Here is a 57,671-nt window from a genome sequence, read left to right on the forward strand (position 1 = left end):
GTGGCTTGTGCAAGTGACCGAGGGCAACGTAGCTGATACTCGGCCCGAACAGGCTGGCGGGCAGGGCCTCGGCGTTGCCGATGATCAGGCTGCGCTCGGAGTCTTCCGACACCGAGCCGCCGGCCATGTGCGCATGGCTGATGGCGATCAGCGCCTGACCCTTTTGGCGTTTGGTGTTGGCGGCTTCGATCAGCCACTCATGCACCTGGCCGATGCCGCGCAAATAATTGTCGCCCAGATTCGCGCCAGTGACTTCGGCGGGCCGCAGAAACGGCAACGCCAGGCACCAGCCGGTAATTTCCCCGCTGGCATCTGGCAAGGGCAACAACAGGCGTTCGGCATCCAGTTGACCATCGTCGAGCCACAACACTCGGCCCAACGCGTGAGTCCGCAAGCGGCGCATCAACGGCGCGGGCAGTTCGATGCGCGAACCGGAGTCGTGGTTGCCGGCAATCATCACGATGGTCAGCAACGGCTGTTGCTCGTGGGCGCTGACAATGAAGTCGTAGAGGCGTTCCTGGGCTTTGACCGGCGGATTGACCGTGTCGAAGATATCGCCGGCGATCAGCAGCACATCGGGCTGATCGAGCTTCAGTTGACGCAGCAGCCAGTCAAGAAAACAGCCGTGTTCGAAATCGCGATCCTGGCCGTGCAGGTTCTGCCCGAGGTGCCAGTCGGAGGTGTGAAACAAGCGCAAGGCGAACTCCGCTACAAAATAGGTGATGGCCGCGTGGAAAATGAAGGCGGCGAAAGGGGGGAGAGTTTACTGGCAAATACCTGACAGGTGGCTTTTGTGGCGAGGGGGATTGCCCCCGTTGGGTCGCGAAGCGACCCCCTGAGTTCCTTCAGACATAGAGAGTTGCCTGTATTTACGGCCGCTTCGCAGCCGAACGGGGGCAAGCCCCCTCGCCACAAAAGTGTTCTAGCCACTGAGCGTATTTATTTCGGATAGAGCGGTGGCAACCCACTGTCACCCACCGGATCCTGAACCCGTTCGGCCATCGGAATCGCCTTGATCGCTCGCCACAACTCGTCACCTTGCCAATGTTGGCCGGTTTCGCTGTACAGCGCGCCATTCAGGCCGTCGAGGGCGTCGGACAGGGGGACGAAGCGGGCGGCCATGTCAGCCAGTGTTTCTGGTTGTTGTCGGGCCCAGGCATCGAGGGCCTGGCGGGTGGCGTGGGAGTCGTTGGCCAGGCAGGCACGCTTGAGTTCGTCGAGCACTGTGCGCGGGCTCGGGCCGGTTTGTGCCGTGCGCAGGACCGCCGGTTTCCAGCGGCCGCGCCACCAGAGACCGAAGCCGAGCAGGGTGGTACAGGCAAGGATCAGGGTGCTCAGTTGCCAACGCCAGAGAGTGTCGCTATCGGCATGGGCTTCGACCTGAGGGGTGCTGGCCGGGGTATCGACTACCAGGCTTGGATTGGCCGCCACCTGCAGCGTGCGGGCTGGCAGGCTGCTGTGCTCCAGGTGGTCTTCAAAGGTGTTCCACCAGACTACATCGACGCTGGGCAGTTCGATGGCGCCACTACGGGTAGGTACCAAAGCTTCACGCTCTTCACGGCTGCCCACCAGCCCACGCTCGGTGTTCTGGTTGCCGAGCACCGGCTGATCGGGATATCGGCGCAAGCCTGCGACTTCGGTGCCGGGCAAAGGCGGCAACTGCGTGCTGGCCAAACCTTCGGCCTTTACGATCAGGCTGCGAGTCAGGGAGTCGCCGACCTGGGCGTTATCCGGTTCCGGGTTCCAGCTTTCGTTCAGGCTCAAGCTGCGAGCGGGCAGCCATGGGGCGTCGGCCGGATAGGTGGCGGGTTTGGCCTTGACCGTGAGCAAAAGCTCGGCGGAGCTGATGCGCAACAGCTTGCCGGATTTCGGTCCTTGGGCGGCTGTATCCGCAGCGGGTTGCGCCTCCACCAACGCGGCGTTGAAGATTTGCGCCGGAATGATCAGTTCGCCGCTGTGCTGCGGGTAGATCGCGTAGCGCATTTCGATCACGCCGTGGCGCAAGCCATCGATGTCTTTTTCATAGGTGCGCGATTCGCCCAGCTGCTCAATGCGCGCGTCGGGAACCTGCAACGGCGGAAGGCTGCTGTCGTCGTAGAGCGACACCGAATGGTATATGCGCAGTGTCAGAATGGCCTGAGCCTGCACGTACACGCTGGATTGATCGAGGCTGGCGTCGATGAACACCGGCGCGCGCTTGTTCGGGTTGTTCGGGGATTCGCTCTCGATCACTTGCAGGGTGATCGGCTGGCTCTGGATGTCGCCTAATTGCAGAGAGGGGATGACCACACTGCCGTTCTGACGGGGCAGGAGGGTGATGATCCAGCGCGTGGTAGCCCGGTTGTCACCGTTGAGGGTATTCAACTGGTTGACCTGGCGAGTGCCGCGCACCTCGAACAGTGGTTCCAGCGGCGCCAGGTCAGGTTTGCCGAACTGCGTAACGTCACTGGATTCCAGGGTCAATTCGACCGTTTCGCCAGAACTCAGGCGGCTGCGATCCACACTGGAAACCAGCTCCGCAGCCTGGGCCTGGACCGCCCAGATCAGCAGGGCGAGCAATAAAGCGGTGAAGCGGGTCATCGAGTATTTTCCTGATCCTGATGTTGTTGCTGTTCGTACCAGAATTTGCGCCTGAGCAATTCACCGGGGTCATCCGGGATCTGCCGTAGCCATTGTTCCAGAGCCTGGCGCTGTTCACCTTCGAGGCTGTCGGTGGCCGGACGCAAGGGTGGCCTGGTGTGTTGCTCATCGCCCAATTCGCTGCCCGGAACCTCGTTGGCGCCGGGGTTTGGCGGTGCGGTGGGTGGTGGTTCATCGCCCTGCTCGGCCGGTTGACCCTCGGCTTTCGGTTCGCCGCTGTTCGATGGCTCGATGGCGGCGCCGGGCGGTGCGGGTGGCGGCTCGATATCGGGTTGGGTGCTCGGGGTTTTCTCCGGTTCACGCGCCGGTGGGTTGGTTTTCTGCTTGAGCAGGTTTTCGACCAGCGTCTGGTTGGTCAAGGCCGGGCGCAGATCCGGTTGCCGTTCCAGAGCTTGCTCGTACGCGTCCAGCGCGGCCTCCAGCTCACCGCTTTTTGCCAGAGCGTTACCCCGATTGTAGTGGGCATGGGCGTCGTCGCTTTCGGCGAACCGCTCGGCGGCGCCGGCGTAGTCACCGGCTTCATAGAGTGCCACGCCTTGCCATTGATGGTCTTCGAAATGCTGTGCTGCCTCGGCTGGGCGTTTACTCTTGAGCAAATGCAGTCCTTGCTGGTCGGGGCGCAGCCACAGGTCTTGAAACTCGAATGCATAGCTCGGTTGCGGCAACGCAAACAGCAGCGGCAGGCAGAGCAGCCAACCGCGGCGCCCGGCGCAGGCCGCCAGCAGCAACAGCGGCAGCAGCAGCCAGTAACCCTGATCCGCCCAGGTGTCGAGGCGCAAGGTCTGGCCATCGTTTCGCAGGCTGCGCGGACCGTCGAGCAGGCCAAGGCCACGCAAATCGATATCGCCCAGGCGCGCATGACGATAGCGTCCGTCGAGGTCATTGATGAAGGACTTCAGGCTCGGCTCGTCCAGGCGTGACACCAGGATCGCACCCTGTTCGTCCTTGAGGAAACTGCCGTCCTCCTGAGTGATTGGCGACCCTTCAGCAGTACCGATACCGAGCATCAAAAACTGCGTCGATTTTCCGCGCATTGCCCGGCGAATGCCCTGGCGTTCCTGTTCTGTCAGCGACGAGCCGATCAGCAGGATCCGACCGTCACCGAGCGCGGCCTGTTGCAGCAGGCTCAGGGCTTTTTCTACGGCAAGGTCCGCGCGATGGCCGGCCTCGGGCATCAGCGATGGCCTGAGCGCATCGAGCAGGTTGCGGCTGGTGGACAGATCATCCGACAGCGGCACCAACGTGTGTGCACTGCCGGCGTAGACGACGATCGCGGTCTGGGCGTCGCTGCGGGCCTGTAACAGGTCGAACACCTTGCGGCGCGCTTGTTCCAGCCGATTGGGCGTCATGTCGGTGGCGAGCATTTGCGGGGTTAGCTCAAGAATCACCACCAGCGGATCGGCGGGCTTCTGGCTGGTCTGCTCGACTCGCGTCCAGCCCGGGCCCAACAGGGCGAGCACGGTCAGCGTCCACGCCAGGCCCAGGGCGATCCATGGCAACTTGCTGTCACGTCCACTGCCGCCACTGAGCAATGCGGCATGAAAGGCCGGCGGTAAAATCATTTGCCAGCGCCCGGCGCGCTTCTTGCGGTGCCACAATTGCCAGAGTAACCAGCCAAGCAACGGCACCAACAGCAGCCACCAAGGCCGGAACCAGAACGGCCATAGCACGCTCATCGACGCCTCCGAAGACGCAGGCGTCTGAGGCGTTCGCGCCAGTCAGGCAGCAATTGCGTTTGCAGGAACAGATCCTTGGTAAACAGGCGTTGCAGCGGATTGTCCGGCCAGAGCGCGCGGCCTACCAGCAACAGGCTCAACCAAAGTGCCAGTGCCAGTGGCCAGTGATAAAGCGCCTGAGCCGGGCGGGCCTGGGTCGGTTGCTGGGTCACCGGTTCCAGCTGATCGAGGGTGTCCTTGATCGCTTGCAGTTCTTTGGCGTCGTGGGCGCGGAAATACCGGCCGCCGGTGGCCTCGGCGATGGCCCGAAGGGAGGGTTCGTCGAGGTCCAGGCTCGGATTGACACCGAGAAAACCCACCGTACCGCTTTGCTCCGGATCGGCGCCGATGCCGATCGGGTAGATTTTCACACCCTCTTTGGCTGCCAGCCGCGCAGCGGTGAGCGGGTCGATTTCTCCGCCATTGTTGGCGCCGTCGGTGACGAGAATCAGCACACGGCTTTGCGCCGGGCGCTGGCGCAGTCGCTTAAGGGCCAGACCGATGGCATCGCCGATGGCGGTGTTTTTGCCGGCGATGCCGATGCGCGCTTCGTCCAGCCACACGCGCACAGTATGCCGATCAAACGTCAGAGGTGCCTGCAGGTAGGCCTGACTGCCGAACAGGATCAGTCCGACGCGGTCGCCCTCACGATTTTCAAGGAAATCGCCGAGCAAGTGCTGAACCAGCGAAAGCCGGCTGACGTCTTCGTCCTGCCATTTCATGTCGGGGAAATCCATGGAGCCGGAAACGTCCACCGCCACCAGCAAATCACGGCCACTGGCGGCAATCGGCAAGGGTTCGCCAAGCCATTGCGGACGCGCCGCGGCCACCAGTAGAAACAGCCACAGCAGCATGAACGGCGCTTGTTGTCGCCACGAAGGCAGATTGGCCCGCGCGCGGCGCCCGGCCAGCCCTTCGAGATCGCTCATAAAGCTGACTTTGAGTGCGGGTTCGCCGCTGTCGGCGACTGGCAATATCAGGCGCATCACCCATGGCAACGGCAACAGGGCGAATATCCACGGCCAGGCGAATTCAAACATGCTTGCGAATCCATGTGTCGACGGCCTGGGTGAGGCCGGCGATGGCCTTGTCGTCGAGTTTGCATTCGGGTTTGTAGGCGCCTTCCACAAGAATCATCCAGCGCGTCAGCCCGGCCGCCGGGCAGCGGTTATCGAGGAAGGCCAGCCATTTACGCCCGTTGAGCGTATGGCTCTGGCTATAGGGATAGTGGTTGCGGCACAAACGCTTGAGCAAGCCATTGAGTTGCTGCAACCACGCGCCGGCGGGCGCACCGTCGTAGGGTTTGGGCATTAGCGCCAGCTCCGCCAGCGCAGCGAGGCGCACCGGGTCCAACGGCTGTTCAGCGCGCACCACGGGACGCTTGACTGCAAGCAAATGCCGCAGCTTCCAGGCACCTAATCCCATCAAGGGCAGCAACAGCAGCAGTAACCACCAGCCCGGTGCCGGCGGCCAGAAATCGATCGGTGGCGGAGAAATCAGCGGTTGCAGTTGATCGAGTCCGTTCATCGTCCTTTTCCCGAATTCTGTGGGTTCAGGTACTCGCGCAGTTGCTCGACCATCTCGCTTTGCGTGCTCAATGGCATCATCAACACGCGCAGTTTTTGCGCCAGCAATTCCCAGCGCGCGATGCGTTTCTCGGCTTGGGCGCGATACGTCTGGCGCAGCTCAAAGTTAAGGGTGTCGAGTTCCAGTTGCGCGCCGCGCTCGGCAAAGCGCAAAAGCCCGGCAGCCGGCAGGGCATGATCCAGCGGATCGGACAACGGCAGCAGCAGCAGGTCGCAATGACGCGACAACAAGCTCAGTTGTTGTTCGGCACTGTCCGAAAGGGCGCGTTCGTCGCAGATCACGATCACCAGACTTCCCGGACGCGACACTTCCCGGGCGCGGCGCAGCGCAATGCCAAAGGCATCCCGGTCCGGCTCGCTTTCGGTGTGCAGCGACTGATTGACCCGCACCAGCCGGTTGAGCAGTTGCAGCAGGCTTTGCTTGCTGCGACGGGGTTTGATCTCGTAATGCTCGTTGTCGCCGAATACGAGGCCGCCGACCCGGTCGTTATGGCCCAGTGCGGCCCAGCCGATCAGGCTCGCGGCTTGAGCGGCGAGTACCGATTTGAACATCAGCCCTGAGCCGAAAAACAGCCGACGGCTTTGTTCGACCATGATGAAAATCGGCCGCTCGCGTTCCTCATGGAACAGCTTGGTATGCGGCTCTTGCGTGCGAGCGGTCACGCGCCAGTCGATGGTGCGTACATCGTCGCCGGCCTGATAGACCCGCACCTGATCAAAGTCCACACCACGTCCGCGAAGCTTGGAGTGGTGCAGGCCAATCAACGGGCTGCGTTGGCTCGGGGTAGAAAACAACTGCACTTCACGCACGCGATGGCGCATCTCGATCAGCTCGGCAAGGCTGACACGGATGCCCGGCTCGGGCGGCAGGTTGGCATTCATCGGAGTCAAGCGACGGCTACGACGTCGAGAATCCGCTGGACCACCCGGTCCTGATCGATGCCGGCGGCTTCGGCTTCAAAGGAAAGAATGATGCGGTGACGCAAAACGTCGAAGAGTACGGCCTGAATGTCTTCAGGGCTAACGAAGTCGCGACCGGCGAGCCACGCATGGGCGCGGGCGCATCGGTCCAGTGCGATGGAACCACGAGGGCTGGCGCCATAGGCAATCCACTCGGCCATTTCGGGGTCGAACTTGGCCGGGGTGCGGGTGGCCATGACCAGTTGCACCAGGTATTCCTCCACGGCGTCGGCCATGTACAAGCCGAGGATTTCCTTGCGTGCGGCGAAGATCGCCTGCTGGCTGACCCGGCGCTCGGGTTTGGTTTCGCCGTTCAAGGCTTCGCCGCGGGCCTGTTGCAGGATTCGCCGCTCGACGGTGGCATCCGGAAAACCGATTTTCACATGCATCAGAAAGCGGTCGAGTTGAGCTTCGGGCAGCGGGTAGGTGCCTTCCTGCTCGATCGGGTTCTGCGTGGCCATCACCAGAAACAGTGGCGACAGTTCATAAGTGCTGCGCCCGACACTGACCTGGCGCTCGGCCATGGCTTCGAGCAGCGCCGACTGAACCTTGGCCGGCGCACGGTTGATTTCGTCCGCCAGTACCAGATTGTGAAAGATCGGGCCTTGCTGGAATACAAAGCTGCCGGTTTCCGGACGATAGATCTCCGTGCCGGTGATGTCGGCCGGCAACAGGTCCGGGGTGAACTGGATGCGGTGGAACTGAGCCTCGATGCCTTCAGCGAGTTCTTTGATGGCCTTGGTCTTGGCCAGGCCAGGGGCGCCCTCGACCAGCATATGGCCGTCGGCGAGCAGGGCGATGAGCAAGCGCTCGATGAGCTTTTCCTGGCCGAGAATCTGCGTTGAAAGAAAGGTTCGCAGCGCTAGCAGCGCCTCACGATGTTCCATCGATGACTGTTCCTGGAAAAAGGTCGCCGAGAGCGTTCGAAATACGCCAGGGCTGGGGGCGTTACTTTAATCCATCGCGGGGGGCGGCGACTAACGGCATTTTGTGCAATTTGCAGGGATTTGAACCTGTTCGCGCCCTTCGCAGGGAAAAGGGATCAGCCATGCAGGCAATGCTCCTCTGTTTGAAGGTCGCTCAGCAGCAGTTTTACGGCTTTGCGTTTGACCAATTCACACCACGGACCGTCGTCAACAATGGCGCCCTCCTGCATGACGATGACTCGATCAAAGCGATGCAGATGCCGGATATCATGGGTTACACAAATCAGTCCATGCGCGGCAAATGTTTCAAACAACAAATCCCACACCGGCGTAGCGAGCTTCGGCTCGATCGATGCACTGGGTTCGTCGAACAAATTGAACCGCCCCGGCCTGTTGATCAGGCGCAGTAATGACAAACGTTTGGCCTCACCGCCCGATATGTTGGATGCGTTTTCGCTGATGTTGCGATGGGAAACGATATCTTCAAGGTCAAGCCGTTGTATTGCATCGCTCAGATGGGGGGAGGGAGGCATTCCGAACAATACGGAGATATCGAAATGACCTTCCAGGAACTGCGGTAATTGAGGGCAATACCTCAGCGAGTTCAAGTGGGCCTCGGCGCTTAAGCGGGAGATCGGTATGTCATCAATGCTCAAGTGATTCCTCACCGAAGCATTTAACCCGGCCAGCGTCTCAAGCAATGTGGATTTACCCGCACCGCTGGGCCCGGTAATAGCTACTGACTGGCCTTGAGAGAAAGTAACGCTGCTCTCAATGGAGAGTCGGGTTGTGTCGGCGTCGCCCACCACACAAGGCTCAAGGAACAGCTTCGAGACGCGTCGGGGTTGGATGTCGGTCTGGCGATTACTATCGTCAAAGTTTGGCAGTGCCAAAAGCTGCTGCATGCGTCGTTGATCCGCCAGAAACTGATCAAGTACCCGATAACCCTCCGTCAACGCAGTGATGTTCAGCAAAAAGCTTCCAGCAATGGAAAAAATGGCAACCAGTTGCCCAACGCTGATACCAGGTTCGCTTGAAAGCTGACCGAGAACCCCCCAACTGAGGAGCCCTCCCGTAGAGAGACTTACAAACAGGACTTTTGCTCCGTTCAGGAAACCGCCAGAGCTTGCCGCGATAACCGCGGCTTCGGCGTATTGGACGAAGGCCCGGTTCAGGGGCTTTGTTGCGGTGTGCTCTGCGCGTTCCAATTTTATCGACTTGCCAATATTGATGGTGTTGAACAAGACGCCGCTCAGCTCATCCTCTTGTTCATTGACTGCATCGATGTGCTTTCGGCGCCACCTGATGATCTGGTGAGCCACGAAGAGATAGACAATGCCAAGAGAGGTCATTACCAGAAAAATTCCGGTGCCACCCATGTAGACAAAAGCACTGGCGACAATCAGAAACTCCACGCACAGAGGAAGGCCAACGGTCACAAAAAATGTCAGCAGTTGCTCATTTGCCGTTATCCCACGCTCAACTGACTTTATAAAGTAACCAATACGCCAAGAACTGAATTGAAGGAATTCTTTGCGCATAAGTTGGGCAATCCACTCGATGGATGCATTCATCACGGCCTGCTGTACCAACTTGGACAGGAAGAAAATTTGCAGCGGATGAATGATTGCCTGAATACACCCGGCCAGTGTGAAGCCTGCTGTTAACAATAAGAGTGTGTTGAGTGCGGACGGATTGCTGCTGTTCAGGGTGTCGACAATTTTGCCCAGTAGTAATGGTGGGGCTAGCGACATTATTTTTAGTACGAATATAGTGGTGCATGTTGAGATCAGCAGTACAGTGTATTTTTTGCAGGTTGCTCTAATAATGGTCTGCATGGGTTGCCTGAAAAGCAAGTGGGTTTCGAGGTTGGCGTAGGATTCGTTGCGGGGCGACCAGGCTTCCATTTCTTATGATGTTGAAGCGTTCAAGGCCAGGAATATAAGCCTGGCAGACAATGCCGTCATCAGCGTATTGAGTGACGACTCTGTGGTAAATGGTCCTGTTGGTCGCCAATAGATTTTGTCTCAGCGCGTCTAGTTGCGAAGGAACACTTGCTACGTAAGCTCTGAGAGGGAGGTCCAGCATTGGAAGTCTCAGGTTTTTTACGGGGTTCAGGTCGATAAGGCATCGTAATATTTTTGAATTCGCTAGAAGGTTTAGTGCTTTTCTGTCTTTGGCTTCTTGTGTGTCGTCATAAAGTGCATCGACTTGAAATTGTTCTGTTACGGCTCTCTGAATGGCAGTGCAAATATTCAGTGAACAGCCTGAGCCAAGCGGTGAAAGATGAAACTCCCCCGGGCCAGATTTTGGAAATGCCACAGAAAAATAAACGCCCATTACATCTTTTATAATGATGACCTGTAGTTTTTCTGCCCGATTCAGGGCGCAAGAGTCATTCTGTAATGCTTTTGTTAGCAGCGCGCTGGACGGCGCGTACAGTTTCATGACGGGACCAATCTCACAGACAGACATAAAAAAACAGGAAAGCACATGTCTTTCAATGACTTCATTGATTCCATGCAGCAGCGCTTCAGCTTTGGTGCAGCCAAATGCGGTCCCCGAGTTGGATGAGTAGCGAGACAGAAAATGCGTGTCTGCGCTTGCGGTTTGCCATAAGTGAGTATCCATCACGGGGCAAAGAAGGATGCTGGGAACAAAAAGATCATCCGTTTTATCAAACGTCGTGAGCCTGAAGCATTCAATTGATTCGGCTTCACAGGGAAGACTAGTAAAAAAGCCGTCTAATTCGGCAGCTTTCTGGTTGGCGATAAAGTTACAGCGCTGCAGACTGATGTTGTTTGGGCTACGTTGGAATATGCTGAGGTGTTCGATACTTTCAGCCAGTGCTCCTATAATCGAATCAGGACCTTTTCCTGCGCCAGACTCAACTAAGTTGTGATGTTCGTCAAAAAGTTTTGCGGTGGCTACAAATTTGTCTTTGTCGAGAGTCTGTATGACGGGAGTTAGGTTGAGCGAGCGTATTATTTTCTCGATTTTTAACAATGCTGCAGACGAGCTGAGTTCGCGTTCAGACATAAAAAGCCTCGTGAATTTTCAGAATGCCGAAAGGAGGTCCTTTCGGCATCGTTTCAGGTGCTTAGTTTGTTAATTGGTTAGAGAAGCGAAGAAACTTGCTTCCGTTGCCAGAAAACGGCCGTAAGTGTTCAACGCTTGTGGCAGTTCATCCCACGGCGTAATTTCAGTGCGTTTTTTACCCATGATATTAACTCCTTGTTATAAAGGAAGCGGTATCTGTCATCAGAAACCGCGCTTGCGATGTTTTTTTCGCAAGTGATTAATTAATAGCAGTGAGTTTGTGGTGCGGACAGTTCATCACTTCCTAAGCCGATGTAGGCCCACTCTTGGCGGGATGTAGGATGAAAGTCGTCAATTTTCTGATTGTGTTGTTGTATCGTTTTTTTTGTTTTTGATTCAATGGGATGGAGTGTTTAGTTTTGTACTGGGAAGGAAGCGGAATGTAGTCCGTACTTACGGGCATCCGTATATTTAGGGGAAGTGATGAAGGGATCTCGCGGGCACCTTTGTTGGCAAGCCTGCTCCTACGGGTCTAATGCGATGCAAATCGACGGTAGGAGCTGGCTTGCCAGCGAAAGCGGTCTGTCAGGCCAGCTGGCTGATATACGTCCCAGTCCCTTTCAGAATGTTCTGCAAGGTTTCTTCCACTTCAGCCAGATCCACCATGTCAGCATCAAAGGTGATCTCCAGCACGTCATCTCCATTCAACGCATCGGCATCCGCCGCCGCAATTTCAATCTTCAGCAAGGAAGGGCTGAGGGTGATTTTCACGCCATCAAGGGTCGAAGGTTCGCCGTCGAGGGTGATTTCCAGCTCGTCCTCGTCCGGGTAACGGCTCATCAGGAACATCTCGCCCTGGTCGCTGTGGCAGCAGACCATGGCCATGTTGTCTTCTTCGTCATCGCACGGGTTGACGATCAAGAGGGCGGTTTTCATTTTCATGGGGAATTCCTGGCTTGCTGAATTGGGTAATGGCAATAGCTGCGATTCTGCCAGTGCGCGCAATTTTCTGCTCGTCTGCCTGTCAGAGTCCCTGTCGCGAACACTGGATGTGTTACTGCTCATTTCTGGTACGTACGTCCCGTAAATCCGGACGGAAAACCGTCGTTTTTCTGTGCGAATGCTAGTGTTGTTCGAGGCGTACGCCTTGAGCTGCGTACCGATGACCGAATATGTCGCAGCACCGCAAGCACAGGCCTTGCCGCTCTGGTTAAGCTGCGCAACGGATGAGCACCCGTAAAGGCATTGCGCTGTTCGCAGCCCAGTCGTTTTTGCAGATGCTCATTCACGGAAGGTGAATGTGACCCGAGTGTCCCGTCCAGCTTCACCCCCCAGTCACCCTGTTTCCTCTGCCCGAGAATCAGGAACAGGGTGACGGGTAGCCCCGAACAGGGGTTTTGCACGCGACGCTTCCATCAATAACAAGCCCAAGCGGAGTACCACAGATGGCGTTCTTCACCGCAGCCAGCAAAGCCGACTTCCAGCACCAACTGCAAGCGGCACTGGCGCAGCACATCAGTGAACAGGCACTGCCACAAGTGGCGCTGTTCGCTGAACAATTCTTCGGCATCATTTCCCTGGATGAGTTGACCCAACGTCGGTTATCCGACCTCGCTGGCTGTACCCTTTCTGCGTGGCGCTTGCTTGAGCGCTTCGATCACGCGCAACCGCAAGTGCGCGTCTACAACCCCGATTACGAGCGTCATGGCTGGCAGTCGACCCACACCGCGGTCGAAGTGCTGCACCACGACCTGCCATTTCTGGTGGACTCGGTACGTACCGAGCTGAACCGCCGCGGCTACAGCATCCATACCCTGCAGACCACCGTGCTGAGCGTGCGTCGCGGCAGCAAGGGCGAGTTGCTGGAAATCCTGCCCAAAGGCACCCAGGGCGACGACATCCTGCAAGAGTCGTTGATGTACCTGGAAATCGATCGTTGCGCCAATACCGCCGAATTGAACGTGCTGACCAAAGAGCTGGAGCAAGTGCTCGGCGAAGTCCGCGTTGCGGTGGGCGATTTCGAGCCGATGAAGGCCAAGGTCCAGGAAATCCTGACCAAACTGGACAACAGCCAGTTTTCCGTCGATGCCGACGAAAAGAGCGAGATCAAGAGTTTCCTGGAATGGCTGGTGGGCAACCACTTCACATTCCTCGGCTACGAAGAGTTTGTGGTCAGTGACGAGGCCGATGGCGGTCACATCGTCTACGACAAGGACTCCTTCCTCGGCCTGACCAAATTGCTGCGTGCCGGCCTGACCTACGATGACCTGCGCATCGAAGACTATGCCGTGAACTACCTGCGCGAACCGACCCTGCTGTCGTTCGCCAAGGCCGCACACCCAAGCCGCGTACATCGACCGGCTTACCCGGACTACGTGTCGATCCGTGAAATCGACGCTGACGGCAAGGTCATCAAGGAATGCCGTTTCATGGGCCTGTACACCTCGTCGGTGTATGGCGAGAGCGTGCGGGTCATTCCGTTCATCCGTCGCAAGGTCGAGGAGATCGAACACCGTTCCGGCTTCCAGTCCAAGGCTCACCTGGGCAAGGAACTGGCGCAGGTGCTCGAAGTGCTGCCCCGCGACGACCTGTTCCAGACACCGGTTGACGAGCTGTTCAGCACCGTGATGTCGATCGTGCAGATCCAGGAACGCAACAAGATCCGGGTATTCCTGCGCAAAGACCCGTACGGCCGCTTCTGCTACTGCCTGGCCTATGTGCCGCGTGATATTTATTCCACCGAAGTGCGCCAGAAGATCCAGCAAGTGCTGATGGATCGCCTGAAAGCTTCGGACTGCGAGTTCTGGACGTTCTTCTCCGAGTCCGTGCTGGCCCGCGTGCAGTTGATCCTGCGTGTCGACCCGAAAAACCGCATCGATATCGACCCGCTGCTGCTCGAGCGTGAAGTGGTGCAGGCCTGCCGCAGCTGGCAGGACGATTACGCAGCGCTGACCGTCGAAAGCTTCGGCGAAGCCCACGGCACCAACGTACTCGCTGACTTTCCGAAAGGCTTCCCGGCCGGTTACCGCGAGCGTTTCGCAGCGCATTCGGCCGTGGTCGACATGCAGCACCTGCTGAGCCTCAACGAAAAAAATCCGCTGGTGATGAGTTTCTATCAGCCGCTGGGCCAGGTGTCCGGTCAGCGTGAGTTGCATTGCAAGCTGTACCACGCCGATACCCCGCTGGCGCTGTCCGACGTGCTGCCGATCCTGGAAAACCTCGGCCTGCGCGTGCTGGGTGAGTTCCCGTACCGCCTGCGTCACACCAACGGTCGCGAGTTCTGGATTCACGATTTTGCATTTACGGCCGCCGAAGGCCTGGAACTCGACATCCAGCAACTCAACGACACGCTGCAGGACGCCTTCGTCCACATCGTGCGTGGCGATGCCGAGAACGATGCATTCAACCGTCTGGTGCTGACTGCCGGCCTGCCATGGCGCGACGTGGCGTTGCTGCGTGCCTACGCCCGCTACATGAAGCAGATTCGTCTGGGCTTCGACCTGGGCTACATCGCCAGCACCCTGAACAACCACACCGACATCGCTCGCGAGCTGACCCGGTTGTTCAAGACCCGTTTCTACCTGGCACGCAAGCTAAGCAGCGACGACCTCGAACAACGTCTGGAACACGCAATTCTGACCGCTCTGGACGATGTCCAGGTGCTGAACGAAGACCGTATCCTGCGTCGCTATCTTGATCTGATCAAAGCGACCCTGCGCACCAACTTCTACCAGACCGATGCAAACGGCCATAACAAGTCGTACTTCAGCTTCAAGTTCAACCCGCACTTGATTCCCGAGCTGCCGAAGCCTGTTCCGAAGTTTGAAATCTTCGTTTATTCGCCACGCGTCGAAGGCGTGCACCTGCGCTTCGGCAACGTCGCGCGTGGTGGCCTGCGCTGGTCCGACCGTGAAGAAGACTTCCGTACCGAAGTCCTGGGCCTGGTAAAAGCCCAGCAAGTGAAGAACTCGGTCATCGTGCCGGTGGGTGCGAAGGGCGGCTTCCTGCCGCGTCGCCTGCCACTGGGCGGCAGCCGTGACGAGATTGCGGCCGAGGGCATTGCCTGCTACCGCATCTTCATTTCCGGTCTGTTGGACATCACCGACAACCTGAAAGATGGCGCGCTGGTTCCGCCGGCCAACGTCGTGCGTCATGACGACGATGACCCGTACCTGGTCGTTGCGGCGGACAAGGGCACTGCAACCTTCTCCGACATCGCCAATGGCATTGCCATCGACTACGGCTTCTGGCTGGGCGACGCGTTTGCGTCCGGTGGTTCGGCCGGTTACGACCACAAGAAAATGGGCATCACCGCCAAGGGCGCGTGGGTTGGCGTTCAACGCCACTTCCGCGAGCGTGGCATCAATGTCCAGGAAGACAGCATCACTGTCGTGGGCGTCGGCGACATGGCCGGTGACGTGTTCGGTAACGGCCTGTTGATGTCCGACAAGCTGAAGCTGGTCGCAGCGTTCAACCACCTGCACATCTTCATCGACCCCAACCCTGAGCCTGCCAGCAGCTTCGCCGAGCGCCAGCGTCTGTTCGATCTGCCACGTTCGGCGTGGTCGGATTACGACACCAGCCTCATGTCCGAAGGTGGCGGCATCTTCTCCCGTAGCGCCAAGAGCATTGCGATTTCCCCGCAGATGCAAGAGCGCTTCGACATCAAGGCCGACAAACTGACCCCGACCGAACTGCTCAATGCCTTGCTCAAGGCACCCGTGGATCTGTTGTGGAACGGCGGTATCGGTACTTACGTCAAGGCGAGCAGCGAAAGCCACGCCGATGTCGGCGACAAGGCCAACGATGCACTGCGCGTGAACGGCAACGAACTGCGCTGCAAAGTCGTGGGCGAGGGCGGTAACCTCGGCATGACCCAACTGGGTCGTGTGGAATTCGGTCTCAATGGCGGCGGTTCCAACACCGACTTCATCGACAACGCCGGTGGCGTGGACTGCTCCGACCACGAAGTGAACATCAAGATCCTGCTGAACGAAGTGGTTCAGGCCGGCGACATGACCGCCAAGCAGCGTAATGAGTTGCTGGCGAGCATGACCGACGAAGTCGGTGGTCTGGTGCTGGGCAACAACTACAAGCAGACTCAAGCCCTGTCCTTGGCAGCTCGCCGTGCTTTGCCGCGGATTGCCGAATACAAGCGTCTGATGAACGACCTGGAAGGCCGCGGCAAGCTGGATCGCGCCATCGAGTTCCTGCCGGCTGAAGACGCCATCAACGAACGCATCGCCGAAGGCCATGGCCTGACCCGTGCCGAATTGTCGGTGTTGATCTCGTATAGCAAGATCGACCTCAAGGAGCAGTTGCTGGGCTCCCTGGTGCCGGACGACGACTACCTGACCCGTGACATGGAAACCGCTTTCCCGCCGACCCTGGTGAGCAAGTTCTCCGCGGCCATGCGCCGTCACCGTCTGAAACGCGAAATCGTCAGCACCCAGATCGCCAACGATCTGGTCAACCACATGGGCATCACCTTCGTTCAGCGCCTCAAAGAGTCGACCGGCATGAGCCCGGCGAACGTGGCCGGTGCTTATGTGATCGTGCGTGACATTTTCCATCTCCCGCACTGGTTCCGTCAGATCGAAGCCCTGGACTACCAGGTCTCCGCCGACGTGCAACTGGAGCTGATGGACGAGCTGATGCGTCTGGGCCGTCGCGCCACGCGCTGGTTCCTGCGTACCCGTCGCAACGAGCAGAATGCTGCCCGTGACGTCGCTCACTTCGGTCCGCATCTGGCAGCACTGGGTCTCAAGCTCGACGAACTGCTGGAAGGTCCGACCCGCGAAGGCTGGCAGACCCGATATCAGGCTTACGTCGCCGCTGGCGTGCCTGAGTTGCTGGCGCGCATGGTTGCAGGCACCACTCACCTGTACACCTTGCTGCCGATCATCGAGGCGTCCGACGTGACCGGGCAGAACGCCGCCGACGTAGCGAAGGCTTACTTCGCCGTAGGCAGCGCGCTGGACATCACCTGGTACCTGCAACAGATCAGCGCTCTGCCGGTTGAAAACAACTGGCAAGCCCTGGCACGTGAAGCGTTCCGCGATGACGTCGACTGGCAACAACGCGCGATCACCATCTCGGTCCTGCAACAGGGCGACGGCACCCAGGACGTGGAAACACGCCTCTCCCTGTGGATGGCGCAGCACGACAGCATGATCGAGCGCTGGCGCGCGATGCTGGTGGAAATCCGTGCTGCGAGCGGCACGGACTACGCCATGTACGCGGTCGCCAACCGTGAATTGCTGGATCTGGCGTTGAGCGGGCAGGCGGTAGTGCCTGCGGCTGTCGCCGCCGAGCTGGAACCGGCTGCCTGATCAGGCGTTGAATGAAAAAACCCGCATCGAGAGATGCGGGTTTTTTTTGCCTCGAGATTTGATGATGTTTGAAAGCGCCTCTGCGCGAGCAGGAATTTTTTGTGCGCTGAAGATCCACTGTAGGAGCGAGCCTGCTTGCGATGAGGGAATCTGCAACGCCCGATTATTTATTGACTGAAGTTTGTTCAGTGTTCATTGATATATTAGTTGTCGGCCTGGTCAATAAAATACTGAGCGACTGGTCAAACTTTTGCAGTGCTCGAACTTGAACATCCTGTTGTTCGTTAATGTCCGCAACGATCTCTTCGCTGCGTTTATAGTCTGCCCACACGGGGCTAAGTGCTTTTGCATCGTAGCCTTGGGCTGTGCCCATGTAATTGAAATTCTTGTCGTAAAAGTCTGCACTGACTTTTGACTCGATATCGGAGCTGCGCGACGTCATGAGTTGACTGCGTGTATCAATGATTGCTACGACATCCGGCCTGGCTGCCCTGAGACTTTGCATGTCCGGGTAGACCGTGACCGAGCCGAACTGACGCTGCAAGGAGGCCTTGACGCCTTCAACCGCGAAGTCAGGATTGGACGTGGCCACGTAGGCGTCATGGATCGGCTGCACCAGCAGGCTCTGGCCGAATCCGGTGCCAGCGTTTGCTCGATAGTCCTGTAGATAGGCTCGATTGGTCTGGGTATCGCTGCTGTAGACAACACCTAGCGAGACGTCGCTGCCATTGGGTATGTGCCTGGCGCCACTACGGCCGACCGGTTCAGTGAAGATGCCGTCGAGGGAAGAGACCGCGGTCGGTGCCGTGGGGACCGAGCAGCCGATTAGCAAGGCAGATATCGTCAACGTACTGGCAAGTGCAAGTTTCATGGTGTTTCTCCCGTGAAACAACTTGAGTCGAAAGTTTTAAGTTGCCGGAGTTGGCCGGCGTTGACTTCCAGACTAAACCTTGACGGCTTGAATAAAATAGCCAATATCGACTCTCGTCAGGTGGTCAATAGTTTTGTTTGATTTAATAGTTGTTGGTTAATGACATGAAGAAATAAAAAAGCCCGAATCGCTGAATCGGACTGTTTTATTTATCGCTGTACGTCCAGGCATTAGTTTTCCAAAGGGATCAGTACTTTCTCATCAGGCGCCAACACCATGAATACCAGCAACTTGGCGGGTTTGGTCGCGCTGGCATTTTTCGACACCAGGTGTTCCGAACCGGCGGGTTCATACCAGTACTCACCGGCCTTGTAGGTTTTCGCTTGCTCACCCTTCACCTGGGAAACGATTTCCCCCGAAATGACATAGGCCATGGCCGTGCCTTCGTGTTTGTGGGCGATGGAAGACTGGCCAGGCGCGTAGTCGACCTCGATCATCAGGGCTTTTTTACCGGGGGCGTTTTTCAGCATTTCGTCCTGTAATACCGTGACCTTTTCGGAGGGGTCATGGGCAGACACCGATGTGCAAACCATCAGGGCCAGGACAGCAAAAGGGGCAGCACAATAGCGAACAACGTTCATGGTTCATCACCTGCGAGGGTTGGTTGATGCAAACCACAGTAGTGCGCAAGGGGGGGCGGTGAAACAGCCAATACTCGGGAAGGTGAGGGGACCAATCCACTGTTCAAAGCAAAAAGATTGCAGCCTGCGCAGGAGCTGCCGAAGGCTGCGATCTTTTGATTTTCCGCTGGGCTTAAACGATCGGAAAGCTGTTGAAGTCCACGGCATTGGCCAACTGGCTGTCGATCAGGCTGATAAAGCCCTGCACTTCAGGTCGGTCGAAATGCGCATGCATGGCTTCTTCCGACTGCCAGCGGGCGCTGACGGTCCAGCGGTTGGTGTCCTCGGGGCAGCGGTCGACCATATAGGAATCACAGCCCGGTAGCTCACGCAGGGTGTCGACAATCTTTTGCAGTTGCTTGCCCAGTTCATCCGAGCGGCCGCCGACGGCCGTAACCTGTACGGTATTGATCACTTCATGGGACATTGCTCACACTCCTGAATCAGGCCGGACGAATCCTGCTCATTGAGGGATAACGCTTATGCAGGATAGGCCTGCATCAGCAGACCACCAATAGCCAATCGCCGGGTAAAGCCGCAGGCCAATCCGTCAGGCAACCTGCTGCAGGATGTCGCGCAAGCGGTCCAGAGCAATGTCGATATCAAGGGTTTCGATCGCGCCAAACCCGAAAAAAAGCCCGGCCCGTGGCGCTTCCTGGTAGAAAAAGCTGTCGATGGCATACAGGCCCACTTCGACTTTTTTAGCCAATTCGATCACCAGGGGAATATCCATCGGCACCTTGCACATCACCACCATGTGGAAGCCCGCCGTGCTCGGCACCGCTTCCAGCCAGGGTGAGAGATCGCCGGTCATGCGCCTCAGAATGCGCTCGCGGCGACCGGCATAGATCGTATGGCAGCGTCGAATGTGTTTGAGCAGGCAGCCTTCGGCGATGAACTTGGCCAGTGCCCATTGCGGTAGCGTAGAGGTGTGCAGATCGGTGAGCTGTTTGGCGCGCACCACGGCCTCAAGGATGGCGGGTGGCAGGATCGTATAACCCAGCCGCAATTCCGGTAGCAGGGTTTTGGAGAATGTCCCGACATACGCGACGATCCCGTGTTCATCCATGCTTTGCAGCGAGTCGGTCGGCCGGCCTTCGTAGCGGAATTCGCTGTCGTAATCGTCTTCGATAATGATCGCGCCCAATTGCCGGGCCTTGGCGAGTAACGCGACACGACGCTCCTGGCTCATCGGCAGACCGAGCGGGAACTGGTGGGAAGGGGTGACATAGATCAGCCGTGTGCCGAGGGGGATTTTGTCCACCACAATGCCTTGGTCATCCACCGCAACGCCAATCACCGTGGCTCCGTGGGTGCCGAACAACAGGCGTGCCGGCGGATAACCGGGGTCTTCCATGGCGACGATGCTGCCCGGACGGATCAACACTCGGGCAATCAGGTCCAGCGCTTGCTGCGCGCCGTTGCACACCACTACGTCTTCGTCCTCGCAAACCACCCCGCGTGAAAACGCGATGTGTCGCGCGATGGCATTACGCAGCGCGGGCAGGCCTTCGGGCTGGCTGTAATAGCCTTTGGATGCCGCGATCTGACGCAATGCGTGGGCGGTGCAGCGCCGCCAGTCATCCTGGGGAAACTGGCCCTTGGTGGTCGCGCCGCCAATGAAGTCGTAGCGCAGCGTGCCTTCCAGCGTCGGGTGGCGCAAAAAGACCGGCAGGCTGCGCCATGACTCGATTACCTCGCAACCGGCCAACTCCGAATGACTTTGCTTGCGTTGCACCTTCGACGTGCGGGCGTTGACGTAGGTGCCTTTGCCCACCACTCCGGTGAGAAAGTTTTCATAGGTCAGTTGCGCGTAGGTGTCGGAAATGGTCTTGCGCGAAATACCCAGCTGTTCGGCCAGCAGACGACTGGGCGGCAGTTGCGTTCCGGCCGCCAGGCGGCCGGTCTCGATGGCGCTGCGCAGTTGGTTGTACAACTGGCCTGCGAGGTCCTTGCGGCCATTGATGACGACATGTAGTTCCATACCGGCGAGGCTCCGGAGCAGTTGAGGCGCGTGTGCGTCGCGTCAGATTACCCTCTTGCGCTTGTTGTGCAGAAGTTGCGTGGCGCAAAAAGTCTCAATGGGTCTGGTGTAGGGTGGCGCAGGGTTATTTCGCGAAATTGGATCTGTCGCCTGCCTGCATCAAAAGCTACGGTGAACCCTCCGCCTGCGTTGCACGAGATCGCGCCATGACCCCACGCCTGGATTACTACAGCGCTTCGCCCAAAGCGATGAAAGCCATGCTTGCCATGGAGGCGTTGACCAGCAACCTCAGCATCGAATCCGGCCTGCTACATCTGATCAAGATCCGCGCCTCGCAACTCAATGGCTGCGCGTTCTGCACCGACATGCATTCGGTGGATGCCAGACGCCTCGGCGAGACGGACCGGCGCCTGTACTCGATCGTGGTGTGGCGCGACAGCGGATTTTTCAATGCCCGTGAACGCGCTGCACTGGCCTGGACCGAAGCGGTTACCCTGCTTTGCGAAAGCCATGTGCCCGACGACGTCTACGCTCAGGCCCGAGAACAATTCAGTAAAGGTGAAATGGTCGATCTGACCATCGCCGTTACCACCATCAACAGCTGGAACCGCCTGGCGGTGAGCTTTCGGCAAACGCCCAGCACCTGAGTTGTCACGTTCTTTTCATGAAGGATGCGCAGGATGGAACTCCCGATGATCAATCGACAGGGAGTTCTCGATGTCATTCATGGAAAACGCCGAGCGCCAGACAACCACCGGGTATCGTGCCCCCCTCGACAAGACCGGGTCGTGGCGCAATCGAGCAGCGGCGCTTGAGCCCGAACTGGCACAGTGTTTCACCGTCAGCGCCCGCTGCGGATGTTTCATGCAGGCGGCCCGCAGTCTCAATATCAAGGCCACGCGGTTGCGCAGACAATTGGCGCTACTTGAATCACAACTCCAGTGTTCATTGTTCAACCACTGCGATAAAGGTTTTACCCTCAGCCGCGAAGGCTTGCAGTTGCACTCGCAATTGATCGCACTGGCCCATGAGCGTGATTTGCCGATCGTTGAGCAACCGCTGGTGCGCCTGGCGGTTGTGGAGTCGGTGCTGCATGACATCCTGGGGCGTGATCTGGTGTCGTTGTTGCGCCGCAACGCCAGTGTGCGTCTGGACATCATCACGGTCGACGGCGAACTCTCGCTGCAAGCCGTCAGTGCCGATGTGGTGGTGTGGCTGGGCGATACAGTGTCGCCGTTGCCAGGACCGAGATTTGCCATCACCGAGCCTGTGCGTCTGGCGCGCCTGGATTATCTGCCGCATATCGCCAAACGTTATTCGCGGGTGGCGTCACGGCCTTCGAGCCTCGACGAGCTCGCCGATTTCCTCCTGGTGCAATGGCAACACGAGCGACAGGTAGAAAGCTTGCGCCCGTGGCATGCGGTGGTGGATCAACGCCTGGCCGCAGTGGTGCACTCACATGCCTACGGGCTGATGCTGGAGATGATCCGCTGCAGCGCCTGCATCGGCCTGCTGCCGCACTACATGAGCCACTTCGACCGAGGGTTGATTGGCTTGCCGGGGTTGTTCGACCAGTCGATGCAGCGTCAGGTGTGGATGGCGGTCAATGCCCAATCGCAAGGTGACGCGCAGGTGCGGATGGTCGAAGAAGTGATTCACAACGCTTTTGCAGAGCGGCGGGAGTGGTTTGATTGACCGCTCACGCGTTTAGTCGTACGCGTGCAGCGCGCATCTGCCATGCTCAACGTCCGTAGCACCGCTCCAATCCAAGGAACACCGCAATGGACGATGTACAGCAACTGGGTGAAATGCTGCGCCACTACGCAGAAAGCGAAGCGCATAAAAAGCAACTGTTCGAGTCTCAGTCGGCGGTTTGGACGACGCGAATCAGTGAACTGTTCGACCAGATCGAGCAGTGGCTGGAACCTGTGAAAGCGCCGAATCTGTTGGAGGTGAGCCGCGAAGCCTATGTCGCCACAGGTCCCGGCATCCCGGTTGAGACCTCGACATTCAAGACCGAGAAGCTGTCTATCGTGATAGCCGGTAAACCGGTGGAGTTCGTGCCCGAGGTGATGGGGGCGGGCGGAGTTGTTTCATTGGGGATCGTAGGCTTGACGGCTGCACGCCTTGGCAGCGTTTCGCTGGTTTGCCAGCCGCCGGCCAATAATTGGCAATGGCGCAAGACCAACGGCTTGAAAGACCCGGATGTCTTTGCGTTCGACGCGAACTTCCTGGCGCAGCAGTTGCAAGGTTTGATACCCCGCAATCGCATTTGAAAGTTCCAGCGATGAGCGCACGCCCGCGAGAGCAATCTACCGTCGGTGTTGATGTTGTGGCTGACGGCCTCTTCGCGGGTAAGCCCGCTCCTGCAGGAGCGGGCCATGGCTCACTTCAGTGCTGGATCGCCCATGTTCATTTTCTTCCAACCCTGTAACAGCACCTGAGCTTTGGATTCCTGCCCGCTATCCAGGTAGTACTGGATCAGCGACAACCGCGCATTGCGGTTCGCCGGCTGCACTTTGAGCAGTCGTTCCAGCTCCTCGCAGGCCTGATCGACCTTGCCGCTGTCATGCAATGCCACCGCCAGCACGTATCCGAACTGGGCGCTTTGTGGCTCCAGTTGCGCGGCTTTGCGCAGGAAAGGCATGGCCTGGTCCGATTTGCCGGCACGTACCAGTGACAAGCCTTGGGTGTGTTGCAGCAGGGCGGCGTCGGGGTGTTCCTTGAGGTTTTGCGCCAGCAGGGCCTGAGCTTCCGGCCCGCGGCCATTGGCCTCCAGCCATTGCACCAGCGTCACCAGTGCCGGGTAGAAGTCCGGATCGCGTTTGAGCGCTGTGCGCAATAACCCTTCGACTTCGCCCGCACGGCCGCTGGCCTGGTACAGCATGGCCAGGTTGAGATTGGCTTCGGCGCGTTCGGCCAAGCTCTTTTGCACCGCTTCATACTCAGCAATTGCAGCGTTCCACGGAGCTTGTGCATTGCCGAGGCCGTTGCGCGCAACGCTGAGCAGATCCCGGGCAACGGCGATGCGCACGGCTTTCACCGGATCCTTCAACAATGGCGTCAGCAACGGCGCACCTTCGGCCGGGGGCAAGAACGCGCTGATCGCATGGACGGCGCTTTCACGTACCTGGGGTGACGGATTTTTCAGGTCATTGGTGGCCAGTTTCAACGCTTGTTCGCTGGGGTACAGCGGCAACTCGGCCAGCAGCGTGGCGCGCTGGATTGCCGGCAGGTTGCTGCGTTGCAATTGCTCGTACAAGGCCTGCGCCGCGCCTGGCTGGCCGTTGCGGATCGACCACAGGCTTTCGTCGTAGCGCGGTGCTTGCTGCGCATTGGCGTTGACCGTGTTCCACAGTTTGAATTGCTCAGTGACCTTGTCCCCGGCCTTGCCCTGGTGACAGGTCAGGCAGGCGTCGGGTGTGCCGAGTTTCTGCGCACGCTCAGGGTTGGGAATGCTGAAACTGTGGTCATGCCTGAAATCATTGCCCATGTAGAACTTGCCGGGCATGTGGCAATCGACGCACTGCGAACCCGGTTGGCCGGGAGCGTGGCGCGTGTGCTCGATGGAATCGTAGTTCTTCGCTTGCAGGCCTTTGCCGTCGACGCCTTCCTCGGTGGTTTTGCCGGCGGTGTTGTGGCATTGCAGGCAGACGCCATTGCCCGCAGCTTTCAACTCGGTGCTGTGCGGGTTGTGGCAGTTGCTGCAACGCACGCCCTTGTCGAACATTTTGCTTTGGGCAAAGGAGCCGTGTTCGAACACCTCGTCCTTGATTTTGCCGTCCAGGGCGTACAACTCCCGGGTCAGCGGACTTGGCAGATAGTCGTCCATCAAGCGGTTGCCGACGGTAAAGCCATCGTCAAGCGGGGCGCGACGTGAGTGGCAACGGGCGCAGGTTTCGATTTCGACGGTGGCGTTCTTGTCCTTGAGGTCGACGGCAAAACCGACATGGATAAGGTCGGTTTTTTTCGCGGTCCATTCCAGGTGATTCGACGCCGGGCCATGGCAGGCCTGGCATCCGACGCCAAGGCTGTTCCATTGGCTGTCGAAAGTGTTTTTCGCCGCGTCGAAATTGCGCTTGTAGCCCGTTGTATGGCACTCCACGCACATGAAGTTGGCGTTCTGGCTCGGTTTGCTCCAGTGCAGCGGGTTCTTGAAGTTCACACCCTGGCCCGGATAGAGATGAAACCAGCGGTGCTTCTCGGTATCCCAGGCCACGCCCAGTGCTTGCAAACGGCCTTCACCGACCTCGATCAGGTACTGCTGCAAAGGGGCAATGCCGAAGGTATAGGCGACTTTGAAGTCGGCATTCTTGCCATCGATGCCCGGTGTGTTGACCCAGAATTCATCGCCTTTGCGCGAGAACACCGTGGTCTCCTTTTCCGCCTTGAATGTGACGTTCTTGAAGTCGCCGAGCATGGTTTCGGCGCTCGCCGGCTGCATTGCCAGTTGGTGGTGCGAGCCTTGCCAGTCCTTTACCTGCTCACTGTGGCAGCCCTGGCATTGTTGCTCGTCGACCATTTTCGCCGGTGCACTGGCGACCGGTTGCGGTTTGGCCGGTTGAGCCACAGGCGTACTCACCGGGACCGGGCGCACAGGCGTTGGCTGGCTGCTCAACAGAAACCAGCCGATGCCTGCGACGGCCAGCAGCAAGATACCGATGGTGACGGGAAACAGGTAGCGGTTAATCAGGTTGGATTGCGAATCAGGGTTTGGGTTTGCAGCGTTATTTTTATGTTTCGGCATTGCGACTTCCGTAGTCCAGATGCGTTTGCCTTGCGGCGCGCGTTGACGCTTGATGCAGCTTTGCCGGATGGTCGGCGTGTGTCAAATGGCGATTACTGGGGAGCAGATGGCCTCATCGCGAGCAAGCTTGCTCCTACAGGCCCGATGTCGATCGCAGTCTATGGACACGACACGAACCTGTAGGAGCAAGCTTGCTCGCGATGGTGGTCTATCAGTCGTCCATTACTCCCCGACAAACCACCGGTAATACGGATTCCCCGCATCCCCGCGCATCACTTCGCGAATGTCCCTGGCCCAGGCATCCCGGTCGCCGTCATAGGCATGCAAACTCGCACGATAGAACTGCATCAGGCGTTGCTGATGGATGTTCATGCGTTCGATGAAGCCGTCGTCGGCGTTGATCAAAGGCGGTGGCTGGTGCAAGTCGAGCAGGACAGGCAGCACACGGCTGATTTCCTTTGAGCGGACCCACGGCGCGTATTCGATGCGCGGCTGATCGTCGGTCACCGCTGGAGCGTCGGCGGCAAAGCGTTCAAGCCCGGCGCGGTCGGTCACCCAGGTGGCGAGCAGGGCGGCAGCGGAACCAATGCCGACGTCCTGCAAGGTGCTGCGCACGCTGTCCTGCTGAAAACGCTGATTGATCTTCGCGACATCCAGCTCGATCGGTTCCATCGAACCCACCAGCAGCATTTCGTGAAACTCGCTGGTCCACAGGTTGGCGTAGGGGAATACGTCGAGGAAGCTGCGCACCAGCGAGCGAGAGTCGTCGATGTTCTGGGTCGGTAGAGGCAGCCATTGCGCGACCACACCCTGCGGTTGCAAACGGCTGGCGGCCAACTGGTAGAAATCGCGGGAATACAGGTTCACTACACCGGCGGCTGAGGGCGGTGGTGGTTCGAGAGTGATCAGGTCGTAGCGTTGCGGGTTGCGCAGCAGTTCCTGGCGACCGTCGCGCAAACGCACGTCCACGCCGGGATCGGCAGCGGCATTGAAGTTGCCCTTGAACAATGGAGCGGCTTTGACCACCGATGGCAGCAACTCGGCTACGACGCGATGCTCCAGGCCCGGATAGCGGGTCAGAGCGCCGGCCGTGATGCCGGTGCCGAAACCGATCACCAGCGCCGAGCGCGGTTCACCGTTGTGGATCATCAGCGGCAACAACGCCTGAATTCGCATGTAGCGCAGGGACGGCATGGCGTCGCCGGTATTGGACACACCCTGAATGTACAAACGCTGGAACGCCCGCTGGCCCTTGCCTTGGGTCACCACGGCGACGGTCCCGCCGCGTCCTTCTTCGTAAAAGGTCAGCGTGCCATTGCGTGCGCCCGGCAACAGGTTGGCGAGTTTGTTGACCGGGGTGAAAACGGCGAACGCCACCGACAGCAAGCCGATGGCGACCACCGCCTGGCGTCGTCCCTTTTTCACCCCGTGCCCTTTACACACGGCCAGATAGGCGATGCCGGCAGCGACAATCGCCAGCAGGCCCAACGTGCGCACCAGCCCCAACAACGGGATCAGGACGAAGCCGCACAGCATCACGCCAACAATCCCGCCCAGAGTGTTGTAGGCCACCACCTCACCGACATTGCGTCCGACCTGTTCGCGGCCGACACTCAAGCGCAGGGCCAGCGGAAACGCGGCTCCCAGCAATAGAGTCGGTACAAACACGATGCTCAGGGCGGCGACTGCAAACCGCACGCTCATGCCCACCAGTTCACTGGCACCCAGCGACAGCACCCAGGATTCGGACACGGTCTGGGCAACGACCAGCCAGCGCCCAAGCAAGGTGATTTCCAGCAATGCAATCAACCCGGCACCAGCGATCAGCAAACCGAACACGCCCCAGGGATCGCGCAGACGATCAACCCGACGGGCCAGTAATACGCTGCCCAAAAACAACCCGGTGAGGTACGTGGCCAGTACCACCGCGAAGGCATAAGTGCGGGTGCTCATGAACTGCACGATGGATTGCGACCAGACCACTTCGTAACCCAGCGCGACGCCCCCGGCGATGGAATACAGCCACAGGGCAAGGCGATCGGGCGTGTGCTCGGCGTGATGTTTGACCGGTGCGTCAACGGGAACCTGACGCTGGCGCTGGAACCACAGGGCACCTGCCGCGGCGAGCAGGTTGAGCATGGCGGCGGCCAGTGCGCTGCCGCGCACGCCCAGTGTGGCAATCAACACAAACGCGGCGAGCAAGGTGCCTGCGATGGCCCCGGCCGTGTTCGCGGCATAGAGTTGACCGCCGGACTTGCCCAGGTGTTGCGGGTCGCTGGTCAGCGAGCGAACCAACACCGGCAAGGTGCCGCCCATCAGCAGCGCGGGAATGCCCACCAGCGCAAACGGCAGCAACCAGGCCAGCAACCCGATCTGTTGTTCCAGCCAGGCAAACGGACTGGCCGCCAGGCTCATGGCAAAGGTCGCACCTACACCCAGCACGGCCACCAGCACTTCCAGTCCCGCGTACAACAGCACCGGATGCTGCATCCGGTCAGCCCAACGTCCGAACAGCAAACCGCCCAACGCCAACCCGGCGAAAAACGCACTGATGCCGGTGGTGATGGCGTACACCTCGACGCCCACCACCAACGACAGCTGCTTGATCCACAGCACCTGGTACACCAGCGCTGCAGCGCCGGAGACGAACAGCAGAAGGGCGGGAATCAGCAGCGCAGGGGAGGCGACATCAGGGGCAGGTATGGCCGACGACTTGCTGGCGACACGTGAGGACATGGATTTGTTGCCTTTTGCCAATTTCGACGTAAACACAAACCTTGTAGGCGCTGGCTTGCCAGCGAAAGCGGTGGTTCAGTCAGTATCTATATCGACTGTAAAGACGACTTCGCTGGCAAGCCAGCGCCTACAGGGGTTGTGTTCGCATTTCATAAATAAGTCCGCCCGCCGGTGAGGGCGGGCGGCGGTCCGGCGGTCTTACTGTGCAGCTTTCATTTTTTCAGCGATTTTTGCATCTACCGCAGCACGCACCTGATCGATGCTGAAGCTGGCCGGTTTCTGGCTAGGTGGATACTCGATGAACGTTTCGAGGAACGCCGCCGATTTGCCGACGGCTACCCCAGCCAGGTAGACGTTCTTGGTTTGCCAATCGTAGTACTGATCGGAAACCACGTCGGCGCGCTCATACGGGTCCATCCGCAGGTTGAAGATCTTCGGTACGCGCAGGCATACGAACGGTTCGCTCCAGACCTTGAAACCACCCGGTGCACGTTGTTCACAGAACACCGCTTTCCAGTTGTCGAAACGCATGGACACCAGCATGCCGTCGTCGTTGAAGTAGTAGAACTCCTTGCGCTCGCCTTTAGGCTGCTGGCCCGTCAGATACGGCAACTGGTTGTAGCCATCAAGGTGCACCTTGAAGTTGTTCCCGCCGGAGGTCGGTGCCCAGCCCTTGAGCAGCTTGTTCTTCACGTCGGCATCGCCAGCGGCCGCCAGCAAGGTCGGGAACCAGTCCATGCCCGAGAACATCTCGTTGGACACTTCGCCGGCCTTGATCTTGCCTGGCCAGCGCACAATCGCCGGTACGCGGTAAGCACCTTCCCAGTTCGAGTTCTTCTCGTTACGGAACGGCGTGGTCGCCGCGTCCGGCCAGGAGAACTGGTTCGGGCCGTTGTCGGTGGTGTAGACGACGATGGTGTTGTCGGTGATTTTCAGGTCGTCGAGGGTTTTCAGCAGTTTGCCGACGTCCCCGTCGTGCTCGATCATGCCGTCCGCATAATCGTTGCCGGGCATGCCGCTTTGGCCCTTCATCGATTCGCGCACGTGGGTGAACAAGTGCATGCGCGTGGTGTTCATCCAGACGAAAAACGGTTTGTCCGCCTTGGCCTGTTTCTCGATGAAGGCTTGCGCAGCGGCGGTGGTTTCGTCGTCGATGGTTTCCATGCGCTTGCTGGTCAGCGCGCCGGTGTCTTCGATCTTGCCGTCGGCGAAGCTGTGAATCACGCCACGCGGGGTGTTGGCCTTGACGAAAGCAGCGTCGTCCTTGGGCCAGTACGGACGTTCGGGTTCTTCTTCAGCGTTGAGGTGGTACAGGTTGCCGAAGAACTCATCGAAACCGTGGTTGGTCGGCAGGTATTCATCCTTGTCGCCCAAGTGGTTCTTGCCGAACTGACCGGTCGCATAGCCCTGGGACTTGAGGGCTTGAGCGATGGTGATGTCACGCTTTTGCAAACCTACCGGAGCCCCCGGAATGCCGACTTTCGACAAACCGGTACGCAGTGGCGTCTGCCCCGTGATGAACGACGAGCGTCCGGCGGTGCAGCTGTTCTCCGCATAATAGTCGGTGAACATCATGCCTTCTTTGGCGATTCGGTCGATGTTCGGCGTCTTGTAGCCGACCACACCCATCGAATAGGCGCTGATGTTGGTCTGGCCGATATCGTCGCCGAAGATCACGAGAATGTTGGGTTTTTCGGCGGCTCCGGCGGTTGCCGAAATCGCCATGACCGATGCTGCCACCAAGGCAAGTTTCGGTATCCACGTACGTATGCGAGTCATCTGACTGGCTCCTTATGCTTACTGGTGTCGCGTGCTGCGACTAACGTTTATTGCGGTCCAGCGTTACGTCTTTTTATTGCGCTTGCTCAGGTGTGGCGGCATCGAACGGATAAATCCGACGCCATTCGGACGCCATGTCAACGACGGTCCAGCCACGGTTTTTGGCTTCGTCCAGGGCCTTGTCCAGACGACCGATCTGCGACTGTCGGTCATAAGCCCATTCGCGTTTGGCGTCGGTGTGGTGCACCAGGCCCATGAAGCGTTTGCCCGGCCCGGCGGCGGTCCACTGCAGCATTTGCAAGTCGCCATCGGAGTTGCCGAAGGCGAGGATCGGACGACGGCCGATGACGGCATCGATGCTCACCGGTTTGCCCGGGCCATCATCGTTATGTGCCAGCTTCGGCGTACGCAGGATCGAGGCCTTGCCATCCTTGTAGTCAAAGGTTGTGACGAATGTGGTGCCGATGACCTGCTCGGGTGGAATGCCATAGACCTTCTCCGCGAAGGCGCGCATGAAGCCGGTGTCGCCACCGGAAACGATGTAGGTCTTGAAGTTCTGGCCGCGCAGGTAATCAAGCATTTCCAGCATCGGCTGGAAGATCATTTCGGTGTATGGCTTGCCGGTTTTCGGGTGACGGGCCTGGGTCAGCCAGGTCTTGGCGTAGTCATCGAAGGCTTCGGTGGTCATTCCGGTGTGGGTGGCGCCGAAAATCTTCATCATGCCTTCAAGGCCACTGGCGGCCAGGGCTTTGTGGTCGTTTTCGAGCACGGCCTGGAAGGGCTGGGTGGTTTTCCATTCCGGGTGCTGCGCCGCGGTGCGCTTGACTTCTTCCAGTGCGAACAGCAACTCGAAGTACATCGGTTGCTCGCTCCACAGGGTGCCGTCGTTGTCGAACACGGCAATGCGGTCCTCGGGTTTGACGAAGTCCTTGCTGCTCTGATCCGTCACGGTCTGCACGAATTCGATGATGCTTTTTTTCGACGGGCCGTCATTCCAGGACGGCAGTGGCTCGGCCGCCTGGACCAGCAACGGCAAGCTGAGGGCCAGCGTCAGCAAAAATTTAAACCCGTGATAATGGCGGGGTGATATCGGGCTCATCATCGGAACTCCTTCTCGTGAACAGGGTTGAGTGGTCGCAATGCGGGTGCGACTGATTCAGTATTGTGTTCAGCCAGACTATGCAGCGTAGACAAGGATCGCTTGAGTTGGCGCAACGCTTGATCACTGGTTGGCTCGCGGCCGTAACAGGCACGCAGGAATGTTTGCAGGCGCGGACCGAGTTGAGTCAGCTTTAGTCCGCGGCCAATGCGGCGGGTCCAGAGGTACAGGGCACTCATTTGTGGTGGCTGGCCATCGATCTGGGGTGGGATCTGCCGCCAGGCGTAATCGGCCGATTCCAGCCAGGCAGTGTGTCGGGCATCGCGTCGCGCTTGCCACGCCAGCCAGACGCGATGCACTAACGGGCGGATAAACCACGCCACGGCCAGTACCGCCAAGAGTACTGCCAGCCACCCGAGCCAAGGCGCAGAAAGGTGCAGGCGGTTTTGCTGGCCGAGATTTTTCAGGTCTTCGGTGATCGAGAACACCGGTTTGTAGGCGCTGTTGGCCGTTGCGTCGAACGTCACCGCCGGCACTTGCGCGGTGCGGGTCTGGCGGCTATTGGCGTCCCACCATTTCACTTCGATGGCCGGCAAAGTGAAGTGGCCATCGGTGTCGATTCGATAGATCACGGTGTCGATGCGCTGACCGCCGTTGAAGTTGCCGCGCCCGTCATCGAGATTGCCGATTTGCGGGCTTTGCGGATAACGGCTCAGACCGTTGACGTCACCCAGTGCGGGCGTGGGCAATGCCATCGCCAGCGCACCGTCGGCCTGCAAGGTGAGTTCCCGGGTGAGGCTGTCGCCGACTTTCAGCGGTGTGGCCGAATTGATTGTCTTCTGGGTGAACCGCAGCCCCTGCGCGACCAGCACCGGTTCCCCGGCCTGGAACCCCGCAGGTTGAGCCGCAGTGAAGTGCAACGGCTGGCTCTGGGCACTCAGCTCGCTGGTGGCCTGACCCGGCATTGCTTGCACGGTCAGCGCCGGAATGTCGAAACCCTGGGCCAGGTTCGGTGTGATCAGGTAGCTGTAGCGCATGCCGTTGAAGGATTTGCCGTCGAGCGTCTGGTTGATGTGTTCGGCATGGCCATCCGGTGGCATGACCAATGCGCCGGGCAACGTCAGGCCGGGAAGGGTGGGTGCGCTGGTGAACCAGGTGTCGGTGAGGACGTCGAGTTGCAGTTCCACGAGGCTGCCGACCATGATCGAGTCCGCGGGTTGCAGGCGGGACTGGATTCGCAGTTCGGGATCGGCGGCCAGGGCGTCGAGGCTGATCAGGGTGATGAGCAAGGCGCCGAGTTTAGTGGTGATGGATCTGGCCCCATCGCGGGCAAGCCCGCTCCCACAGTGGATCTGTGTGAACCGCACCCCCCCTGTAGGAGCAAGCTTGCTCGCGATGGCCTCAACGCGGTCTCTCAGGCAAATCATGGTTTTCCCCCCGCCTGATCCTGCAAACTGAACTTGTGCTTGAGAAACTTCGCTGGCGACGTCGTCAAATTCTGCAACCACTGCTCATCCGAAGCGGCCTGTTCGGTCTCGACCGATTTGCTCTGGCCCTTGCCGGGTGCCTTGTCCATTTTGATTTCGTCGGGCTTTACCTCCGGCGCATTCTTTTCAGCGTCTTCGGTGTCTTTCTGCAAAGCGATGGCCAGTGCAAGGTTCGCGGTGGCTTCGGGAAACTGCGGCTGTAGTTTCAAGGCCTGGGTGTAGGCGGCGATGGCTTGGTCGAACTTGAAGCGACGCACGTAGATGTTGCCCAGGTAGAAGTAAGCCTGAGGGGTATTCAGGCGGGCGAAGCTGGCCAGTGCCAGGTCGAAATCAGCCGCGTTGTAAGCCGCCACGCCTTTCCAGTATGGATCGACAAACAACGCCGCCGCCTGGGGGAAATGCTGATGCTCGAAGGCCCAGCGACCTTGCTGGTCCCGGGTGAAGAACGCATCGGTGAACGCATTGGCTTGGGCCGGTGTCGGTTGCAATCCAAGGCCCGCCGCCAGCAGCAGACCGGCCATCCAGTTCAGGCTCCAGCCTTTGCGCACGCTGAAGAAAGCGATCAACAGCAATGGCCAGCACAACCAGTAACCGGCGTCTTTCCAATGAAGCTCGCGCTGTTCGTCGCTGGCCGACTGGAAGTGTTGTTGTGCGTGCAGTTCGATCCAGTCGAGGTCGTCATTGTCGAGGGTCAGGCTGCCCAGCGGCGCGTCGAGTGTCGAGGCCAGCTGCTTGATTGCCGACTGATCGAAACTGCCAAGTTGCGGGCGACCGTTGCTATCGATGCGCGGCTGACCGCTGGCGTCGTGGATGATGCCGCCGTCGCTGCTGCCGACGGCGAGGATCAACACTTGCAACTCGCTGCCCTGCAGCTTCTTGTCCAGCCCGGCCAGTGCCGAAGTATCCGCGCCGTCGGTGATCAGCAGCAGGGTGCCGGGGGTCTTTTCTGCCGCAAGCAGGCGTTTGGCCTGGTCGATGACGGCCCCGACGTTTTTCCCCGGCTTGCCAATCAGGTCGGTACTCAGGGCCTGGATGAATGTGTCGAGCAGGGCCGGATCGTCGGTGGCCGGCAATACCAGATGCGCGCTGCCCGCGTAGGCGATCAGGGCGTTACGCGCTCCGGCGCGGCGTTGGATCAGATCGTGAAGCTTGTGCTTGGTGGCCTCCAGGCGACTCGGCGAAATGTCGCTGGCGTCCATCGACGGTGACAGGTCAACGGCGATGATCAACGGCGCGCGGTTTTCCAGAAAGTCCGGGCGATCCTGCTCCCAGGTCGGGCCGGCCGCGGCGATGGCACCCAATACCAGCAGCGCACAGACCAGATGCACCGGGCGCAAGCGCTGCTGGTCTTGTGGGGTAATCAGCAGGTGCGGCAACAGGTGCTCGGCGATATTGCCGCGCAGGCGTCGTTGCAGGTCCCGGCTGCGTCGCCACAGTACCGGCAGTAACGCGCCAAACACCGCGAGCAAGAGCCAGAGCGGTCGCAAGAAATGGAAATCGCTGAGATTGATGTCCATTTCAGGCCTCTTGCCGTTGACGTGCTTGCACAAGGCGGGGGCGGAGCAGGGCACCCAGGTGATAAAGCGCCAGCAGCGCAATTGCCGCGCCCAGCGGCCACCAGAACAGATCGCGTTTGGGCTGATGACTGAGGGTTTTCACCTGATGCGGGGTGAGTTTGTCGAGGGTGCTGTAGACCTGATCCAGCGCATGGCGGTCTTCGGCGCGGAAGAATTGCCCGCCGGTGGCTTTGGCAATGTCTTGCAGGCCCTTGAGGTTGACCTTGGCTTCGCCTTCGGCATTCGGATCACCAATGCCGATGGTGTGAATCACCACGCCCTTGGCGGCGGCCATCTGGGCGGCGTGGTCCGGGGTGATTGCGCTGCTGGTGTCGTTGCCGTCGGTGAGCAGGATCAGCACTTTCTCCTGTTCGTGGGCTTGGTCGAGCAGCTTCAGGCTCAGGCCGATGGCGTCGCCGATGGCGGTGTTGGGGCCGGCCATGCCGATGCCGGTGTCATCCAGCAACAGTGACAGGCTGGCGTGATCGAGGGTCAGCGGCGCCTGCGGATACGCGCCGCTGCCGAACACGATCAGGCCGAGGCGATCTTCCTTGCGCTTGTCGATGAAGCCATGCACCACTTCCTTGACGGCGGCGAGGCGATTGATTTTCTGCCCGTTGGCGTCGGTGAAATCGGTGGTTTCCATGGACTGGGAAATGTCGATGGCGAGCATCAGGTCGCGCACCGGTTGTTGGCGTTCGATAGGTTGCTCGACGAACACCGGGCGACTCGCTGCGATCAGCAACAACGCCCAAACCAACAGGTTCAGCAACAACTGCCAGTGATTGCTGCGGGTGCCGGCCTGGCTCGGTGCATGGCCGACCGCACGGCTCATGGCCGCGAAAAACGGCACGCGCACGGCGCTGCGGGCTTCGCGGTAGTCAGGCAGGTAGCGGTAGCCGAGCCATGGCAAGGGCAGCAGGATCAACAGCCAAGGGTAATCAAGCTGCCACATGATGATGCTCCACCCAGGTTTTGCAGGTGACGAACAGCTGCTGGCGCTGGTCGTTGGGCAAGGCCCGCAATGCGGCGTCAGGCGCATAGGCCAAGAGTGCCAGTTGCTGGCTGAAATCAGCGGGTAGCGGCTGCTTACAGTGCCGCTGCAAAAATGCCTGCCATTGCTCTTTCCCCAGCGCCGCAGGATTCCCCTGTAGGAGCGAGCTTGCTCGCGATGGCGGTGTGTCAGTCGATATTGAGTTCGAACGTGAGGCCCTCATCGCGAGCAAGCTCGCTCCTACAGTGGGTGTGGCAGGCATCGAGATCGCGACCCGCTTGAGCAATTCGGGAAGTTCGCGCAACGCACTCAAGTCATTGCTTCGTTGCTGTAACTCCGCCAGACGCGCCAGCGCCTCGCGCCGATAGCGATCCCGTCGCCATTGCCAGTAGCGCCGCGCACTCACCAGCACAACAACGGTCATCAACAGCCCAAGCAACGCCCACCAACCCCAGGTCTGCGGCGCGTAACTGACCGGCACCGGCAGTGCCAACTCCTTGAGTTGCTCAATGCTCGGAACATTCGGGTTCATCGCCGTCCTCCGGCAAGCTTGCCCAATTCAGCCCGCAGTTGTTCCTGGGCGTCGGTGGCGGTGCTGAACATCATCAGCGGCACTTGGCTGCGCCGCAGCAGCGTGGCGACGTCCTTGAGCCGACCACTGAGAAAGTCCCCCAACGGCTGATGGACCTGACGCCGATCCACCGCCAGTTCCACCTGCAATTGCCCTTGGGTAATCAGCACGCGGCCATTGTTCGGCAGGTTCAGTGCCAAGGGGTCGTAGACCTGCATGGCAATCACATCGTTATGCGCCGCCAGTTGCCGCATCAGTTGCAAGGTGCGTTCACCGGCCCCGGCAAAGTCGCTGACGATGCAGATCAGATGATCGTGACCGGCCACCGCGAGGCAATGCTGCAAGACCTTGTCGAGTTGATCCTCGCCTTCGGCATCCGGGTTGGCGGCGTTCAATGCCTGGTTCTGCTGAACGATGCGGTTGCACAGCGCTTCGATCCGCTTGCGGCTGCGCAGCGGAGCGATGCTGTCGATGCGTTGATCGTTGAACACCAGCCCGCCAACCCGATCCCCGGCGTTGAACACCATCCACGCCGCCAGAGCGCCGAGTTCGGCGGCGACCGCCGATTTGAAGCTGCGTTGCGAGCCAAAAAACATCGACATGCGCTGATCCACGAGGATCAACGCCGGACGGTCACGCTCCTCGGTGAAGGTGCGCACCACCGGTTTTCCAGTGCGCAGCGAGGCGCGCCAGTCCAGGTGACGCAAATCATCACCGGGCTGATAGCGACGCAGCTCGTCGAAATTCAAACCTCGGCCACGCAAGCGTGACGCGTGATTGCCGGCCAGGATGCTCCCCTGGGGCTGACGCGCCAGAAAACTCAGGTCGCGGGCCTTGAACTCCAGGGCCATCAACTGCGCCAGAGAGACATAGACCAGGCCGTCCGCGTTCACGCCGGTATCGCCACTTTATCGAGCAAGCGATCGAGCACCTGATCGGCCGTCACGCCGTCGGCGACGGCGTCGTAGCTCAGTTGCAAGCGATGGCGCAACACTGGGTGGACGACGGCGCGCACGTTGTCCGGCGACACAAAATCCTGGCCCTGCAGCCAGGCATCGGCCCGCGCGCAACGGTCCAGGCCAATACCACCGCGAGGGCTGGCGCCAATGTTGATCCAGCGCCCGAGATCGGTGTCGTAGTCGGCCGGGTGGCGCGTGGCATTGATCAGGTCGATCAGGTAACGGTCGATGGCAGGGGAGACGTGCACCGCGCTGACTTCTCGGCGTGCGGCGAAAATCACCTCCTGGGACAGAGCGAAGCCTTGCACCGCCGCGGTCCTGGCGCCAAGTGCCTGTTCCTCTTCGCGCAACAAACGAAGCACCTGGCTCTCGTTTTCCGCGCTCGGATAATCCAGCAGTACTTTCATCAGGAAGCGGTCCATCTGCGCTTCCGGGAGCGGGTAGGTGCCTTCCTGTTCGATCGGGTTCTGGGTCGCCACCACGATGAACAGGTCCGGCAGCGCATGACTGTTCCCGGCCACGGTGATCTGCCGTTCTTCCATGGCTTCGAGCAACGCGGCCTGGACCTTGGCCGGGGCGCGGTTGATTTCGTCGGCGAGAATCAGGTTGCCGAACAAGGGGCCGGGCTGAAAACGGATCTCGTTTTTACCCTCGACCTGATGCAGCACTTCGGCGCCGGTGATGTCCGATGGCAGCAAGTCCGGTGTGAACTGGATGCGGCTCATTTTGGCGTCAAGGTGCTTGGCCAGTGCCTTGACCGTGCGGGTCTTGGCCAGGCCGGGAAGGCTTTCGAGCAGCAAATGTCCGTTGGCCAAAAGACCGACGAGAATTTGCCGAATTACCTGGTCCTGGCCGAGTACGGCTTCGGCGATGCTGGCTTGCAGGGCATTGAGATCGTTGAGTGCGGTCATGCTGTCTCCTAGAAAAACGCCAGGGTCAGGTTGACGCTGAAGCCGTTGCCTTCAGGGCGGTTCTTGGTGTCGAATTCCGGTACCCAGCGAGCGCTGATGTTGGCCTCGGCGTCGGCGAACTTGCCGGTCCAGCCCACCACCGGCCCGGCACCGACGGAGCGTCCACGAAAGCCGCTGCTGGCGGAGCCGGAGTCATCGTTGATTTGCTGGATGTAGCCGGCCGCCATGCCCGCAGCCCATCCATTGCCGAAACCGTGTGTCCAGAGCGCGTCGAGGGTGAACAAGTCACCGTTCTGATAATCGGTGACGTCGTTTTCGGTGTAGAACTCCAGGCCGCTCTCCAGGGTGAGCTCGCCACCCTTGCCATCCAGATGGGTGAACGCCACCGTTGGCATGAACGTGTAGGTGTTCTGCCCCGGGTTGGCCAGCCGATTGTCGTTGTAGGCGCCTGTCGGCACGTAGATCGGCAGCGAGAACGCTATGTGGTTGAGTTCGTCGAAGTGGTAGCCGGCCGCTATTGGCGTCACCAGCATGTCGGCGAATTGTGTGCCTGAATCCGAAGTGCCCAGTGTTCTGCCGCGCGGGCCCGTGACGCTGGCGGTGATGTCGGTGTACTGCACGGGTACGCCGATGGCCGAGGCGTAGTTCCAGCGACCCTTACCGGTGTCCCAGACATGAGTGAAGTTGGCCATGGTGTACGACACTTGCATGTCCAGCCCGGTACTCAGGGCGCCGACAATAGGCACTTCACTGTTGCCCTTCAAATCACCGTCATACCAGATGCTGGTCAGGGACATCACCCAACCCGGTTCCGGTGGAACGATGCCGGCATTGGAAAACACCTGTTGCCCGGTGATCGGGCGGCCAACGCCACCCTCAACCGCCAGCGCCAAGGGACTAACACTGACCATGCACAGCGCCAACAGCTGGCGCACTACGTAAGGCCTGATCATGACTGACTCCGCTTATTGTTTTGAGTTGACGGGCGTCAGCAACGGCATTTTCCATTGGCCGCTGGTGACTTCCGGTTTTGGCAGGTAAAGACGCAGGATGCCGTAGAACGGACCGTTCGGCGCCGGTAGCCAATTGCTTTGCAACGCCTCGGCCGGCGCCTTTTGCTGCACATAAAGGGTCAGGCCGCCGTCCGCATCGAGCTTGAGATCGGGCAGCATGCGCGAGTTGATCAGGTAGCGATTGAGCGGGTTGGCCACCAGCAGTTTGGTCCTGGCGTCGTACATCGTCAGTGACCAGAACGCATCGGCCGGGGGCAGAGCGCCTTTGTCGAAGTGCAAGGTGTAGTCGTTTTTCGAGGCGTCGACCGGCTTGTTGTCCTTGTCGACGAAATAACCAATGTAGTTCGCCTCTTCGGCAGAGTTGCCGAAAATACCCATATTGGCCCCGGCATAGCGATACAGGTAATTACCTTTGAGGTGATCGCGGGTGCCGAAAAAATCACCGCTGGTGATTTCATGGGTGTCGACTTTGCCTTTCTTGAACGCGGCAAACTGCGCCTTGGCGTCGCTGATTCCGTCTTCCAGCGCCTTGCGTTGATCGGCGCTGAGCCTGGTCAGGTTGTAGGGCTTGCCGGCTTCGATACCGATGGTCTTGAAGCGTGCGAGCAGATCCTTTTCCACGTCCTGGGCCGGGGCGAATGACAGCATGAAGTTCAAGTAGCGGAACAGGTCCGGGGTGTCGCTCATGGTTGGCGTGGGTTTGGGCCAGTCGATTTTCGTGGCGGCAGGCGGCGCCTTGTGTTTGTCGTAATGGCTCAGGGTTTCAACCTTGTAGCCCTTCTGGATCTGCTTGACGTTGGCCAGGTCTTTTTCGTCGAACAGCTGCGTGCGGTACAGCGCATAGGCAATATTGCTTTCGCTGCGCAGCAGACGGTCGATGTTCTGCGGTTGCTGACCTTTCCAGTCGGGCCCGGCAATCATGAAGTGGCCGCCGTTGTTGCCGGTGCTGCGCGTGCCCAGGTACGCAAAGTTTTGCGTATAGGCATCAATCAACTGCACCGAGTAATAACGGTGCTCTTCAATGGCCGGGAGCGTCAGCACGACCGGTTCGGCGCGCAAATCCATCCACACGAAAGAGTAAGGCGTGTCGGCGTTGGGCGTGACAAACGCCGTGTCCTTGGCGGTGAAGGCCTTGGCGGTGTTGCCGATCTGATTGAACGGCGCCTTGAAGTTCGAGCTCTTCTTGTCGACGGCCTGGGTGTATAGCGTCTTGTACATCTCCACCACCGGAAAACCGTACAGATAAGCTTCCTTGGCAATGGCTCGGGCTTCTTCGGCAGTGGCCGTGAAATCAGCCCTGGCGTTCTGTGCGCCGACACCGCAACTGACAAACATCGTCATCAGGCTGAAACCGGCTACGCGAAGTGCCCCATGCATAAAAAACCCCTATTACTCGAAGGTGATGTTGATACCGGCGTACAGCGTGAATTTCGGCAGGCCCTCACCTTTGTGGTCAACGGTCCACTGCGGTTCAATAAAGGCATTGATGATATTGGACCCCGATTTCCAGGCTTTACCGCCACCCAAACCGAGGGGGATGTAATGGGTGTCGTTTTTCAGGTCGAACGTCCAGGTGCCGGTCGAGCGCAGGTACCAACCCTTCTCCAGGTTATGGATGATGAACGGCTGGAAGGTGGCGGACTCTACGTGGGCGCGGTCCTCATCACCGGCAAACGAACTCTGGTATTGAACCAGGGCGCCAAGCAGCCCGCGAGGCGAGGAATCGATGGCGATGGCGGAGAGGCCAGCCTGCCACTTGCCCGTCCCGAGTTCATCTTGTTCGGCGGTCGGCGCAGTGATCTGCGGGCCGATGCCCAACTGCACGCCTTCGGTCTTGAGCAAGAAAATGTCGAACACGTTCAGGTCCCCGATGCCGGTGCTGTAACCGTTATGCGGATCGGGACGGGTGCTGACAGGCAGCGTGACACGCAGCAGTTGCGGGACACCGATGAAGTCGTTGGGCGCCATCGGCAACGCGCCGCGCAACAGCGCGTCATTGGTGTGGACGTTGGTGTCGTAGAGCTTGGGCGTGTAGTAGTCCTGAAGGTTGACGCCAGGCGCCAGATTCAGCGGATTGTTGCTTTTGTTGGCAGTCTCGGCGTTATCCGCCCGGACTGAAACGACAGGCGCGAGTGAAGTCGCCAATGCAAAGGCGCACATCCCCATCTTTTTGAACATGATTCCCCCGGTTCCCTGGTGGCTCACTGAATACCCGGCCTTATTTTTTTGGCCGTTATCGTGTAATCCTTTTCTGAGCGAGCCGTAGGACGGCGTCAGTTGAAGTTAGCATCTAACCATGAGTTGGCCAGTCGAAGGGATTAATTCTTTGGTTTTGTGTTCAAGTTGGCATGCAATATGTGTACTACAAAGTTAGTTTCGGCGGGCGTCGTACAACATTCATTGATTTAATCCACACAGAGGAAGTACAGATTCCGGAAAAACACGTCAGGCGTATGCATATGTACCGCACCTGACCATCGCACCCCCGACATCCTGTGCCCTACAGATAAGGAGAACTGTATGGCACAACGTATATTCAACGATGGATCGTCAGGAGACGTAGTCATCAGGTCCGGACCGCCCGCCTCCGGCGGGGGCTCGGGTGGCGGATTGGGTGGCGCAGGCAATCGGGTCGGCGCCTCAGGCAATTTTGGTGGCGTTAGCAACCGGAGAAAAAAAGCCAGGAAAAGGGCAGATACCGGGCTCACCGACCAGGCACCTGCTGTTCGCGCCAGAGGCCATGCCTCAGGCTACGACACCCGTTCAGGCACCATTGACGGTGACCGAGCCGCAGATCCAGGACATCCCGGCCGGCGTCGATTTGCGCATCCAGGACTGCATTGTCTGCGTGCCGGGTTTACCGCCAACGTACGTTTCTTTCAGCGTGCCGCCCCTGGGTACGGGCACCGTCAGCGGGACGGGGCAACCGGCGACGGTCGGTTGGTGGAAAGCGGCCACCCAGGCCAATGGCGTGGCCATCCCGACCCAGGTCGGTGATCAGTTGCGCGGACGCGAATTCAAGTCGTTCGCCGCCTTCGATGAAGCGCTGTGGCGAACCCTGGGAGAACACCCACCGCTCACCACCCGATTCGATGAGGTGAACAAAGCACGTATCGAACAAGGCTTCGCCCCCTACGCGCCGAAAAACACATGGGTGGGTGAAAACCGTGAGTTCGAACTGCGTTACGAAGAACGAGCGGATTTCTGGTCCGATCCTTTCAACCTCGATCAGATCAGCATCAAGACACCGAACAGTGCCGGGGGGTGGCTGGGGATCGAACCCGCAGTGGTGTCCTGGCCGCTCCCGCCTGCCGCCACATGGAAACCCTTGGTGCCACCGGGTAGCGAACACCTTGGGTCGACGACGCTACCCGGCACACCAACGTCCCCGACGGTATCTCCCGGCAACCCGGCGATCCCGGTCCTACCGCATAACGAGACGTTTCCGGCTGTTGACGAGGGGGAGATTGGTGCGAGTATTCCGGGGTTTCCGGGAGATGGGGATCTACCTTCGCCCGGACTGGTTTTCGTTGGTCCGCCGGTTGAGCCATTGGAGGTAGGGCCGTATAACGAGCTTAGTGGGCGGAGCAGGGGGGATGGGTTGGATATTGATCATATTCCTTCTAGAAAGGCGCTGGAGGCACATTTGGAATTGAATTTTCCAGATTTAACGAAGCAGGAAATTGGCAAAATTCTGAATCGTGCACCGAGCGTCGCAATTCCTCAGAAAGTCCACCAAAAATTCAGTGAGACTTATGGAGGGCGAAACTCTAAGCAGAAGCGCGTTGAAGACTCCTCTGATATTTTTAGTGCAATTGAAAGTAATGTTTTAGCGCTAAAAGAGGGGTTGTTAGCGGAAAGTATTTCAGCAGCTGAAATTGAAAGAGTCCTTGAGCAATTCGCTAAGCAAAGAGCAGGGGTGGTACTGATGAGCGCAGTGAAGATCGAGGAATGGATCGCAGGGCTTGGTAAGTCTTACGATGCGTTAGTTTCTGAGGGAGTCGTTCCACGTCAGGCTCTGCAGGAACTTTACGAAGGTAGAGATTGGCTTGACATTGAACCGTTTCCAGGGGTGGAACTTAGCTTTTGGGCTGGAACGAATCGGCTGAAAAAGGTTTTTGTCACCCTAATGGAGACAATGCCTGGAATCATTGTGTATGGAGGTGATTTGCCAATGCCGTACATGTCGATGAAGACCCAGTCCGATGTGCATGCGCTCTTCGGCAAACCAATGGAATCCAGAGGTCCAATCAAGATGCCTCAGCCGATGGGCCAGACGGGCGGGTGGGATTCCTACCCACTGGATCCTGCTGTTTACCCGGGCAAGAAGGTTGTCTTTCAATACACCGCGGCAATGGAAGTTAAAACGCTGGTCTTTACATTGATTGATAAGGGACACGACTGAACGTTTGTATAGGGTAAGGGAGGCATTTTGGAGGGCGATCGCTATGGGTCCGACATTGCGCCGACCGTTTTGCGAACACAATCTAAGAAGTTTGCGTGAAGGACTCGCTCCATATCCGAGACTTGCGGATCAAACGGCGGGCGGAAAACTCTCGAGCTCATCATAATGTCGAAGTTTCGATGGGGGGTGGCGTGTATGGGGTCGATAATATCTCGGTAATGACGCCGCAACGTCATATACAGGTCCATAAGGAAAGAAAAATCAGATCTTTAAAGATGGATATGAAGACTATACAGAGGCAGAGTTTTTGTCTTTTTTACGTAGGTTTCGTAATTGTCCAGCGGGGTTGCATGGTAAAGAGTTGGAAATATATCTGGATGGTCTTCTCGTCCACTTTGAAAAAATCACCGAGCACCCAGAGCGCTCCGATGTCATCTTCTACCCAAAGGACGGTCAGGAAGACAGTCCCGAGGGCATCCTGAAAGAAGTCAAGGAATGGCGGGCGGCCAACAATAAGCCCGGATTCAAGCCCGAATAGATGTCACTGGCTAACAGGCAGCTGTCCCAACTCGATGAGCGGCTGCCATTGCTTTCAGCTGTATGTCCAATAAACACAAGGAAGAACCCAAGATGGAACTTAAAGCCACACTAAAGGATTACACCCAGTCGGAATTCCAGGCACTGGTCAACAGAATCTGGGCCGTTGATTTACCCAGGCAGGACCATGACCGGTTGATTGAACATTTCGACCGAATCTGCGGACATCCCAAAGGTGCAGACTTGTTGTTTTATCCTGACGACAAGGTCAATAGCCATTCCGCGGAGTCAGTCGTGTATTACGTGAGGAACTGGCATCACGAGAAAGGTGAGGTGAAAGCCCGTGCGCAACAGTCCTGCGGTTCGAGTTTTCCAGTCGCGCCGACAGTCAGGTCTACGCGCTCAGTGTTCCTCTGGTCGAATTCATGCCACTTGAAGGACAGGATTGGCTGTCGATGGCAACGTGTCAGGGGCAGATCGAACTGCCTTTCAGAATGGGCACGACGGTAGTGCCCGCCAAACCGGGAACGATGTTCCACGGAGCGCGCGAGATCAAATCACTGCCTCAGGTGTACATCGCTCAGGCCGTCGGCAATAGCGTCAGAGTGCGGTCGGTGCGACACGACCCACAATCGAACGGGTTCAGTTTTACCACCGATGGAGTCGCACCCATCACCCTGTGCTGGTCTGCCCCGGCCACTCTCGAAACGCTTGTTCCAGCAGCCCAGGCCTCGCCGCGTCGCCTGGGCTTTGTACAGTCTTTACCGGTGCCATTAATTGAATCCATGGCCGGCGACGCTCAAGCCGCCGAGTACGACGATTACATCCTGGTCTTCCCCGCAGATTCAGGACTTGATCCGCTGTACGTGACACTCAGCACTTCTTCGCTTGCCCGAACACTCGCTCTTCCTGCTCACGCAATTGGGGCGTGAGCTCTGCACCGAAATCCTCCAGCTCGAACACCTGGCGAATCTCGATCTCGGCTTCGGTGCCGGGCATCGGGTTGGGGCAGCGCTTGACCCATTCGATGGCTTCTTCTTTTGACGTTACCTGCCAAATCCAGAACCCGGCGATCAGTTCCTTGGTCTCGATGAAGGGGCCGTCGATGACAGTGCGCTTGTCGCCCGAGAATCGCACGCGAGCGCCTTTGCTGCTCGGCTGCAGGCCGTCGCCGGAAAGGAGAATGCCGGCTTTGGCCAGTTCTTCGTTGTAATTGCCCATGGCAGTCAGCAATTCTTCGCTGGGCATGACACCCGCTTCGGAGTCGGGGCTGGCTTTGATGATGATCATGAATCGCATGGTGAGGTCTCCGCTGGATTTGTGATGATTCACTGGATAGTCGAACGGCTCATGCTTGAATCGACAATGCTGTCTGCGAAATTTTTGTTCACCCGCGATGGTGGTGGGTCAGTCAATATAGATGTTGGACTGGATGTCGTCATCGCAGGCAAGGCAGCGCCTACAGGAGTATTGTGGTGTTCAAAAGGAGGAGGGGTAACGAGTTGTATCCAATTTTGTGCGCTGACACATGACAATTTGGTTTTGACCATAGGTCGTCGGACAATTTCGTGGTTAACTTCGGCCTCGTCAAAATTCTCCACCACCACGTCAGAAGGACTCCGTTCATGGCTCAAGTCACTCTTAAAGGCAACCCGGTTCAAGTTAACGGCCAACTGCCACAAGCCGGTTCCAAGGCGCCAGCCTTTTCCCTGGTTGCCGGCAATCTGTCCGACGTCACCCTGCAGGACTTTGCCGGCAAGCGCAAAGTGCTGAACATCTTCCCAAGCGTCGACACCCCGACCTGCGCGACTTCCGTGCGCCAGTTCAACGCCAAGGCCAGCGATGTCGCCAACACGGTCGTGCTGTGCATCTCCGCTGACCTGCCGTTCGCCCAAGCCCGTTTCTGCGGTGCCGAAGGCCTGGAAAACGTACAGAACCTGTCGACCCTGCGCGGCGCCGAGTTCATCGAAAACTACGGCGTTGCCATTGCTGACGGCCCGCTCAAAGGCCTGACCGCCCGTGCCGTCGTGGTACTGGACGAAAACGACAACGTGCTGCACAGCGAGCTGGTTGGCGAAATCGCTGACGAGCCAAACTACGACGCGGCCCTTGCTGTACTGAAATAAGCTTACCTTTACAATGTTTAACGGCCTGGCCCTGTCCAGGCCGTTTTCATTTGTGCTTCAGTGTCTTACACAAAACTCCTGTTACGTAAGCCGAAGGTAAATTGCCGGTAAAGGCGCTTTGCTTAAGAGCCGCCAGTGCTTATCGTTCAGCCTCATGTAAAACAAGCCCACGCGCCCAATGGTTGATCACTCAATGCAATCCTCCGCTTCCCGTAGTCCCCGTCGCTGGCTGTTTGGCCTGCTCGTCCTGTTGGTCATCGCCGCCCTGTGCTGGAAATTCTGGCCCGGCAGCGCTGCACCGAAAGAAGGCGCGGGGCAAAAAGCCGTGGCCGGGCACACTGGCCGGTCGGGTGGCATGCGGCCGGGGTTCGGTGGAGCGTCCGGGCCGGTGCCGGTACGCGTAGCCCCGGCGGTCAAGGGTGATTTTCCGCTGTACTACAAGGCGCTGGGCACCGTTACGGCGTTGAACACCATCAATGTGCGCAGCCGTGTTGGCGGTGAACTGATGAAGATCAATTTCGAAGAGGGGCAAATGGTCAAGGCTGGTGACCTGCTCGCCGAGATCGACCCGCGCCCATACCAGAACGCCCTGCTTCAGGCCGAAGGCACCTTGCTGCAGAATCAGGCACAACTGAAAAACGCCCAGGTCGATGTCGAGCGCTATCGCGGCCTGTACCGTGAAGACAGCATCGCCAAGCAAACCCTGGACACCGCCGAAGCGCTGGTCGGTCAATACATGGGCACGGTCAAGACCAATCAGGCGGCGGTCAATGACGCCAAACTCAATCTCGAATTCACCAGAATCCGCGCCCCCATTGCCGGACGCGTCGGCCTGCGCCAACTGGACGTAGGCAATCTGGTTGCGGCGAACGACACCACGGCACTGGCGATCATCACCCAGACCCAACCGATCAGCGTGGCGTTCACGCTGCCGGAAAACAGCCTCGAAACCGTGCTCGCCCGTTATCGCAGTGGTGCCAAATTGCCCGCCGAAGCCTGGGATCGCGGCGACACCAAGCTGCAGGCCACCGGCGTATTGCAAAGTCTGGACAACCAGATCGACGTCACCACTGGCACCCTGAAATTCAAGGCGCGTTACGAGAACCGCGATCAGTCGCTGTTCCCCAATCAATTCGTCAATGTCCGCCTGCTGGCCGACACGCTCAAAGGCGTAATATTGGCGCCTTCCGCCGCGATTCAGTTCGGCACCAACGGCACGTTCGTCTATGCCCTGGACGGTGACAAGAAGGTCAAGATCCGTGAGTTGAAAATCGGTGCCAGCGACGGTCAGAACACCGTGGTCACCGAAGGACTGACAGCGGGTGATCGGGTGGTACTGGAGGGTACCGATCGTCTGAAGGACGGCAGTGACGTGGAAGTGGTCAACGACAGCCAGGACGTGCCCGCCACTCCCACCGAACACCTGCAAGGCAAGTCGGCCGCCAATGCGCCTGAACCTGCGACCACCGACAAGGCGAAAAAGGGCGGCGCATGAATCTCTCGCGGCTGTTCATCCTTCGCCCGGTAGCTACCACGCTGAGCATGCTGGCCATTATCCTGGCCGGCGTCATTGCCTACCGGCTGCTGCCAGTGTCGGCATTGCCCCAGGTCGATTACCCGACCATTCGCGTCATGACGCTCTATCCCGGCGCCAGCCCGGATGTCATGACCAGCGCCGTGACCGCGCCGCTGGAGCGGCAATTCGGGCAGATGCCCGGCCTGACGCAAATGGCCTCCACCAGTTCCGGCGGCGCGTCGGTGCTGACCCTGCGTTTCAGCCTCGACATCAACATGGACGTGGCCGAGCAGCAAGTGCAGGCGGCGATCAACGCTGCCACCAACCTGTTGCCCAAAGACCTGCCGGCGCCACCGGTGTACAACAAGGTCAATCCGGCCGATACGCCGGTGCTGACCCTGGCGATCACCTCAAAGACCATGCTGTTGCCCAAGCTCAATGATCTGGTCGATACGCGCATGGCGCAAAAAATCGCCCAGATCAGCGGCGTCGGCATGGTCAGCATTGCCGGCGGTCAACGTCAGGCGGTGCGGATCAAGGTCAACCCTGAGGCGTTGGCCGCCAATGGCTTGAACCTGTCGGACGTGCGCACCCTGATCGGCGCGTCCAACGTCAACCAGCCCAAAGGCAACTTCGACGGCCCGACCCGGGTGTCGATGCTCGATGCGAACGACCAACTGACGTCGCCCAAGGACTACGCCAACCTGATCCTGGCTTACGCCAACGGTGCGCCATTGCGCCTCAAGGACGTGGCGGAAATCGTCGACGGCGCCGAAAACGAGCGGCTGGCCGCGTGGGCCAATGAAAACCAGGCCGTGTTGCTGAACATCCAGCGCCAGCCGGGCGCCAACGTTATCGAAGTGGTCGACCGGATCAAGGCACTGCTGCCGAGCATCACCGACAACCTGCCGGCCGGTCTCGACGTGGTGGTACTGACCGACCGCACCCAGACTATCCGCGCATCGGTCAAGGACGTGCAGCATGAGTTGTTGATCGCAATCGCCCTGGTGGTCATGGTCACCTTCCTGTTCCTGCGTCGGGCCAGCGCCACGATCATTCCGTCGGTAGCCGTGCCGCTGTCGTTGATCGGCACGTTCGGCGTGATGTACCTGGCGGGGTTTTCGGTCAATAACCTGACCCTGATGGCGCTGACCATCGCCACCGGTTTTGTGGTGGACGACGCAATCGTCATGCTGGAGAACATATCCCGGTACATCGAAGAAGGCGACAGCCCGCTGAATGCTGCGCTCAAGGGCGCCAAACAGATCGGCTTCACCCTGATCTCTTTGACGCTATCGCTAATCGCCGTACTGATCCCGCTGCTGTTCATGGCCGATGTGGTAGGGCGGTTGTTCCGTGAGTTTGCGATCACCCTGGCGGTGGCAATCCTGATTTCCCTGGTCGTTTCCCTGACCCTGACCCCGATGATGTGCGCGCGCTTGCTCAAGCGCGAGCCCAAGGAAGAAGAGCAGGGCCGTTTCTACCGCGCCAGCGGTGCGTTCATCGACTGGATGATCGCTGCCTACGGGCGCAAGTTGCAGTGGGTGCTCAAGCATCAGCCGCTGACCTTGCTGGTGGCTATCGGCACGCTGGCACTGACGGTGGTCCTGTACATGGTCGTGCCCAAGGGCTTCTTTCCGGTGCAGGACACCGGGGTGATCCAGGGCATTTCCGAGGCGCCGCAATCGATTTCCTTCGCGGCGATGAGCGAGCGTCAACAGGAGTTGGCCAAGGTGATTCTGGCGGATCCGGCCGTCGAGAGTCTGTCGTCCTATATCGGCGTGGATGGCGACAATTCGACGCTCAACAGCGGACGTTTGCTGATCAACCTCAAGTCGCACAGCAACCGCGATCTGACTGCGCCAGAAGTGATTGCCCGCCTGCAACCGGAAGTGGACAAACTGGTGGGCATTCGCCTGTTCATGCAGCCGGTGCAGGACCTGACCATCGAGGACCGCGTCAGCCGTACGCAGTACCAGTTCAGTATGTCCTCGCCCGATTCAGAGCTGTTGAGCCTGTGGAGCGGGCGGCTGGTCGAGGCGCTGGCGGATCGTCCGGAGCTGACCGACGTTGCCAGCGACTTGCAGGACAAAGGCTTGCAGGTCTATCTGGTGATCGATCGCGATGCGGCGTCGCGGGTCGGGGTGTCGGTGTCGAACATTACCGATGCGTTGTACGACGCCTTCGGTCAGCGCCAGATTTCCACGATCTACACCCAGGCCAGCCAGTATCGCGTGGTGCTGCAATCGCAGTCCGGCGAAAAAATCGGCCCGGATGCGCTAAACCAGATTCACGTGAAAACCACCGATGGCGGGCAGGTGCGGCTGTCCAGCCTGGCGCGCATTGAAGAGCGGCAGGCGCAACTGGCGATCACCCACATCGGCCAGTTCCCGGCGGTGATGATGTCCTTCAACCTCGCGCCCGGCGTGGCGCTGGGGCATGCGGTGGAGATTATCGAGCAAGTGCAGAAGGACATTGGCATGCCAATTGGCGTGCAGACCCAGTTCCAGGGCGCCGCGGAGGCGTTCCAGGCGTCGCTGTCGAGCACCTTGCTGCTGATTCTGGCGGCGGTGGTGACCATGTACATCGTGCTCGGCGTGCTGTACGAGAGCTACATCCACCCGATCACCATTCTCTCGACCCTGCCGTCGGCGGCGGTCGGAGCACTGCTGGCGTTGATCCTCAGCGGCAATGACCTGGGCATGATTGCGATCATCGGCATCATTTTGCTGATCGGCATCGTGAAGAAGAACGCGATCATGATGATCGACTTCGCTCTGGACGCCGAGCGCAATCAGGGCATGGACCCGCAAACGGCGATCTATCAGGCAGCGTTGTTGCGTTTTCGGCCGATTCTGATGACCACTCTGGCGGCGTTGTTTGGGGCTGTACCGTTGATGCTGGCTACCGGTTCCGGGGCAGAACTGCGCCAGCCATTGGGTCTGGTGATGGTGGGTGGCCTGTTGCTGAGCCAGATTCTGACGTTGTTTACGACGCCTGTGATCTATCTGTATTTCGACCGGCTCGGTCGCCGTTGGGGTCGCAAACCTGAGTCCGTGGAAGTGGTTGAGCAGCCATGAACCTGTCCGGACCTTTCATCAAACGCCCGGTTGCGACCCTGTTGTTGAGCCTGGCAATCATGCTGCTGGGCGGGGTGAGCTTCGGCCTGTTGCCGGTGTCGCCGCTGCCGCAAATGGACTTCCCGGTGATCGTGGTGCAGGCCAGTCTGCCCGGCGCCAGCCCCGAGGTCATGGCGTCGACCGTGGCCACGCCGCTGGAACGCTCCTTCGGCACTATTGCCGGGGTCAACACCATGAGCAGTCGTTCCAGCCAGGGGTCGACCCGGGTGATCCTGCAATTTGACCTGGACCGCGACATCAATGGCGCTGCGCGGGAAGTGCAGGCGGCGATCAATGCCTCGCGCAACCTGCTGCCCAGCGGGATGCGCAGCATGCCGACCTACAAGAAGGTCAACCCGTCCCAGGCGCCGATCATGGTGCTGTCACTGACGTCGGACGTGCTGGAGAAAGGCCAGCTCTACGATTTGGCCTCGACCATCCTGTCCCAGAGTCTGTCGCAAGTGCAGGGCGTGGGTGAAGTGCAGATCGGTGGCAGCTCCTTGCCGGCGGTGCGCATCGAGCTCGAACCCCAGGCGCTGAACCAATACGGCGTGGCGCTGGACGACGTGCGCAACACCATCGCCAATGCCAACGTGCGCCGGCCCAAGGGCTCGGTGGAGGACGGCCAGCGTTTATGGCAGGTGCAGGCCAACGATCAGCTGGAAAAGGCCAAGGACTACGAGTCGCTGATCATCCATTACGCCGACGGCGCGGCCCTGCGCCTGAAGGACGTGGCCAAGGTCAGCGACGGTGTCGAGGACCGCTACAACAGCGGTTTCTTCAACGATGACGCAGCGGTTCTGCTGGTGATCAACCGCCAGGCCGGTGCCAACATCATCGAGACGGTCAACGAGATCAAGGCGCAGTTACCGGCGTTGCAGGCCGTGCTGCCAGCCAGCGTCAAACTCAATCTGGCGATGGACCGTTCGCCGGTGATCAAGGCCACGTTGCATGAAGCGGAAATGACACTGCTGATCGCCGTGGCTCTGGTGATCCTGGTGGTGTTCCTGTTTCTCGGTAATTTGCGTGCCTCGCTGATCCCGACGCTGGCGGTGCCGGTGTCGCTGGTCGGCACCTTTGCCGTGATGTACCTCTACGGTTTCTCGCTGAACAACCTGTCGCTGATGGCGCTGATCCTCGCCACCGGCCTGGTGGTGGACGATGCCATTGTGGTGCTGGAGAACATTTCCCGGCACATCGACGAAGGCGTGCGACCGATGAAAGCGGCGTACCTTGGTGCCCAGGAAGTCGGTTTCACGTTGCTGTCGATGAACGTCTCCCTGGTGGCGGTGTTCCTCTCGATCCTGTTCATGGGCGGGATCATTGAAAGCCTGTTCCGCGAGTTTTCCATCACCTTGGCGGCGTCGATCGTGGTGTCGCTGATCGTTTCGCTGACTTTGACGCCGATGCTCTGTGCTCGCTGGCTAAAGCCGCACACACCGGGGCAGGAAAACCGCCTGCAACGCTGGAGCCAGCGGGCCAACGAGTGGATGGTTGGCAAATATGCCACCAGCCTGGACTGGGTGTTGCGTCATCGACGCCTCACCTTGCTCAGCCTATTTGTGACAATTGGCGTTAACATTGCGCTGTATATCGTTGTTCCTAAAACATTTCTTCCGCAGCAGGACACGGGCCAGCTGATCGGTTTCGTGCGTGGCGACGACGGTCTGTCGTTCAGCGTGATGCAGCCGAAAATGGAAACCTTCCGCCGCGCGGTGTTGAAGGATGAAGCGGTCGAAAGCGTTGCCGGTTTCATTGGCGGCAGCAACGGCACCAATAACGCCTTCATGCTGGTGCGCCTGAAACCGATCAAGGAACGCAACATCTCCGCGCAAAAGGTCATTGAACGCCTGCGCAAGGAAATGCCCAAGGTCCCGGGGGCGCAGTTGATGATGATGGCTGACCAGGACCTGCAATTTGGTGGCGGTCGTGAGCAGACTTCATCTCAGTATTCCTACATCTTGCAAAGCGGTGACCTTGGAGCGCTGCGCGAGTGGTATCCAAAGGTCGTCACGGCACTCAAGGCCTTGCCGGAGCTGACGGCGATTGATGCCCGAGAAGGTCGCGGGGCCCAGCAAGTGACGCTGATTGTCGATCGCGATCAGGCCAAGCGCCTGGGCGTCGACATGGACATGGTTACCTCGGTACTGAACAACGCCTACAGCCAGCGGCAGATTTCCACTATTTACGACAGCCTCAACCAGTACCAGGTGGTGATGGAGGTCAATCCGAAGTACGCCCAGGACCCGATCACCCTCAAGCAGGTTCAGGTGATCACCGCCGACGGTGCACGGATCCCGTTATCGACCATCGCCCATTACGAAAACAGCCTGGAAGATGACCGGGTCAGCCACGAAGGCCAGTTCGCCTCGGAAAGCATTGCGTTCGACATGGCCGAAGGCGTGACCGTGGAGCAGGGCAGTGCCGCCATCGAGCGAGCCATTGCCAAGGTCGGTCTGCCGGAAGACGTGATCGCGAAGATGGCCGGCACCGCCGACGCTTTCGCCGCGACCCAGAAGAGCCAGCCGTGGATGATTCTCGGCGCGCTGGTGGCGGTCTATCTGGTGCTGGGCGTGCTGTACGAAAGCTACATCCACCCGCTGACCATCCTTTCGACCTTGCCTTCGGCCGGGGTCGGCGCGTTGCTGTCGATCTATGTGCTGGGAGGGGAGTTCAGCCTGATTTCCCTGCTCGGGCTGTTCCTGCTGATTGGCGTGGTGAAGAAAAACGCGATTCTGATGATCGACCTGGCGCTGCAACTTGAACGACATCAGGGGCTTGCGCCGCTGGAGTCGATTCGCAGCGCTTGCCTGCAACGGTTGCGGCCTATCCTCATGACCACGCTGGCGGCGATCCTTGGCGCCTTGCCGTTGCTGTTGAGCCGCGCCGAAGGAGCCGAAATGCGTCAGCCGCTGGGTCTGACCATCATCGGCGGGCTGATTTTCAGTCAGGTGCTGACCCTTTACACCACCCCGGTGGTTTACCTCTATCTCGACAAACTGCGCCATCGCTTCAACCACTGGCGTGGGGTGCGAACCGATGCCGCTCTGGAAACTCCGCTATGACTGACCGTTCGCTTATCAACCTGGCCACTGTTCGGGGCTCGCGCCTGTTGAGCCTGTCACTGTGCATGGTCCTGCTCAGTGCCTGCGCCATCGGCCCGGATTACCAGCGTCCGCAAGCCGCCGACCCGGTTCAGTACAAAGCCGCCGAGGGCTGGACTCAGGCCAATCCGAGTGACGCGCTCATTCGTGGCGCATGGTGGGAGTTGTATGGAGATCGCCAGCTCAACGAGCTGGTTGAGAGGCTCAACAGCGCCAACCAGACCGTGGCCCAGTCCGAGGCCCAGTTCCGCCAGGCCCAGGCGCTGGTGCGCAGTGCCCGCGGGGCTTTTTTTCCGACGGTCGACCTGTCGCTCGGGAAGAACCGCTCCAGCCAGGGCACCGGCAGCAGCAGTTCCAGCCTGACCAGTTCTTCCAGCGGTATTCGTGACACCTACACCGCACAGGCTGGTGTGAGTTGGGAGGCGGATGTCTGGGGTAAATTGCGTCGTGGCCTGGAAGCCGACACCGCCAATGCCGAGGCGAGTTTCGCTGACCTGGCAGCCATGCGTCTGAGCCAGCAGTCGGAACTGGTGCAGAACTATCTGCAATTGCGTGTGATCGACGAGCAGAAACGCCTGCTCGAAGCCACCGTCGAGGCTTATCAGCGCTCGCTGAAAATGACCGAAAACCAGTATCGCGCCGGGGTTTCCGGCAAGGACGCGGTGGCTCAGGCGCAAACACAGCTCAAGGGCACCGAGGCCGATCTGGTCGACCTGATCTGGCAGCGCGCCCAGTTTGAAAACGCCATTGCGGTACTGATCGGCTTGCCGCCCGCCGAGTTTTCCCTGGCAGAAACCCAAGGTATTCCCCAATTGCCGCAAGTGCCGCTGAATCTGCCTTCGCAGCTGCTGGAACGGCGCCCGGATATCGCTTCGGCCGAACGTTCAGTCATCGCCGCCAATGCCAACATCGGTGTGGCGAAGGCCGCTTACTATCCGGACTTTACGTTGAGCATGAACGGCGGCTATAGCAGCAGCACCTCCAAGGACTTGTTCAGTCTGCCCAACCGTTTCTGGTCGGTCGGCCCGCAACTGGCAATGACCTTGTTCGACGGCGGCCAGCGCTCGGCGGAAGTCGACCGCAGTGAAGCGGCCTATGACGAGACCGTGGCCAAGTATCGCCAGACCGTGCTCGACGGTTTCCGTGAAGTGGAAAACTACCTGGTGCAACTCAAGGTGCTGCAGGACGAAGCTGTCGTACGTCAGCAGGCGCTGGATGCGGCCCGTGAATCGCTACGTTTGACCCAGAACCAGTACAAGGCCGGTTTGATTGCCTACCTTGATGTCGTGGTGACTCAGGCGTCGGCGTTGAGCAATGAGCGCAGCACCCTCGATCTGCAGCAAAGCCGCCTGATCGCCAGTGTGCAGTTGATTGCGGCGCTGGGTGGCGGCTGGGACGGGCAGCTTGATGTAAGCGACACCAAGTAACAAAACTGGGTGAGGCTGCTTGGCTGTGGCGAGGGGGCTTGCCCCCGTTGGGTCGCGCAGCGGCCCTGAATCCAGCTCTGCAATCACCTGATTTGCGACCGCTTCGCGCTCGAACGGGGGCAAGCCCCCTCGCCACAAAGGTGTCTGGCTCGGTAACTCCAGCAGTAAAACAAGCGTTTCATCGGACTAATGGCCTTTTGCTAACTTTGTGAGTGCGTTCCCTTTTGGAATCAGTACAATCGCGCTATTTCACCCCCGAGAAAGGATGCAATACGGCGGTGATTTCGAGAAGTCTCCATGCTCATCGGTAGCTATTCCCCTACGCTGGTCATCATTTCGCTCTGCGTAGCGATTCTCGCATCCTATACCGCACTGGACCTCACCGGCCGTATTGCAACCGCCAAGGGGCGGGCTGTGCATTTATGGACGGCCGGGGGCGCCATTGCCATGGGTGTCGGCGTATGGTCGATGCACTTTATCGGGATGCTCGCATTCAAGTTGCCGATTGATCTGGGCTACGACATCGCGCTCACGTCACTGTCCTTACTGATTGGTGTGCTCTCCAGCGGATTCGCCCTGTGGCTGGTCAGTCAGCCGAAATTGCCGGCGTGGCAATTGGGTTTCGGCGCGCTGGTCATGGGCGCCGGCATCAGTGCGATGCACTACACCGGCATGGCGGCCATGCGCATGCAGCCCGGGATCGATTACGACCCGACACTGTTCAGCGCCTCGTTGCTGATTGCCGTCGGCGCCTCGGGGGCCGCGTTGTGGATAGCGTTCCACCTGCGTCAGCACACGCCTCATGTGCGATTGATCCGTGGCGGTGCTGCCGTGATCATGGGCATCGCCATTGTCGGCATGCACTACACCGGCATGGCCGCCGCGCGTTTTGCCGATGGCAGTTTTTGCGGTGCGGCCGCCTCTGGTTTGAATGGCAATGGCCTGGATAACCTCGTGCTGATCACCACGCTGGCGGTGCTGAGCATTGCCTTGCTGACGTCGATCCTCGATGCACGCCTGGAGGCCCGTACCGCCAGCCTGGCCCTGTCGCTGACCGAAGCCAATCGTGAACTGACGCAACTGGCTCTGCATGACACGCTGACCGGGTTGCCGAACCGGATGCTGCTCGCCGACCGTATTGACCAGGCCATGTCGAGGGTGCAGGAAGAGGGCGGGTGCTTTGCCCTGATGTTCATTGATCTGGACGGGTTCAAACCGGTCAACGATGCCTTCGGACACCACATGGGCGATTTGCTGTTGCGTGAGGTGGCGGCGCGCCTGCGAGAAGACTTGCGCAATCAGGACACCCTGGCACGGATCGGTGGTGATGAGTTCGTGCTGCTGGTGCAGTTGAACGAGCAGAATGACGCCTTGAGTCTCGCTTCCCGTCAGGTCGGGCTGATCGCGCGCTCCTTCCGTGTCACCGAGCATGATCTGCAAATCTCCGCCAGTGTTGGCATCGCGCTCTTTCCGGGCAACGGCCAAACCGCCCAAGAGTTGCTGATGAACGCCGATGCGGCGATGTATCACGCCAAAGGAGCGGGTAAAAACGGCTACAGCTTCTTCGATGCTTCGATGAACAGTAACGCCCGCAAACAACTGCAATTGCTGCAAGACCTGCGCAATGCCCTGGAACATCAGGAGTTCAGCCTGTATTACCAGCCCAAGTTCGATGCCGCCAACGGCCGGCCAATCGGTGCCGAAGCGTTGCTGCGCTGGCAACACCCGACACAGGGGATGCTGTTGCCGGACAAGTTCATCGAACTGGCGGAAAAAACCGGACTGATCATTCCCATTGGCGAGTGGGTACTCAATGAGGCCTGCCGGCAGATGCGAGAGTGGTACGTGTTGGGGTACACCGACTGGCGCATCGCGGTGAATCTTTCGGCCATCCAGTTTTGTCATGCGGGCCTGGTGAGGAGCGTGGCCAAAGCGCTGGCCACCCATCGTTTGCCGGCCAACAGCCTGACCCTGGAAATCACCGAAACCACCGCGATGAGCGACGCCGATGCCAGTATGACCGTGCTGCAGGAACTGTCGGACATGGGGGTAGACCTGTCCATCGATGATTTCGGCACCGGTTACTCCAGCTTGATGTACCTCAAACGCCTGCCGGCCAATGAACTGAAGATTGACCGCGGTTTTGTTCGCGATCTGGAACGCGACAGCGATGACGCCGCCATCGTTTCGGCGATCGTCGCCCTCGGTCAGGCCCTGGGGTTACGCATCGTCGCCGAAGGCGTTGAAACCGGTGTGCAGCAAGACTTCCTCACGCGACTGGGGTGTGACTCGCTGCAGGGCTATTTGCTCGGTCACCCGCTGCCGGCCGAGCGCTTCATGATCGAAATCCAGCGTGGGGAGCAGGTTGTAGCGAGTTGAGTGTTGATGTGAGTCCATGCAAAACCCGTGAATCACGGTTATTCTTGCCCTCGACTGCTTACGCTTGGATTGGGGGGAAAGCTCGCATGGATAAAGTCATCGTCATCACCGGCGGCAGCCGCGGCATCGGTGCTGCCACCGCTCTTTTGGCTGCCGCGCAGGGCTATCGGGTCTGCATCAACTATCTGGCCGACGAGCAGGCTGCTCAAGGCGTGCTCGAGCAGGTCCGCGCCCTCGGCGCGCAAGCCATCGCGGTGCGCGCAGATGTCAGCATTGAAGACGAAGTCATCGCGTTGTTTAACCGGGTGGACGCCGAACTGGGGCGGGTCACCGCACTGGTGAACAACGCCGGCACTGTAGGGCAAAAGTCCCGGGTCGATGAAATGTCTGAGTTCCGCATCCTCAAGATCCTCAAGACCAACGTCCTGGCGCCTGTGCTGTGCGCCAAGCACGCGATCTTGCGCATGTCGCCC

General features: G+C 59.2%; 44 protein-coding genes and 1 pseudogene (2 of these 45 only partly in view). 17 read left to right on the top strand and 28 right to left on the bottom strand.

Annotated elements, in window-relative coordinates:
• The 10 genes from AD668_RS11915 to AD668_RS11960 form a co-directional block, all read right to left on the bottom strand.
• Positions 1-697 carry the 5' portion of an exonuclease SbcCD subunit D C-terminal domain-containing protein gene (locus AD668_RS11915; RefSeq protein WP_053158859.1) on the bottom strand. It extends 548 nt beyond the left edge of the window, so the window shows 697 of its 1,245 coding nt (coding positions 1-697); its start codon is at positions 695-697; its stop codon lies beyond the left edge, outside the window.
• A 242-nt stretch (positions 698-939) separates the two neighbouring features.
• Positions 940-2,580 carry a BatD family protein gene (locus AD668_RS11920; protein ID WP_053158863.1) on the bottom strand — a complete coding sequence of 547 codons (1,641 nt, stop codon included), beginning with the start codon at positions 2,578-2,580 and terminating at the stop codon, positions 940-942.
• Positions 2,577-4,316 (bottom strand): VWA domain-containing protein, encoded by a 1,740-nt coding sequence (locus tag AD668_RS11925; protein WP_053158865.1) that lies wholly within the window; start codon positions 4,314-4,316, stop codon positions 2,577-2,579. The genes AD668_RS11920 and AD668_RS11925 overlap by 4 nt, the downstream gene beginning before the upstream one ends.
• A complete protein-coding gene (locus tag AD668_RS11930) occupies positions 4,313-5,395 on the bottom strand; it encodes a VWA domain-containing protein (RefSeq protein ID WP_053158868.1) in 1,083 nt (360 codons plus the stop codon). Before AD668_RS11930 ends, AD668_RS11925 begins: the two co-directional genes overlap by 4 nt.
• Positions 5,388-5,882: a DUF4381 domain-containing protein gene (locus tag AD668_RS11935; protein WP_053158871.1), complete on the bottom strand. Its 495-nt coding sequence runs from the start codon at positions 5,880-5,882 to the stop codon at positions 5,388-5,390. The genes AD668_RS11930 and AD668_RS11935 overlap by 8 nt, the downstream gene beginning before the upstream one ends.
• Positions 5,879-6,823 carry a DUF58 domain-containing protein gene (locus AD668_RS11940; protein WP_053158874.1) on the bottom strand — a complete coding sequence of 315 codons (945 nt, stop codon included), beginning with the start codon at positions 6,821-6,823 and terminating at the stop codon, positions 5,879-5,881. The genes AD668_RS11935 and AD668_RS11940 overlap by 4 nt, the downstream gene beginning before the upstream one ends.
• Positions 6,824-6,828: 5 nt before the next feature.
• Positions 6,829-7,788, bottom strand: a complete 960-nt coding sequence (locus tag AD668_RS11945; RefSeq protein WP_053158878.1) for a MoxR family ATPase — start codon at positions 7,786-7,788, stop codon at positions 6,829-6,831.
• 155 nt (positions 7,789-7,943) lie between these two features.
• On the bottom strand, positions 7,944-9,665 hold the full coding sequence (locus AD668_RS11950; RefSeq protein WP_053158881.1) for an ABC transporter ATP-binding protein: 1,722 nt from the start codon (positions 9,663-9,665) through the stop codon (positions 7,944-7,946).
• Complete coding sequence (locus tag AD668_RS28745; protein WP_082344457.1) at positions 9,649-10,866, bottom strand: YcaO-like family protein; 1,218 nt, start codon at positions 10,864-10,866, stop codon at positions 9,649-9,651. Before AD668_RS28745 ends, AD668_RS11950 begins: the two co-directional genes overlap by 17 nt.
• A 585-nt stretch (positions 10,867-11,451) precedes the next feature.
• The gene (locus tag AD668_RS11960) at positions 11,452-11,808 is read right to left on the bottom strand and encodes a hypothetical protein (protein WP_053158884.1); all 357 of its coding nucleotides are present in this window, start codon (positions 11,806-11,808) and stop codon (positions 11,452-11,454) included.
• Positions 11,809-12,311: 503 nt separating this feature from the next.
• Here AD668_RS11960 and AD668_RS11965 point away from each other — a divergent pair.
• Entirely contained in the window at positions 12,312-17,198 is a 4,887-nt protein-coding gene (locus AD668_RS11965) for an NAD-glutamate dehydrogenase (protein WP_053158887.1), read from the top strand.
• A 163-nt stretch (positions 17,199-17,361) separates the two neighbouring features.
• On the opposite strand, the gene AD668_RS11970 is transcribed toward AD668_RS11965, so the two are convergent.
• The 4 genes from AD668_RS11970 to AD668_RS11985 form a co-directional block, all read right to left on the bottom strand.
• Positions 17,362-18,069, bottom strand: coding sequence for a hypothetical protein (locus AD668_RS11970; protein WP_053158890.1), 708 nt, complete (start codon positions 18,067-18,069; stop codon positions 17,362-17,364).
• Between the two features lie 230 nt (positions 18,070-18,299).
• The gene (locus AD668_RS11975; protein WP_053158900.1) at positions 18,300-18,710 is read right to left on the bottom strand and encodes a cupin domain-containing protein; all 411 of its coding nucleotides are present in this window, start codon (positions 18,708-18,710) and stop codon (positions 18,300-18,302) included.
• 172 nt (positions 18,711-18,882) lie between these two features.
• Positions 18,883-19,176: an antibiotic biosynthesis monooxygenase family protein gene (locus AD668_RS11980; protein ID WP_053158902.1), complete on the bottom strand. Its 294-nt coding sequence runs from the start codon at positions 19,174-19,176 to the stop codon at positions 18,883-18,885.
• A gap of 123 nt (positions 19,177-19,299) precedes the next feature.
• Positions 19,300-20,733 carry a PLP-dependent aminotransferase family protein gene (locus AD668_RS11985; RefSeq protein WP_053158904.1) on the bottom strand — a complete coding sequence of 478 codons (1,434 nt, stop codon included), beginning with the start codon at positions 20,731-20,733 and terminating at the stop codon, positions 19,300-19,302.
• A 206-nt stretch (positions 20,734-20,939) separates the two neighbouring features.
• On the opposite strand from AD668_RS11985, the gene AD668_RS11990 reads away from it, so the two are divergent.
• The 3 genes from AD668_RS11990 to AD668_RS12000 all read left to right on the top strand — a co-directional run bounded on the left by AD668_RS11990 (position 20,940) and on the right by AD668_RS12000 (position 23,009).
• Positions 20,940-21,380: a carboxymuconolactone decarboxylase family protein gene (locus AD668_RS11990; protein WP_053159845.1), complete on the top strand. Its 441-nt coding sequence runs from the start codon at positions 20,940-20,942 to the stop codon at positions 21,378-21,380.
• Positions 21,381-21,450: 70 nt separating this feature from the next.
• Positions 21,451-22,428: a LysR family transcriptional regulator gene (locus AD668_RS11995; protein ID WP_053158906.1), complete on the top strand. Its 978-nt coding sequence runs from the start codon at positions 21,451-21,453 to the stop codon at positions 22,426-22,428.
• A gap of 86 nt (positions 22,429-22,514) precedes the next feature.
• Entirely contained in the window at positions 22,515-23,009 is a 495-nt protein-coding gene (locus AD668_RS12000; RefSeq protein WP_053158908.1) for a hypothetical protein, read from the top strand.
• Positions 23,010-23,119: 110 nt separating this feature from the next.
• Here the strand turns inward: AD668_RS12000 and AD668_RS12005 are convergent, their stop codons facing one another.
• From AD668_RS12005 to AD668_RS12065, 13 genes are all read right to left on the bottom strand, one after another.
• On the bottom strand, positions 23,120-25,480 hold the full coding sequence (locus AD668_RS12005) for a tetratricopeptide repeat protein (protein ID WP_053158910.1): 2,361 nt from the start codon (positions 25,478-25,480) through the stop codon (positions 23,120-23,122).
• A 222-nt stretch (positions 25,481-25,702) separates the two neighbouring features.
• Positions 25,703-28,216 (bottom strand): fused MFS/spermidine synthase, encoded by a 2,514-nt coding sequence (locus tag AD668_RS12010; protein WP_053158912.1) that lies wholly within the window; start codon positions 28,214-28,216, stop codon positions 25,703-25,705.
• 198 nt (positions 28,217-28,414) lie between these two features.
• Positions 28,415-29,995 carry an arylsulfatase gene (locus tag AD668_RS12015; protein ID WP_053158914.1) on the bottom strand — a complete coding sequence of 527 codons (1,581 nt, stop codon included), beginning with the start codon at positions 29,993-29,995 and terminating at the stop codon, positions 28,415-28,417.
• Between the two features lie 73 nt (positions 29,996-30,068).
• Positions 30,069-31,097: an HAD family phosphatase gene (locus AD668_RS12020; protein ID WP_053158916.1), complete on the bottom strand. Its 1,029-nt coding sequence runs from the start codon at positions 31,095-31,097 to the stop codon at positions 30,069-30,071.
• Positions 31,094-32,521: a BatD family protein gene (locus AD668_RS12025; RefSeq protein WP_053158918.1), complete on the bottom strand. Its 1,428-nt coding sequence runs from the start codon at positions 32,519-32,521 to the stop codon at positions 31,094-31,096. Before AD668_RS12025 ends, AD668_RS12020 begins: the two co-directional genes overlap by 4 nt.
• Entirely contained in the window at positions 32,518-34,098 is a 1,581-nt protein-coding gene (locus tag AD668_RS12030; protein WP_053158920.1) for a VWA domain-containing protein, read from the bottom strand. The genes AD668_RS12025 and AD668_RS12030 overlap by 4 nt, the downstream gene beginning before the upstream one ends.
• A 1-nt stretch (position 34,099) precedes the next feature.
• Positions 34,100-35,092 (bottom strand): VWA domain-containing protein, encoded by a 993-nt coding sequence (locus tag AD668_RS12035; protein ID WP_053158922.1) that lies wholly within the window; start codon positions 35,090-35,092, stop codon positions 34,100-34,102.
• Positions 35,079-35,663 carry a DUF4381 domain-containing protein gene (locus tag AD668_RS12040; protein WP_053158924.1) on the bottom strand — a complete coding sequence of 195 codons (585 nt, stop codon included), beginning with the start codon at positions 35,661-35,663 and terminating at the stop codon, positions 35,079-35,081. The genes AD668_RS12035 and AD668_RS12040 overlap by 14 nt, the downstream gene beginning before the upstream one ends.
• The gene (locus tag AD668_RS12045; RefSeq protein ID WP_053158926.1) at positions 35,660-36,595 is read right to left on the bottom strand and encodes a DUF58 domain-containing protein; all 936 of its coding nucleotides are present in this window, start codon (positions 36,593-36,595) and stop codon (positions 35,660-35,662) included. Before AD668_RS12045 ends, AD668_RS12040 begins: the two co-directional genes overlap by 4 nt.
• On the bottom strand, positions 36,592-37,572 hold the full coding sequence (locus AD668_RS12050) for a MoxR family ATPase (protein ID WP_053158929.1): 981 nt from the start codon (positions 37,570-37,572) through the stop codon (positions 36,592-36,594). The genes AD668_RS12045 and AD668_RS12050 overlap by 4 nt, the downstream gene beginning before the upstream one ends.
• Positions 37,573-37,580: 8 nt before the next feature.
• Positions 37,581-38,525 (bottom strand): transporter, encoded by a 945-nt coding sequence (locus AD668_RS12055; RefSeq protein WP_053158931.1) that lies wholly within the window; start codon positions 38,523-38,525, stop codon positions 37,581-37,583.
• A 12-nt stretch (positions 38,526-38,537) separates the two neighbouring features.
• Positions 38,538-39,962, bottom strand: a complete 1,425-nt coding sequence (locus AD668_RS12060; RefSeq protein WP_053158933.1) for a DUF1254 domain-containing protein — start codon at positions 39,960-39,962, stop codon at positions 38,538-38,540.
• Between the two features lie 12 nt (positions 39,963-39,974).
• On the bottom strand, positions 39,975-40,751 hold the full coding sequence (locus AD668_RS12065) for a hypothetical protein (RefSeq protein ID WP_256220658.1): 777 nt from the start codon (positions 40,749-40,751) through the stop codon (positions 39,975-39,977).
• A 448-nt stretch (positions 40,752-41,199) separates the two neighbouring features.
• On the opposite strand from AD668_RS12065, the gene AD668_RS29890 reads away from it, so the two are divergent.
• From AD668_RS29890 to AD668_RS29900, 6 genes and pseudogenes are all read left to right on the top strand, one after another.
• Positions 41,200-42,990, top strand: coding sequence for a DUF6392 family protein (locus tag AD668_RS29890; protein WP_256220633.1), 1,791 nt, complete (start codon positions 41,200-41,202; stop codon positions 42,988-42,990).
• Positions 42,991-42,994: 4 nt separating this feature from the next.
• Positions 42,995-43,156, top strand: a complete 162-nt coding sequence (locus AD668_RS30330) for a hypothetical protein (protein ID WP_371259796.1) — start codon at positions 42,995-42,997, stop codon at positions 43,154-43,156.
• Positions 43,086-43,229: pseudogene (locus AD668_RS30335) on the top strand (hypothetical protein); the annotation flags it as partial. The gene AD668_RS30330 and the pseudogene AD668_RS30335, both read left to right, overlap by 71 nt.
• Before the next feature lie 26 nt (positions 43,230-43,255).
• Complete coding sequence (locus tag AD668_RS12075) at positions 43,256-43,528, top strand: bacteriocin immunity protein (protein WP_053158936.1); 273 nt, start codon at positions 43,256-43,258, stop codon at positions 43,526-43,528.
• Positions 43,529-43,620: 92 nt separating this feature from the next.
• Positions 43,621-44,037 carry a bacteriocin immunity protein gene (locus AD668_RS29895; RefSeq protein WP_256220634.1) on the top strand — a complete coding sequence of 139 codons (417 nt, stop codon included), beginning with the start codon at positions 43,621-43,623 and terminating at the stop codon, positions 44,035-44,037.
• Complete coding sequence (locus AD668_RS29900) at positions 43,953-44,459, top strand: S-type pyocin domain-containing protein (RefSeq protein ID WP_256220635.1); 507 nt, start codon at positions 43,953-43,955, stop codon at positions 44,457-44,459. The genes AD668_RS29895 and AD668_RS29900 overlap by 85 nt, the downstream gene beginning before the upstream one ends.
• On the opposite strand, the gene AD668_RS12080 is transcribed toward AD668_RS29900, so the two are convergent.
• On the bottom strand, positions 44,401-44,826 hold the full coding sequence (locus AD668_RS12080) for a YciI family protein (RefSeq protein WP_053158938.1): 426 nt from the start codon (positions 44,824-44,826) through the stop codon (positions 44,401-44,403). The genes AD668_RS29900 and AD668_RS12080 overlap by 59 nt on opposite strands.
• Positions 44,827-45,152: 326 nt before the next feature.
• On the opposite strand from AD668_RS12080, the gene tpx reads away from it, so the two are divergent.
• The 7 genes from tpx to AD668_RS12115 form a co-directional block, all read left to right on the top strand.
• Entirely contained in the window at positions 45,153-45,653 is a 501-nt protein-coding gene (tpx, locus tag AD668_RS12085) for a thiol peroxidase (protein ID WP_053158940.1), read from the top strand.
• Between the two features lie 178 nt (positions 45,654-45,831).
• Positions 45,832-47,148 carry an MdtA/MuxA family multidrug efflux RND transporter periplasmic adaptor subunit gene (locus AD668_RS12090; RefSeq protein WP_053158942.1) on the top strand — a complete coding sequence of 439 codons (1,317 nt, stop codon included), beginning with the start codon at positions 45,832-45,834 and terminating at the stop codon, positions 47,146-47,148.
• Entirely contained in the window at positions 47,145-50,249 is a 3,105-nt protein-coding gene (locus AD668_RS12095; protein WP_053158944.1) for an MdtB/MuxB family multidrug efflux RND transporter permease subunit, read from the top strand. The genes AD668_RS12090 and AD668_RS12095 overlap by 4 nt, the downstream gene beginning before the upstream one ends.
• On the top strand, positions 50,246-53,353 hold the full coding sequence (locus AD668_RS12100; RefSeq protein WP_053158946.1) for an efflux RND transporter permease subunit: 3,108 nt from the start codon (positions 50,246-50,248) through the stop codon (positions 53,351-53,353). Before AD668_RS12095 ends, AD668_RS12100 begins: the two co-directional genes overlap by 4 nt.
• Positions 53,350-54,819 carry an efflux transporter outer membrane subunit gene (locus tag AD668_RS12105; RefSeq protein ID WP_053158948.1) on the top strand — a complete coding sequence of 490 codons (1,470 nt, stop codon included), beginning with the start codon at positions 53,350-53,352 and terminating at the stop codon, positions 54,817-54,819. The genes AD668_RS12100 and AD668_RS12105 overlap by 4 nt, the downstream gene beginning before the upstream one ends.
• Positions 54,820-55,116: 297 nt before the next feature.
• Positions 55,117-57,198: a bifunctional diguanylate cyclase/phosphodiesterase gene (locus tag AD668_RS12110; RefSeq protein ID WP_053158949.1), complete on the top strand. Its 2,082-nt coding sequence runs from the start codon at positions 55,117-55,119 to the stop codon at positions 57,196-57,198.
• Positions 57,199-57,284: 86 nt separating this feature from the next.
• A protein-coding gene (locus AD668_RS12115) for an SDR family oxidoreductase (protein WP_053158951.1) crosses the window boundary here: on the top strand, positions 57,285-57,671 show its 5' portion. It continues 360 nt past the right edge of the window; 387 of the gene's 747 nt are visible here — the first part of the coding sequence; it begins with the start codon at positions 57,285-57,287; its stop codon lies beyond the right edge, outside the window.

Source organism: Pseudomonas sp. P1.8 (assembly GCF_001269805.1).
GTDB lineage: Bacteria > Pseudomonadota > Gammaproteobacteria > Pseudomonadales > Pseudomonadaceae > Aquipseudomonas.

What these genes read in the sequence shown, in the direction of transcription:
- AD668_RS11920 (WP_053158863.1), bottom strand. Translation starts at nt 2,580, where the DNA reads ATGACCCGCTTCACCGCTTTATTGCTCGCCCTGCTGATCTGGGCGGTC.
- AD668_RS11925 (WP_053158865.1), bottom strand. Translation starts at nt 4,316, where the DNA reads ATGAGCGTGCTATGGCCGTTCTGGTTCCGGCCTTGGTGGCTGCTGTTG.
- AD668_RS11930 (WP_053158868.1), bottom strand. Translation starts at nt 5,395, where the DNA reads ATGTTTGAATTCGCCTGGCCGTGGATATTCGCCCTGTTGCCGTTGCCA.
- AD668_RS11935 (WP_053158871.1), bottom strand. Translation starts at nt 5,882, where the DNA reads ATGAACGGACTCGATCAACTGCAACCGCTGATTTCTCCGCCACCGATC.
- AD668_RS11940 (WP_053158874.1), bottom strand. Translation starts at nt 6,823, where the DNA reads ATGAATGCCAACCTGCCGCCCGAGCCGGGCATCCGTGTCAGCCTTGCC.
- AD668_RS11945 (WP_053158878.1), bottom strand. Translation starts at nt 7,788, where the DNA reads ATGGAACATCGTGAGGCGCTGCTAGCGCTGCGAACCTTTCTTTCAACG.
- AD668_RS11950 (WP_053158881.1), bottom strand. Translation starts at nt 9,665, where the DNA reads ATGCAGACCATTATTAGAGCAACCTGCAAAAAATACACTGTACTGCTG.
- AD668_RS28745 (WP_082344457.1), bottom strand. Translation starts at nt 10,866, where the DNA reads ATGTCTGAACGCGAACTCAGCTCGTCTGCAGCATTGTTAAAAATCGAG.
- AD668_RS11960 (WP_053158884.1), bottom strand. Translation starts at nt 11,808, where the DNA reads ATGAAAATGAAAACCGCCCTCTTGATCGTCAACCCGTGCGATGACGAA.
- AD668_RS11965 (WP_053158887.1), top strand. Translation starts at nt 12,312, where the DNA reads ATGGCGTTCTTCACCGCAGCCAGCAAAGCCGACTTCCAGCACCAACTG.
- AD668_RS11970 (WP_053158890.1), bottom strand. Translation starts at nt 18,069, where the DNA reads ATGAAACTTGCACTTGCCAGTACGTTGACGATATCTGCCTTGCTAATC.
- AD668_RS11975 (WP_053158900.1), bottom strand. Translation starts at nt 18,710, where the DNA reads ATGAACGTTGTTCGCTATTGTGCTGCCCCTTTTGCTGTCCTGGCCCTG.
- AD668_RS11980 (WP_053158902.1), bottom strand. Translation starts at nt 19,176, where the DNA reads ATGTCCCATGAAGTGATCAATACCGTACAGGTTACGGCCGTCGGCGGC.
- AD668_RS11985 (WP_053158904.1), bottom strand. Translation starts at nt 20,733, where the DNA reads ATGGAACTACATGTCGTCATCAATGGCCGCAAGGACCTCGCAGGCCAG.
- AD668_RS11990 (WP_053159845.1), top strand. Translation starts at nt 20,940, where the DNA reads ATGACCCCACGCCTGGATTACTACAGCGCTTCGCCCAAAGCGATGAAA.
- AD668_RS11995 (WP_053158906.1), top strand. Translation starts at nt 21,451, where the DNA reads ATGTCATTCATGGAAAACGCCGAGCGCCAGACAACCACCGGGTATCGT.
- AD668_RS12000 (WP_053158908.1), top strand. Translation starts at nt 22,515, where the DNA reads ATGGACGATGTACAGCAACTGGGTGAAATGCTGCGCCACTACGCAGAA.
- AD668_RS12005 (WP_053158910.1), bottom strand. Translation starts at nt 25,480, where the DNA reads ATGCCGAAACATAAAAATAACGCTGCAAACCCAAACCCTGATTCGCAA.
- AD668_RS12010 (WP_053158912.1), bottom strand. Translation starts at nt 28,216, where the DNA reads ATGTCCTCACGTGTCGCCAGCAAGTCGTCGGCCATACCTGCCCCTGAT.
- AD668_RS12015 (WP_053158914.1), bottom strand. Translation starts at nt 29,995, where the DNA reads ATGACTCGCATACGTACGTGGATACCGAAACTTGCCTTGGTGGCAGCA.
- AD668_RS12020 (WP_053158916.1), bottom strand. Translation starts at nt 31,097, where the DNA reads ATGATGAGCCCGATATCACCCCGCCATTATCACGGGTTTAAATTTTTG.
- AD668_RS12025 (WP_053158918.1), bottom strand. Translation starts at nt 32,521, where the DNA reads ATGATTTGCCTGAGAGACCGCGTTGAGGCCATCGCGAGCAAGCTTGCT.
- AD668_RS12030 (WP_053158920.1), bottom strand. Translation starts at nt 34,098, where the DNA reads ATGGACATCAATCTCAGCGATTTCCATTTCTTGCGACCGCTCTGGCTC.
- AD668_RS12035 (WP_053158922.1), bottom strand. Translation starts at nt 35,092, where the DNA reads ATGTGGCAGCTTGATTACCCTTGGCTGTTGATCCTGCTGCCCTTGCCA.
- AD668_RS12040 (WP_053158924.1), bottom strand. Translation starts at nt 35,663, where the DNA reads ATGAACCCGAATGTTCCGAGCATTGAGCAACTCAAGGAGTTGGCACTG.
- AD668_RS12050 (WP_053158929.1), bottom strand. Translation starts at nt 37,572, where the DNA reads ATGACCGCACTCAACGATCTCAATGCCCTGCAAGCCAGCATCGCCGAA.
- AD668_RS12055 (WP_053158931.1), bottom strand. Translation starts at nt 38,525, where the DNA reads ATGATCAGGCCTTACGTAGTGCGCCAGCTGTTGGCGCTGTGCATGGTC.
- AD668_RS12060 (WP_053158933.1), bottom strand. Translation starts at nt 39,962, where the DNA reads ATGCATGGGGCACTTCGCGTAGCCGGTTTCAGCCTGATGACGATGTTT.
- AD668_RS12065 (WP_256220658.1), bottom strand. Translation starts at nt 40,751, where the DNA reads ATGGGGATGTGCGCCTTTGCATTGGCGACTTCACTCGCGCCTGTCGTT.
- AD668_RS29895 (WP_256220634.1), top strand. Translation starts at nt 43,621, where the DNA reads ATGGAACTTAAAGCCACACTAAAGGATTACACCCAGTCGGAATTCCAG.
- AD668_RS29900 (WP_256220635.1), top strand. Translation starts at nt 43,953, where the DNA reads ATGCCACTTGAAGGACAGGATTGGCTGTCGATGGCAACGTGTCAGGGG.
- AD668_RS12080 (WP_053158938.1), bottom strand. Translation starts at nt 44,826, where the DNA reads ATGCGATTCATGATCATCATCAAAGCCAGCCCCGACTCCGAAGCGGGT.
- tpx (WP_053158940.1), top strand. Translation starts at nt 45,153, where the DNA reads ATGGCTCAAGTCACTCTTAAAGGCAACCCGGTTCAAGTTAACGGCCAA.
- AD668_RS12090 (WP_053158942.1), top strand. Translation starts at nt 45,832, where the DNA reads ATGGTTGATCACTCAATGCAATCCTCCGCTTCCCGTAGTCCCCGTCGC.
- AD668_RS12095 (WP_053158944.1), top strand. Translation starts at nt 47,145, where the DNA reads ATGAATCTCTCGCGGCTGTTCATCCTTCGCCCGGTAGCTACCACGCTG.
- AD668_RS12100 (WP_053158946.1), top strand. Translation starts at nt 50,246, where the DNA reads ATGAACCTGTCCGGACCTTTCATCAAACGCCCGGTTGCGACCCTGTTG.
- AD668_RS12105 (WP_053158948.1), top strand. Translation starts at nt 53,350, where the DNA reads ATGACTGACCGTTCGCTTATCAACCTGGCCACTGTTCGGGGCTCGCGC.
- AD668_RS12110 (WP_053158949.1), top strand. Translation starts at nt 55,117, where the DNA reads ATGCTCATCGGTAGCTATTCCCCTACGCTGGTCATCATTTCGCTCTGC.